Raw genomic sequence first — 52,398 nt, 5'->3', positions numbered from 1 at the left:
TTTGGAAGTCATTCTTTTGCCTCAGCGCTTGGCGCTCAAGTATAATACCACACCCCCGCCTCCTTGTCAACACTTTTTGACAGATTTTTTCCAATTTCTTTGCAGAATAAAGGATCTCCCTGTTTTTCACCCGTTACAGGACGTGCCTTTTTCTTGACAAGGCGGCGGGCAGAACGTATTATGGAGTCATCCCCCAGCATCCTGTGTAAGGTAGCTATATTTATTCTATAAGGGAGAAGCGCCATGTCCTGTGTCAGTATCCGCGGCGGGCGCGCTATTATATTATATATACATTATATTGCGCTGCAGAGGAGGGCTTTGTTTATGATACTCACCGTCAACATTGGCAACACCCACATCACCGTGGGCGGCTACGAGCAGGATACTCTGCGTTTTTGTGGACGGCTGCACTCTGATACCGCCGCAACGGTGGACGAATACGCCATCCGTCTGGTGAATCTGCTCTCTCTGCACGGTGCATCGCCGGCACAAATTGAAGGCGGTATTCTGGGCAGTGTAGTGCCCGTGCTGAGCGGCCGGGTTCTTTCCGCTTTGCGTATCCTCTGCAATGCACGCATCCTGACGGTCGGCCCCGGCCTGAAAAGCGGCATCAAGCTTCGGCTGGACAACCCCGCCCAGCTGGGTGCCGAGCTTTTATGCGGTGCTGTTGCTGCACTGGCAGAGTGTTCCGGGCCGCTGGTGGTGATCTCAGCCGACACCGCTATCTCCATGATGGCAGTCAATGCCAAGCAGGAGCTTGTGGGCGGAGTGATTCTACCCGGGCCGCAGCTCTCGCTGAGCGCACTGGTAAAGAACACCGCTCAGCTGCCGCAGATCGACCTTGCTGCAAAGGCTCCTGCATCCATTCTGGGCAAGAGCACCTCTTCCTGCCTGCAGAACGGCTTTGTACTGGGCACCGCCAGCCTGCTGGACGGTCTGGCGGAACGTTTCTGCGCAGAGCTTGGCCCGCAGACAGCATTCTACGCCACCGGCAATCTGCCCATTCCCATCCGGGAAGCATGCTGCACCCCCATTTTATACCGGGAGACCCTCATCACAGACGGGCTGTACCGCATCTGGATGAAAAACAAAAAAGGATAACTCGAATCCTCCCGGCGCACTGAAAAAAGAAAAACCAGAACACAGATGTGTTTTACGGGTTTCAGGACAGTTCGATTTTTCCCCGGATGAACCGTAGTCCTCTCGTTAGACATTCCTACAGGTTGGCGACCGCAGGCTAAGCAAAGCCGCGCTGTGGCTTTGCTTGCGGCGCTGCGCGCCGCCGCCTTGTTCGAATCCTCCCGACGCACCGTAAATCGCAGCCTGTTGTTAGACATTCCTACACGCTGGGAACCGCGCACTAAGCAACAGCCCGCTGGGCTGATTGCTTGCCCTGCTGTGCAGGGCCTGACGGGTTGCGTTTGCTGATTTTTCTGCAGCCCCTTGGCAGGGCTTTGAAAAATCAGAACGCGGCCCCAACAACTCCTCCCTGTTTCAGCCACTGGCTGCGGTCGTCGTCGTTGCTGTTCGAATCCTCCCGGTTGCACAAAAAGAATCCCCGGCACACGAAAGTGTGTCGGGGATTCTTGGTGCGACCGGGAGGATTCGAACCTCTGGCCTTCCGGGTCGGAGCCGAACGCTCTATCCAGCTGAGCTACGATCGCACATATTCATTTCATCGGTGTAAAGTAGTATAGCACAGCCACACAAAAAAATCAAATATGAAATGTCGATGCTATCTTGCAAAAGCCGCAGCGGCCCATATAATAGAGGGTGTGCCCCGGTGTGCGCGGGCACGGTTTAGGTTAAAGGATAAAAAGAGAACATGAAATCAAATACCAAAACACTGACCGAAGGCCCTCTGGCCAAACAGATCTTTCTGGTCAGTCTGCCGCTGGCGCTTTCCAACCTGCTGCAGGTGCTGTTCAACATGTCGGACGTGGCCGTGGTAGGCCGGTTTGCAGGCTCTACAGCGCTGGGCGCGGTGGGTTCCACCAGCATCCTCGTCAGCCTGTTCACCGGCTTCCTGATCGGCCTGAGCGGCGGCATCAACGTGCTGGTGGCCCGCTTCTACGGTGCACGGCACGAGCACGATGTGGAAAAGACTGTCCACTCCGCCGCCATCGTCAGCCTGATTGCGGGTGTGGTGCTGCTGTTCGTCGGCCTGCTGGGTTCCCCCTTCATGCTGCGGCTGCTGAACACCAAGGACGACCTGCTGCCCGGTGCCATCCTGTACCTGCGGGTGTACTTCCTTGGTATGCCCGCTCTGGCCTTGTACAACTTCGGCAACGCTGTGTTCAGCGCCATCGGCGACACCAAAAAGCCGCTGATGTACCTGTCCATTGCGGGCGCACTGAACATTGCACTGAACCTGTTCTTTGTCATCGTGTGCCAGTTAAGCGTCATGGGCGTGGCGCTGGCCAGTGCCATTTCGCAGTGCGTCTCTGCCGGGCTGATCCTGCACGCTTTGACCAAAGTGCAGGACTGCTACGTGCTGGACACCAAAAAGCTGCATCTGGACCCCGCCACAACAAAGAGCATTCTGGGCCTTGGTCTTCCGTCCGGTTTCCAGAATGCCATTTTCGCCATTGCAAACCTGTTCATTCAGGCAGGGGTCAACTCCTTCGACTCTCTCATGGTCAAGGGCAACAGCGCCGCCGCCAATGCCGATGCCATGATCTACGACTGCATGGCCGCATTCTATATGGCCTGTGCAAGCTTTATGAGCCAGAACTACGGCGCTGGCAAGCCGGACCGCGTAAAGAAGAGTTATTTCATCAGTCTGGCCTACTCCTTTGGTGTGGGCCTGATCCTGGGCGGAAGCCTGTTCCTCTTTGGCCGCACCTTCCTTGCCCTGTTCACCACCGAGAGCGCCGTCATTGATGCCGGCATGAAGCGCGTGGGCGTGATGGGCTTTGCCTACTGCATCTCCGCCTTTATGGATTGCACCATCGCCGCTTCCCGCGGACTTGGCAAGACGGTGGTGCCCACCATTATTGTGGTAATGGGTTCCTGCGTATTCCGGGTGATCTGGGTATACACCATCTTCGCGCACTTTCACACCATTCCCTCGCTGTACGCACTGTACCCCTGCAGCTGGGCGCTGACCGCCCTTGCCGAGATCGTGTACTTCGCACACTGCTATAAGGAATCGATGAGGATTTTTGAGCAGCCAAAAGCTGCCGCATAAAGCACAAAAGCTCCTGTCTGAATGGGCAGGAGCTTTTGTGTTACTGAACTTTTACTTCACCGGCCAGAACGCGCTTGTAATCCTCATAGTTGCGGGCCAGCAGGGCGGGGGTATCCAGACCATATGGGCACTTGGCCTTGCACCGGTTGCAGTGCAGGCAGCCCTCGATCTTTTTCATCTTGGCCTGACCTGCGGGGCTGAGATGCTCTGCCGAGGGCGAACGCCGCAGCAGCAGGCTCATGCGGGCGCAGTTGTTGATCTCGATGCCTGCCGGGCAGGGCATACAATAGCCGCAGCCGCGGCAGAACTCGCCGCACAGCTCGGCACGATCCCCCTCAATGACGGCACGGATGTCGTCGGTCATGCGCGGCGGGTTGTCGATATAGGAGAGGAACTCGTCCAGTTCCCTTTCACGCTGCACGCCCCAGATGGGCAGAACTCCATCGAACTGCGCCTCAAAGGCATAGGCTGCGGCGCTGTTGGTGATCAGTCCACCGGACAGGCCCTTCATGGCGATAAAGCCCATATTTGCCGCCTTGCACTTGTTCACCAATTCCAGCTCCTGCTCACCGGAGATATAGCTGAACGGGAACTGCAGCGTCTCGTACAAACCGCTGTCAATGGCCTCGTGGGCCACCTTCAGGCGGTGGTTGGTGATGCCGATATGCCGGATCATGCCCTTGGCTTTGGCCTCCTGCATAGCCTCGTAGAGGCCGGAGCCGTCGCCTGGCTTCGGGCAGAATGCGGGATTGTGGAACTGGTACAGGTCAATGTAATCGGTGCGCAGGTTGGTGAGTGAGGTGTGCAGGTCCTTCCAAAAGTCCTCTGCGTTCTGCGCTGCCGTTTTGGTGGCGATATACACTTCCGTGCGGATGCCGTCAAAGGCTTCGCCCAGCTTCACCTCGCTGTCGGTGTAGGCGCGGGCGGTATCAAAAAAGTGGATGCCTGCCTTGTAAGCCTTGCGGGCCAGATAGACGGCATCTTCCTGCGAGATGCGCTGGATGGGCAGTGCGCCGAAGCCATTTTTGTTCACCGTGATGCCGGTGCTGCCAAGGGTGACCATATCCATAGCTGTTTCCTCCACTCGTGGGTGTAAAGACTCTCCTTTTTCATTATAAAACGAACGATTCTGCTGTGCAAGAAGTTAGGCAAAGCAAAAGGGCCTTCCCCGAAGGAAAAGCCCTCTTTGCTTACTTTTTACTGATAATCGTGGTTCAGGAACATCGCTTTGATGACCACCACCTCGTCGTATTCCTCCTGTTCCACCTGCACGTCTGCATTCAGGGACTTCAGGCGGTTTTCCACGGCAGTCAAAGCCTCCGGCACGGTGACGGCGCGGCCCTCTTCAATGGCATCGGCCATCTGCTTGAGCACGATGGGATGTGCGTAATGGCTGGGCACCGGGAAGGCACCGTTCGGGTAGTGCTTCACGTATTCTGCCATAGCAGCTTCGGCCTTCTCGGCCCGCTTCATGATGGCGCTGTGGTTGTTGTGGGCAGTGGGCAGCATGTTGTAGCTGGAGAACAGGAAGATGGCTGCAAAGCCAAACAGTGCAAAGTAGATGCCATAGCCGCCGGTGTGGGTGGTAACGGCATACAGGCCGTAGGCCGCGGAGACGATGCCCATAACAAAGATGGCAAGTGCCACATAGCGGTACACCGGCTTGCTTTGCAGCTGGGCGCGCTTGCGGCGCTCGGCTGCACTCAGCTCATCGGCGATTTCCGGCTTTGCTTCCAGATATTCCTTTGCCCTGCGCAGCACGGTGATGCTGTGACGGGCATCGTCGGTCAGCTCGCTTTCCGGCAGCTTGCGGGAGGCCTTTTCGGCTTCCTTCTTCTGCAGCATCTGTTCACCGGCTGCGCTGAGCAGATGGATCTGCGGCTGCTCTTTGGCCAGCACCTCCAGCAGCTTGTCCACATCCCGCTCGTCCTTGAAGTTGCACTGCTTCTGCTTGCCGCCATCGTACTCCACCACAAGGTAGGCCATGGAGGCAAACATGCCCTTGCCGGTAAAGCCGCCGGAGCTCATAGCCACCCGCTTGAACACGCGGCTGATGCTGCCATAGGGCAGATAATAGCGGCGATCGATGTAAAAGCTGTTGAGGTACAGCGCCTTTTTGCCAACGCCGCAGGGGCCGATCTTTTTGCAGGACTTTCTGTCCTCCACCAGCTCCTGATTATCAAGCTTTGCCATACCCAGCTGTGCAGGTTTGAAGATCATGGAAGTTCCCTTCTTTACTGTTAGTTTCCGGTCCAGCCGCAGATGCTGCAGCCATTCCAAATAAAATCACCGGTTCTATTTTCGCACTGCAGCCCTCAAAATGCAACCCCTTCTGCTGCTAAGATTTGCACAAAAGGTTTGTCTGTTATGTCAAAACACCCCCGTCACTGCGGGGTGCAGCGGCGGGGGTGTCAGAGTTTAAGGCTTATGCGGTGCGGCAGACATCCTTATGCCTTCTGAGAAGCGGTGTGCTTCTTGGTGGCATGGATGAAGAGTGCCAGCATTGCGATTGCAAAGATGATGCCGATGGGGTATGCAACGGCAGTGTTGTAAGCGACCAGCTTGCCGTCTGCGTAAGTATTGATCATCTTGCCCAGGCACTCAGGTGCCAGCACGAAGTAGGTGCAGGACACAGCGCTCATGAAGGTAGCGGGCACAGCGGTGATCCAGTAGTTCTTCTTCTCCTTGAACAGGTACATGGATGCAGCCCACAGAACGATCATGGCCAGCGTCTGGTTGGTCCAGCTGAAGTAGCGCCAGATCACGGTGTAGTTGATGAAGCCCAGTGCGTTGCCGATGCCAAGGAAAGCGCCAACGCCCAGAACCGGAATGCAGAGCTTCAGGCGGTTTGCGTAGCTGTCCTGATCGATCTTGAGCCAGTCGGCCAGGGTCAGACGAGCGGAACGGAACGCGGTATCGCCGGAGGTGACGGGGCAGATGACAACGCCGATCATTGCCAGAGCAATGCCAACGCCGCCCATGGTCTTTGCACACACGTCGTAGATGGCAGCAGACTGACCAGCAGCCAGAGCCTCGGCCAGACCAGCCATCTTGCCGTCGGTGATGGTGTACAGTGCGCAGCCGGCAGCGGCCCAGATCAGAGCGATGACGCCCTCGCAGACCATTGCGCCGTAGAACACGAAGTGGCCCTGCTTCTCACTCTTCATGCAGCGAGCCATCAGAGGCGACTGGGTGGAGTGGAAGCCGGAGATAGCGCCGCAGGCAACGGTGATGAACATGAAGCTCCAAATGGGAGTGCCCGACGGATGCATGTTGCCGAAGTTTGCCCAGATCTCGGGGATGGTGTAGGCGGGGTTGGTAAAGATGCCGAAGATAACGCCCACAGCCATGATGATCAGGCAGATGCCGAACACGGGGTAGATCTTACCGATGATGGCATCAATGGAAATAAAGGTTGCGATGAAGTAGTACACCAGAATGATGATCAGCCAGAACAGGGTGGTGGTCAGCAGACCGGACATGCCGCTGTTCTTGCACAGGGTAACGATCAGGCCTGCGGGGCCCACTGCGAACACGGTACCAACCATGATCAGCAGCACAACAGAGAACACACGCATGATGTTCTGCATGACAGGTCCGAGGTATCTGCCGGTGACCTCAGCGATGGATGCGCCATCGTTGCGCTCGCTCATCATACCGGAGAAGTAGTCATGCACACCACCTGCAAAGATGGTGCCGAAGGTGATCCACAGGAACACCACGGGACCCCACAGAGCACCCTGCAGTGCACCAAAGATGGGGCCCAGACCTGCAATGTTCAGCAGCTGGACGAGGAACAGCTTCCACTGGGGCATCACAACGTAGTCAACGCCGTCGTTGATGCGCACAGCAGGAGTTTCGCGGTCGTCCGGGCCGAACGTGTTGTCAACGATCTTGCCATAGACAAAGTAGCCGATGATCAAGAGCGCCAGACAGAGTAAGAAACTAATCATACCAGAAACCTCCTTTTTGATTCAAACCACAGCCAGCATTTTGCGTGCCCAGCTGCGGCTCTGACCAATCTCTGGCTTCATGTTAACACTTTTTTCATAAAGCAGTTAATATTTTTCTGGTATGGTTCCCATATCAAAAAGTATATGGCAAGATGCTTCCGCGGAATACCCGCAAAGAATTTTTATCGCGTTCACGACAAATTTTCTTAATTCCCCGGCAAAGACCTTTCCCGGAACCGGTCAAAGCCGCTGCTGCCAAACTTTCTGGCCTGCTTTTGTGCAAGTTGCTCAATCGTTTTCAATTTTCTCCGCAAATCGTGATTTCTTTGCCTGAAACGCCGCAAAATACAAGGCACCCTCCGCCGAGCCATTTCAGCGGAGGGTGCCTTATTCAGCAGATCATTTGTATATATCTTTGTATATATCGTGTCATGCCTTCTGGGCTGCCTTCTTCGTTGCGTGGAGGAAGACTGCCAGCATTGCAATGGCAAAGATGATGCCGATGGGGTATGCAACGGCGGTGTTGTAGATGGTTGCGCCTTCTGCGGTCTTGGCGTTCAGCAGGCCTCCCAGGCATTCGGGAGCCAGAATGAAGTAGGTGGAAGAGACCGCGCTCATGAAGGTAGCGGGCACAGCGGTGATCCAGTAGTTCTTCTTCTCCTTGAACAGGTACATGGATGCAGCCCACAGAACGATCATGGCCAGCGTCTGGTTGGTCCAGCTGAAGTAGCGCCAGATCACGGTGTAGTTGATGAAGCCCAGTGCGTTGCCGATGCCCAGGAAAGCACCAACGCCCAGCACAGGAACACAGAGCTTCAGGCGGTTTGCGTAGCTGTCCTGATCGATCTTGAACCAGTCGGCCAGAGTCAGACGAGCGGAACGGAACGCGGTATCGCCGGAGGTGATGGGGCAGATGACAACGCCGATCATTGCCAGAGCAATGCCAACGCCGCCCATGGTCTTGGAGCAGACATCATAAATAGCCTTGGACTGGCCCATGGCCAGTGCTTCGGCCAGACCGGTGTTCAGGCCGCCGGTCACCTCGTACAGGCTGCAGCCAGCAGCGGCCCAGATCAGAGCGATAACGCCCTCGCAGACCATTGCGCCGTAGAACACGAAGTGGCCCTGCTTCTCACTCTTCATGCAGCGGGCCATCAGGGGCGACTGGGTGGAGTGGAAGCCGGAGATTGCACCGCAGGCCACCGTGATGAACATGAAGCTCCAGATGGGAGTGCCCGACGGATGCATGCTGCCAAAGTGATCCCAGATCTCCGGGATGGTGTAGGCGGGATTGGTGAAGATGCCGAAGATGACACCGATGGCCATGATGATCAGGCAGATGCCAAAGATGGGGTAGATCTTGCCAATGACGGCATCAATGGAGATAAAGGTTGCAATAAAGTAGTACACCAGAATAATGATGAGCCAGAACAGCAGCGAGGTGAGCACGCCGGAAGCGCCGCTCTGACTGCACAGCTCCACGATCAGGCCTGCGGGACCCACCGCGAACACAGTACCCACCATGATGAGCAGCACTACCGAGAACACGCGCATGACGTTCTGCATCACAGGGCCTAAGTACTTGCCGGTGATTTCGGCGATGGAAGCGCCGTCGTTGCGCTCGCTCATCATGCCGGAGAAGTAGTCGTGCACGCCGCCTGCAAAGATGGTGCCGAAGGTGATCCACAGGAACACCACAGGCCCCCACAATGCGCCCTGCATGGCACCAAAGATGGGGCCAAGGCCGGCGATGTTCAGCAGCTGAACGAGGAACAGCTTCCACTGGGGCATCACAACGTAGTCAACGCCGTCATTGATGCGCACAGCAGGCGTTTCGCGGTCGTCCGGGCCGAAGGTGTTGTCCACGATCTTACCATAGACAAAGTAGCCCACGATCAGGATCGCCAGACAGAGTAAGAAACTGATCATACCAGAAACCTCCTTTTTCTTTGTGCCGGAATCATGGAAGCATTTTCCATATTTTCCATTCATCCCGGCCAGCTTTCTGGGTCTATGTTAACATATTTTTCATAAAAGTGATAATATGCTTCTGGTATGGGGGCATATCAAAGACCATATAGCCGCAAAGTTTTTTAGCCGATGTTTCGTCTCTTTTTCGCTCGATTTATCAGCAAAAAGACAGCCGCAGCGCATAAAGCGCTGCGGCTGTCGGCCAAATTCCTTTGCTTTCCGGTTTTTCCGCATTCCGATGTTTTGCCAGTTCTTAACCGGTTTCGGCGGTCATTTCACGGTCAGCGCCGCCTGCTTGTGCAGCAGCTGCACAAAGGTCTGCTCTTCCGGGCGCAGGGTTCCCCTGTCCGGATAGACCAGAACATCCTTCATGCGCTGGCGCTGGGCCGGGCATTTTCTGAGTACCAGATGGTATTGTTCCAGCGCCCGCTTTGGCATGGGCGAAGCCCACATATAGGCATTGGGCAGGTTCTGCAGGATAGAAAACTGGCTGCACCGCTCATACACATGGATGCGGCGGTTCGGGTTCGTATGCCAGCGCAGGCCGCTGTCCTCACCGCCGGGCAGCTGGAAATCACCATGCAGGACTTCCATATAGCTGTTCAGCTGGGTGATGTCGGTCACTTCGCACTTTGCCAGCGGGCCTTCGCGGTTGGTCAGCAGCCGGTATTCAAACTCCATCACCGGCTCCCGGTGCAGGCCGTGACGGTCGCAGTAGCGGCGGTAATAATCCTCATCCTCCTCCGCGTAGCGCAGCAGGGCCAGATGATAGCCCCGCCGCAGCACATGGTCCAGCGCTTCCATGGAGCCGGATTCCCGGATATGCACCCGCAGCTGCTGGCTGTCTGCCATCTGCTGCAAAAAATCCACCGTCGCGTAGGAAGCGTAGGTGGCGTGGGGCAGCACCACCCGCAGCTCCGCACAGCTGCTCTGCCGGCTGCGGGCATCCAGATCCAGCCGGTCCACCTCGTCCAGCACCCGCTCTGCCTGCCGGATAAAATGCCGTCCCTGTTCGGTGGGGATCATGCCGGTGGACGAACGCTCAAAGATGCGGATGCCGTATTCCTCTTCCAGATTCTTGAGCGCCTTGCTCACATTGGGCTGGGCCGCATACAGCTGCTTTGCCGCCGCGCTCACGGAGCCCCACTTGCGGATGGCCACCAGATAACGCAGTTCCGTAATATTCATGTGACTGCCCCCTGTTCCAAAAATCATTCCTATTTTATCAAGCCGGGCGGCCGGCTGTCAAGCCAAATGCGGTTGACGCGCCCCGCGCAGAGCTTTATAATAAAAATGCTGTATTTACAAAAAGGAGTTTAGCTGCTATGGAGACTACCTACCGCGTTCTGCGCATTGAAGAGCAGATGTATGGCTGCGAGGAGCTGCCCGCCGGTCAGCCGGTGCTGTGCGATGTCACGCTGGCCGATCCCGCCGGGGAGCGGCGCACCCTGCCCTACCCGGACAAAGAGCTCACCCGCCTAGGCATCGACGAGGGCAGCATGGTCGTCCTGACCGCAGACGGCACACTGAAAAAAGCATAAAATGCAGGAGGAACTTATGAAAAAGATCGAAACTTCGGCCCTGATCGGTCTGGGCGCACTGGGTATCCTGTTCGGGCGCAAAATGCCCGGCGTGCAGGTCATTGCCGATGAGGAGCGCATTGCCCGCTACTCTGCCGAACCGGTCGTCTGTAACGGCGAAGAATGCAAGTTCTCTTATGTCACCCCCGCCGAGGGCAGGCCGGTAGACCTGCTTCTGGTGGCCGTCAAGGCCACGGTGCTGGAACAGGCCATTCAGGATATCGCAAAGTTCGTAGGGCCGGACACCGTGATCCTCAGCGTGCTGAACGGCATCACCAGCGAGGAGCACATTGACGCAGCCTATCCCGGCCACACCCTGTGGAGCGTTGCCATCGGCATGGATGCCACCCGCACCGGGCGCACGCTGGTGTTCAATCAGGCGGGCAAGATCCAGTTCGGTGAGCGCAGCGGCGAAATGACCGACCGCGTGCAGGCCGTGGCCGACTATCTGGACGAGTGCGGCATTGCCAACGAGCCTTGTGGGGATATCCTTTACAAGCAGTGGAACAAGCTGATGGTGAATGATGGCCTGAATCAGGCCGCAGCCGCCTTTGACCAGCCCTACGGCGGCCTGCGCCAGCCCGGCAAAGCACAGGACATGATGCGCGCGGCCATGCAGGAGGTCATCCGGCTGGCGAACCTTGAGGGCGTGCCCCTGCCGCCGGACAATGATGTGAGGTTCATCGACGCCATGATGCCCACCTTTAACCCCGAGGGCATGCCCAGCATGCGGCAGGATGTGCTGGCAAAGCGCCCCACCGAGGTGGAGGAGTTTGCCGGTGTGGTGCGCCAGCGGGCCAAGAAGTACGGGATGCCCACCCCTGCCAACGACTTTTTCTACACCCGCATCCGCGAGATCGAGGCGGGATACGACCAGTAAGGAGCCACCCATGCATACGCTTTATTTCACCCGCCACGGAGAGACCGTCTGGAACGTTGAAAACAAGATCTGCGGCATGACCGACAGCCCCCTCACCGAGCGGGGCCGCCAGCAGGCCCGGAAGCTGGGCGAAGCCGTCAAAGCCAGCGGGGTGCACATCGATGAGATCCTGTACTCTCCCCTGTCCCGCGCCGCCGACACCGCCATGGCCATTGCCGAGGCCACCGGCCTGCCCGCCCGGTGTGAGCCGCGCCTGCGGGAGCAGTGCTTTGGCAAATACGAGGGCACGCCCCGCAACGGCGGCGAGTTCCGCGTTTCCAAGACCCACTTCGCCGACCGCTACGACGGCGGCGAGAGCATGATGCAGCTGGCCCAGCGCATCTATAACCTGCTGGACGAGCTGAAGGCCGACACCGGCAAGACCTATCTGCTGGTAGCCCATAACGGCATCGCCCGGGTGGTGCAGTCCTATTTCTACGACATGACCAACGAGGAATACGCAGCTGCGGGCATCAAAAACTGCGAACTGGTGGAATACCATTTTGAATGATGTCAGCAAAACGATTTAAAATGCCCTCCGCTTCGCTCTGGGCATCTTTAGCGGAACGATTATTTTTATAGAAAGAAAGCCGGAAAATCTGCGGATTTTCCGGCTTTCGCTTTTCACGGGAGGGAACTGGACGGCAAACGGCAGCGCGGGAGAAAGCAGGCTAGCCCTCTCCGTCAGTTCGTTACACTCACTGCCACCTCTCCCAAAGGGAGAGGCCTTGGCATAGCGGCAAAGTTACTGGCTCGAGTACAAAGCTTACGAGCGCGCCCGCTCCCCTGCGGGGAGCTGCCGCAGCAGCGGCTGAGGGGCCTTGAAATCGGCGTAACACAAAAAATCCTTTAGCGAAGCGACTTGGATTTTTTGTATGGAGCCCATCTTCTTTGGGGTTACTAGGGGCGTGCAGCCCCTAGTTTGCAACGGCGACGACCGCGGCCAGTGGCCGAAACAGGGAGGAGCTGTTGGGGCAGCGGCCTGCAGAATGCGAGTGCCGTCCAAGGCACAAAGCAGACGCAGGGAGCCGCAACCCGCCGCCGCCCGCGCCTCGAAAGTAGCGGAGACCTTGCCGCGCTGAACGCGCGGTATTTGCTACGCAAACCGGTCTGCGGCTTAAAAGCCCCACTGGGGCTTTCATGCCCTGCGGGCACCGCCGTCCTTTCTGGTTCTCTTTTGGCACGCAAAAGAGAACATCCCCGGCGGCGATGCATTTTGCAAAAGGCATGAAACTTTAAACACGCGACTACGCTCTATGCGGGAAGCATCCCCCGTATCATAAAAATCAGCCTTTATACAGCCCAAACAGCTTGAGCAGCTTCTGCCAGAAGGTCAGGGTCACAGCTGCCGATTCCGGCTGGGCAGCCGGGGCCGGGGCCGTGATGGCAGTGGTCTGCAGCGCAAACTGCACCGCGCCCACCTCGGTGTTCTCTGCCGAGGTGAAACTCTGCACCTCCCCGCCGCCGGAAAGACTGTTCAGCAGGCTGTCCAGCTGGGCATCCATGTCGATGCCGGAAACGCTGCTGCGCAGCTCGCCGGTGCCGCCGGTCAGCTGAGACGCCCCCTCCGCCAGCTGCGCAACGCCCGCTTTCAGCTGGGCTACGCCGTCGGTGTAGGCGTTCAGGCCGTTGTCCAGCTGGACGTACTGGGCGGCAAGCTGGTTCACGCCGTCGGTAAGCACCGAGAGATTGCCCAGCATCCCGGTCAGCACACCGGCCAGCTGACGCACCCCGGCATCAAACTCGCCGTAGCTGCCGTTCAGGGTGCTGCTGCCCTCGTGCAGCTGGGCAATTCCGCCGTTCACGGTGTCGAGATAGGTCTGCATGGCATCGATGTTGGCCGTAGACCCCTGCAAAAGCAGGATCACATCCTTGAGCTGCGGCATCATCCACACCATGCCCTGCAGCTGCTGGATGGCCTTGGCATTGCCATCCTTTACCACGTCAAGGTCAAGGCCGTTCTCTTTCAGGATGGCCTTGTAGGCTTCAAAGCTCACCTGCTGTTCCAGCTGTGCCGCGCCCTCATCCAGCCGGACAATGCCGTCCCGGATCTGGGTGGAGGCATTCAGCAGGGTGTTCAGCTCATCGGTGGAGGCAGAGATGCCGTTCAGCGCGGTCTGCATCTGGGTGAGGGCGGCACGCACCCGGGCTGAGCCGCCGGTCAAGGCGCCGGAATTGCCGTTCAGGGTGTCGATGCCCGCCTGCACCTGCGCAATGCCGTCTGCCAGCGCGTTGGCACCATCGTCCAGCTGCACGGAACCGCTCTGCAGCTGTTCCAGCATCCCGGTCAGGTCCATATCCCCGAGGTCGAGGTTCAGGTTCAGCCGCACGCCGTTCAGGGAAACGGCGTCCATGGCAAAATCCGTCACATCGGCGGTGACGGTCACGTCGCTGTCCGCGCCCGGCAGCAGGATGTAGGAAAGCTGCTTTTTGCTGCCCACATTCGCCACCGTAGCGCCCGGCGCGCTGATGTTCCGGGCAAGGCCGGTGTCCAGACTCATGGTCACCTGCAGCGCGTAGTCGTCAAAAAAGCTGCCGGTGCAGTCCGGGTTGCGGCTCACCTGCAGCCGGATGGAAAGGGCACCGCTTTTGCCGCCCAGCTCGTCGGGGCTGATCTCTGCCCCGTCCAGCGTATAGGTCAGCTTTACCACCCACGGCAGGGCCGTGGCGGCGTCCATGGCGCCCTCATAATAGAGCTTGCCGTCCTCGGTCACATGCACCGTGACCGTATCGCCGCTCTGCTCCACGGCATCGCTCGTGGTCATATTGCGCACGGCAGTGTAGCTGCCGTGGTCCGCAACGGTGTCCCCCGCCTGCACGGAAAAGCTGTTCACGGCGTACACGCCGGTCACAGCACCGGAGGCCGTAAGATTTGCATAAATGACCTCTTCCTTGGCAGCGGAGGCTGCTGCAAAAGCTGGCAGACTGCTGCCCGCCAGCAGGCAGCCTGCCAGCGCCAGCGCCGACACCCGGCGCACAAATCGATGTTTCATCTCGGTCAAACCTCCTTCGGCTGTTTTTTCTTTTTTATAATGAGCGGGTCGGCCAGATACAAAAAGCCCGGAAGTGCCGAAAGCACGATGGCCAGCGACACCAGACTGCCCACGCCCAGAAAATTGCCCAGCTGGCCCAGCAGCTGGTTTGTGGAAATGGCTCCCATCAGGAAGCCCACCACCGCCATGGCGCTGCCAGTGGTGCTGACCGAGGTGGTCACCGCGGACACCGTGGCCGCAACGGCTTCTTTGCGGCCCAGCGTCTCGCGGAACTCCTGATAGCGGTCGGAGAAGAGGATGGCGTAATCCACCGTAGCACCCAGCTGCACCGAGCTGATGATGAGATAGGCAATGTAGAACACGTGCTGGCCCCGGAAGTACGGGATGGCCAGATTGATCCAGATGGCGGTCTCGATGCTGAGCACCAGAATGATGGGCAAAAGCAGCTGCCGCTTCATGAGGAGCAGGATCAGGAATACTGCGCCGATGGCCAGCAGGTTCACCTTGACCATGTCGGCCGTGATGGTGTCCATCAGGTCATAGGTGCTCACGCCCTGACCGGCCAGATAATAATTGTCCGGGTAATATTGCTGCACCGTGGCGCGCACCCGCTCCACCAGCGCAAAGGCCCCATCGCCCTCGGTGTCGGCATCCACGGTCAGCACCATGCGGGTGTAGCCGCCGGAGACCAGCAGCCCCAGTGTATCCCCGGGCACGAACTCCGGCGGGATGGACGCGCCTGCGTTGTCCACATAGGAAAGGATGCCGGTCACCTCCGGGATGGCGTGCAATGCATCCGAAAGCTTTTGCTGCGTGGCGGTGTCGCCCTCCGGCACCAGTACAACGTAGGTGTCGCTGCGGCCAAAGGTCTCTTCAATGGCGGCGGTGTCCGCACCCAGACGGGTGTTCTCGCCAAACATGTGGGCGGCACCGTAGTAATACTGGTTCGAGTTGGAGGCCAGATAGCTGGGCACCATCAGAATGACCAGCACCAGCGCCATGGGCAGCATGATGCGGGCCACAAAGCGGCCAAACTTGTCAAAGCTGGGCAGCAGGGGCCTGTGGTGGGTCTTATCCATCCATTGATACGCTGCCAGCGTGAGCGCGGGCATAAAGGTGAACACGGTGACAAGGCTCAGCACCACGCCCTTTGCCAGCGCAAGGCCCAGATCCGGGCCGATCTGGAACTGCATGAGCACCAGTGCCAGAAAGCCGATGACGGTGGTCAGGCCGCTGGACAGGATGGAGCCGGTGGATCTGCACAGGGCATCCACCATGCACTCCTCCGGGCTGGCATCCGGGTTTTCAGCCCGGCACTCCGCAAAGCGGTGGATCAGGAACACCGAGTAGTCCAGCGACACCGCCAGCTGCAGGATGCTGCCCGCCGCATTCGTCACAAACGAGATGGTGCCGAAGATGAGGTTCGTGCCGTTGTTGAGCAGGATGGCCGCGCCAAGGCCCGTCAGCACCAGCAGCGGCTCCGCCCAGGAATCGGTGGTCAGGATCAGGATGAACAGCACATACACCACCGCGATGGCGGCGATCTTTGCCACCTCGGTCACGGTGGAGTTGGTGGCAACGGCAGTGGACACTGCCGCGCCCTCCAGCGCGTTGCCCTCCCCGATCAGATCCCGCACGGCAGCCACGGCTTCCAGACGCTTCTCGTCCTCCACCGTCACGGTGAACAGGGCGCAGCCATCCTTATAATAGCTCTCCACCGTGGCGGTGTCCTGCATCTGCAAAGGCACTGTCACATCCAGACTGTCGTCCAGCCATGCAACGGAGGACACTCCATCGATGGCGGCAAGCTTTTCCTTGTACTCCAGCGCCTGCGGCACCGTGACATCCCGCACCATGACCCGCATGTTGGGGATGCCGCCGGTGAAAGCACCGTTCATCACCTCGATGGCGGTGGTGGAGGGGGATTCCGGCGGCAGATAGTCGTTGATATCGTAATCCACCTTTACCTGACGCACAGCGAACACGCTCAGCACAGCCGCCAGTGCAAACACCGCCAGCACCAGCCTGCGGCGGCGCACGATGGCGGTATAAAAACGTTTCATCAAAACAGGAGTTCTCCTTTCCGGATCCATAAAAAAACTTTTATCAGTTTAACAGGTTTGATAAACGTTGGAAAGAGACAGTTTATGAATTTTGACCCTCGAATGCCGATTTTTTGATTTTTCTGCCTTGACAACAAAAATAAATTCTGATATGCTCTTTTTTGGTTCATCGGAGGACCGTTTTCAACGTAATTTGAAACGGGCCGGATAAGATGCCGTGCAGACAGCGCCCCGCCGGAGGTTTCGTTGCCGTAGTGACGAAGCAGATCGAGGCCGGGCGTGCACTCACGGACATTTATCCGGCCCGTTTTTTGCACCTTGTGCAGAAAGGAGGACGCCATGTCCAAGCAGCGGATCCAGCTTTCCGACCATTTCACCTATTCCCGCCTTTTGCGGTTCGTACTGCCCTGCATCGGCACCATGCTGTTCACCTCCATCTACGGCATCGTGGACGGCCTGTGTGTCTCCAACTTTGTGGGCAAGACGGCCTTTGCGGCGGTCAACCTCATCATGCCGCTGCCCATGCTGCTGGGCACCATCGGCTTTATGCTGGGCACCGGCGGCAGCGCCATCGTGGGCATCACGCTGGGCGAGGGCGACCAGAAAAAGGCCGACCGCTATTTTACCCTGTTCCTGCTGGCGGCTCTGGTCTCGGTCAGTGTGCTGGCCGTGCTGGGCATTGTGTTCCTGCGGCCCATTGCCGTGCTGCTGGGTGCCAAGGGGGAGCTTTTGGACTATGCGGTGCGCTATGGACGCATCCTGATGGTGTCCCTGCCCACCTTTGCGCTGCAGAATATGTTCCAGAGCTTTTTCGTCACCGCCGAAAAGCCGCACCTCGGCTTCTGGTTCACCGTGGGCGCGGGCTGCACCAACATGGTGCTGGATGTGCTGATGGTGGGGATCTGGGGCTGGGGCGTGGAGGGCGCAGCCATTGCCACCTTTATCAGCCAGCTGGTGGGCGGCGTACTGCCGGTGTTCTACTTCATCGACCGCAGCAACTCCAGCCGCCTGCACCTGTGCAAGACCAGTTTTTACAGCAAAGTACTGCGGGATGCCTGCATCAACGGCTCTTCCGAGCTGATGACCAACCTTTCCATGTCGCTGGTCAATATCCTGTACAACTACCAGCTGCTGCGTCTGGCCGGTGAGAACGGCGTGGCCGCCTACGGTGTCATCATGTACGCGGCCTTCCTGTTCGTGGCGGTGTTCGTGGGCTATGCCGTGGGCAGTGCACCCATCGTCAGCTTCCACTACGGTGCCCGCAACCACGCCGAGGTGCACAACCTCTACCGGAAAAGCCTGCGGCTCATCGCCGTGGTGGCCGTAACCCTGACACTGGCTTCCATGTTCATCATCCCCTGTGTGGCGCGCATTTTCGTGGGCTACGATGCGGAATTGCTGGCCCTGACCAGCCGGGCCTTCCGGCTGTATGCGCTGAGCTTCCTCATCATGGGCTTCAACGTGTATGCGTCCTCCTTCTTCACGGCGCTGGGCGACGGCGTGACCAGCGCGCTGATCTCTTTTTTGCGCACGCTGGCGTTTCAGGTGATCGCCATTCTCCTGCTGCCGCTGCTGCTGGGCATCGACGGCATCTGGCTGGCCGTCACCGCCGCCGAGCTGGCAGCTCTGGCCGTGAGCGCTGCCATGCTCCTCACCAAGGACAAGGTATTCCATTACCGAAAGGCATGATAAAATCCCCTGCTTTCTGCGAAACGGCGAAAAGCGGGGGATTTTTTTGGTGATTCTGGCTCTGCCGCTGGCAGCAAAATCGTGTTAGAATGGACACAGCTTCTTATTCACTGTTTTACGAGGGATCATTATGACATTGTTTTTGACCAGCAGCCCCAGCGGCTGCCCCTTTGAGCCGGGGCCGGATATTCCGGTGCTGGACACCCGCAACCACTTTGTGGCGAACCTGCGGGCCGTCTGGCCGGATCACGCCGTGCTGGGCCTTGCCATTGCGGCAGACCCCTATGCCTACGAGCAGAACGACGAGATGTGCCGGGTGTTTGCCCAGAGCTTTGCGAACGCCCACCTGCCCCTGACGGCGCTCATCCCCTGCGATGCCCGCAATGCCGAGGAGATCGGTTCTCTTCTGCCCCAAAGCGGCTTTGTGATGCTGTGCGGCGGGCACGTGCCCACCCAGAACCACTTTTTTGCTCAGCTGGGCCTGCCGGGGCTGTTCCACAACTACCACGGCATCGTGCTAGGCGTGAGTGCCGGCAGCATGAACGCCGCCCACATCGTGTACGCCGCGCCCGAGGAACCGGGCGAAGCCGCCGACCCGCACTACTCCCGCTGGATGAACGGCCTTGGCCTGACCGAGACCCGCATCCTGCCCCATTACCAGTTCATCCGGGATCATGTGCTGGACGGACAGAAGGTGGAGGACATCGCCCTTGCCGACAGCAAAAAGCGGCATTTTCTCGCTTTGCCGGACGGCTCGTATATCCTGTGCGCCGATGGCAGCGAGGCGCTGTACGGCAGAGGCTGGTACTTTGCGGACGGGATGATGGAAGAGATCAACGAGGATGAGGATGTGCTGCCGCTGCGGTAACAATATGAATAAAAAAGAAGCACGCAGATGCGTGCTTCTTTTTTTATGATGTTCTGCTGCGCAGAAATGAGGTTGCTGCGCAAAATGATGTGTGCTATCGCACATTCTATCATGCCCCGCAGGCAGACATCATTGCGCATATAATGCGCACATCATTCCGCCGCAAGGCGGATAAACGGCGCTATTGCGTTGGTGTCGCCGTGGCGGACGATGGAGTAGGTGATGTCGCAGTAGGGCTGGATGGCGGTACTCTTTTCCACGGTGGAGATGAGCAGCACCTGCAGCTGCAGGCGGCGGAACAGCTCCATCATGGGGCGGATGCGGTCGCTGGTCATCTTGCTGAAGGCTTCGTCCAGCAGCACAAGACGGATGCTGTTCTCGCTCTTTTCGTAGATCTGCAGCAGGCTGGCGCAGATGGCCACATAGAAGGGGGCCTGATTCTCGCCGCCGGAGGAGTCGCGGCTGACGCGGGACAGATACGCCTGCTGGCCGGTGACCCGGTTCGTCACCTTGATGTCGTAATCCAGATAGGTGCGGTAGTCCACATAGTCCGAGAGGGTCACGCCGCCGGTGCGGCCCTCCTGCCGGGCGCGGGTGTTCTCGTCCACATCGGACATGATCTTTTCCATCAGCTCGTCCACCTGACGCTCATAAGCAGGGTCGGCGGTGGCGGCAAGGTTGTCCAGCGAGTCGCCCTCGGTCATCTGCTGGTTGCCCTTGTCCACGATGACCTGATAGAAGGCCGCCAGCTGCGGGTCGCGGCTGGGCTCCAGCTCAAAGCGGTAGACCTCCTCGCCGTAGGTCAGCTGCTCCATCACCTTGTTCAGCTCCCGGAACTGCCGCCGGGCGTTGAAGATATCGTCCTTCATGCGGAACAGGATATCCTTGCGGAAGCGGTCCTTGCAGTCCCGCTGGGCCTGTTCCAGACGGGCGGCATAGCGTTCCAGATCGATGCGCACAAGGCTCTCGTGCTGGGCGCGGTACTGGTCCAACCCCGCAAGGCCCAGCGGATAATCGCACACATAGTGCTCGTTGTAGGCCTTCTGGGCCGGTTCCAGCGTGCCGGTCAGATAGACGGCCAGCGCATCGTCCAGCTTGGCCTGCGCCTTTTCCGCAGCCTGTGCGGCGGCGCGGGGCTTATCCGCCGGGGCCAGCGCCAGCATCCGGGTGCGGGCCAGCGGCTCCACCAGCGGGTGCGCCGCAAAGAAGCTCCGGGCAGCATCGGCGCTCTGCTGTGCCGTTTCCCCTGCCTTTTTCTGCTCTGCTTCGCAGGAGGCGATCTGCTTTTGGCACACGCGGATGTCGCCGCCCGCCTGCTCCACGGCGGCGCGGGCAGCCTCCCATGCGGCTTCGCGGGCTTCTTCCTCCTTGTAAAGCTGCTGCAGCAGCGGGTTCTCGCGGCACTCGGTGAGCTTTGCTTCCTGTTCGGTCACAGCATTCTGTGCGGCAGTCAGTGCGGCGCGGGCATCCCACAGCGCAGCCAGCTCGTCCAGTGCCGTGCCCCGCAGCAGGGTCTGGTACTGGTTATAGGCGGCTTTCAGGTTCTGTTCTGTCTGGGCGGCAGCACGGGCGCTTTCCCCCAGAGCTTCCAGCTCGGCCGCCAGCACACCGGCGCGGGCGCGGCGGGCGTCCAGACCGATGTACCGCTGGGGAGTGCGCAGCCGTTCCAGCCGGAAGGGATGGTGGCGCAAAAGGTCGCGGGTGGCGCTGTCGGGATGCTGTTCCAGCGTATCGGGGGTGTCGCAGCAGACGATGCGGCCCAGAATGGTCTGGGCATACTGTGCAGCCAGCGGGTTTTCGCTGCTCACCTGCGCGGCAAGGCTGTCCGGGCCGTACTTGTCGGCGCGGCGGTTGGCCTTGCGGATGCCCGGGGTGTCCAGCAGGCTGATGGGGCCTACCTTGTCCTTCAGGGCCACAAAGGCGCTTTTGGCGGCTTCGTAGTGGGCGGGCGGCACAAGGATATCAAAGCGGCGGTCGCCAAGGCAGGCTTCCACGCAGTCCTGCCAGCTCTCATCCTCCACGTTCAGCAGTTCACAGAAAATTTTCGCATCCGGCTGCATGCCCCGGCTCTTGAGTTCCGCATTCACGGCATCCCGCACCCGGGTGGCGGCATCGCCGTGGGGGTAGACCCACTTGCCGCCGGACACCGCGTCCAGCTCGGCGCGCTTCACGGCCTGATCCCGGTGCAGGGCGGCGGTGTTCTGGCGGGCAGCAAAATAGGCTTCCTCCAGCGGTTTTTCCTGCGCGGAGAGCCATGCGGTGAGCTGCGGCAGAGTGTCCGCCGTCAGCTCTTCGGCCTTGATGCCGACAGCAAAGCCGCTGCGGCGCAGCACAGCCAGCAAGCTCTGGGTGCGGGCAAGGGCACTTTCTGCCTTTTCGGCTTTGTGTGCGGCGGTATCCAGCGCCGTTTTGCGGCGGGAAAGCTCCTCGGTCAGGGCATCCAGTGCCCGGCCCTCGCCGCTGGCGCTGGCAGCACCGTGGGCGGAAAGATAGGCCCGGCGGGCTTCCGCTTCGGCATTTTTGGCCTCGGCATAGCGGGCGTTCAGCTGTTCCAGCTGGCGGCGGCCCGCATCCAGATGCTCCTGCCAGACGGTCTGTTCGCTGCCGTCGGCAGCGGCGCGGGCCAGCAGCGCCGCGCCCCGGTTCACAAGGGTCTGGGTCTGCTTTTCGGCAGCTTCGCGGCCAAAATCCACGATCTCTTCCAGCGCGTCGGCGCGGGTCTGTGCTTCGGCCAGCACGGCGTGCAGATTTTCCAGTTCCAGCCGGTCGCCCTGCAAAGCGTCCAGATCCAGCTCCGGCTGGGGCAGGATGTACTGGTACAAAAACTCCCGGAAGTTGGGGATCTCGTCCATGCTGGTGCCCATCTGGAACACCTCGTTGAACTTTTTGCCCAAGGGGCTGGAGGCGCGCCCGATGCCCAGCGCACGGCAGATGCGGTCCCGCGCTTCGCTGGGGCTGCGGGTGTAGGAGAGACGGCCTGTTGCGGGCTTGAAGTCCTCCTTTGCGCTGGGTGCACCGGTCTTAGGGTCGATGAAGGGCAGCTGTTCCAGCGTGCAGCCGTCCTCCGAAAGATACCATGTCTGATCGCCGGGGTGCAGCTCCTGCATGGGGCCTTCGGACTCCACCCGCACCGCGATGACGAAGGGGGTGCGCTTGACGCTGTCCCAGAACTCCGCCCCGATGTAGGCCACGGTATGGCCCGGGCGGCGGTAAGCGTTCTCGCCGCGCTGCTTGGCGTGGACAGAGCCCTGCAGGGTGCGTCCGCTCTTTTTATTGCCCAGCGCATTGAAATTGCGGTTGGTGGTCAGGCAGTAGCGGATGGCATCCAGAATGGTGGTCTTGCCCACGGCGTTCACGCCGATCATATAGGTGAGCCGTGCGCAGTCGAAGGTGACATTTTCAAAGTTGTGCCAGTTGATAAGCTTCAGCCGTTTGAGTTCGATCATTCTTCACCCTCCCCTGCTTCTTCCGGTCGTTCATAAAGGCCAAGCTCTGTGCGGGTGCGGGCAGATTCTGCCGCTGCATCCGCAAGGTCGGCATCCGGCAGGGCCAGCAGCACGGTGGGAAATACTTCAATGCGGCTGTCCAGCCCGGAAAGCCGCCCCACAGGCCGCGCCAGATTGTACCGGCGCAGGGTGCGCATGAGGTTTTCCAGCGTTTTCTGGTCCAGACGGCGGGGCAGATTCATCTTCTGCAACTCGGTCTGCACCTCTTCCACCGTCACCAGCACCTCGTCGGCATTGGCCGCAAGGCTCTCGCGCTTTTGCAGGTACAAAAGCCGCAATACCAAAAGCAGGATGCTCTCGTATTTCAGCAGCCGGGCCTGACTGCCCTCGTGGCCGTTGACCAAAGCCGCCGCCTGCAGGGGTGCCGGGTACAGCAATACAGAATAGCCCAGCGGGGCGAACACAGCGCGCACCTCGTCCAGATGATCCTGCACATAAAGATATTTTGCCCGCTGATCCTCCACGCTGCCCAGCAGAAAGCAGTGGTTCAGCAGGTAATTCGCGGTTTCTTCCAGCATGTTAATGGTTGCCATTTTCTTCCTCCCTGCGGCGGGTGAGGACAAAATCCTCAAAGCGGAAACCGCCGCGCTCCACCCAATTGCCGGTGAGCTGAATGTCATAATCCCGGTGCGGCGACTGCGAGTAGGTGTGCAGGCCGATGATGCGGGCAAAATCGTTCGGGTATTCGTCTGCCAGAAGTGCCGCGTTCACCTGCGGGCGGGCGGCAAGGGCCTGCCGGGCCAGCAGGGCCACGTTCTCCTCGGTAACGGCAAGGCGGGCGTAATCCAGCAGCAATTGCTGCTCTTTTTTGAGCTGTTCCGGATCGAATCCTTCGGTGCGCACCGGGGCCAGCGGCTCGGCGGTGCGCTGGGCAGCGGGCGGGTAGAGGAATTTCTCCCCGAACACTGCCGCCGGGTACAGATGCAGCCGCTTTGCCACCGGGCCGTCGTCCGGTTCAAACAGCTGCTCCGGGGTGCGGATGTCCTCGGCGTAGCGGCGCAGCAGGGCGGTGACGCTGCCCTGCGAAGAACGGTCGCTCAGCAGCAGGAACTGTGCCCGCTGCACGGCCCGCTTGCGGTAGCGGATGTGGCTTGCATCGATCTCGCGCATGAGCAGGCTCATCTCTTCCAGCGCGTCCCGCTGCTTCTGGATGAGTGCACGCACGGCAGGTGTCGCTTCGTTCGGTGCGCAGCGCTCCACCCGGGCATAATCAAAGGCCAGCTGCGGCAGGTAGTTCTCCTCGCAGTCGTCCAGCTCCTCTTCCAGATAGGCGCGGTAGTTGAACAGGTTGTCGCTGGTCTTGAAGCGGTGGTAGGCCGCCGCCACCACCTTTTCCTCGTACTGGTCGAACAGTTCCAGCACCTCCTGCGGGGTGCGGTTGCGGGTGAGCCGGTCGATATAGTGGCCGATGGAGGCATTGAGTGCCCGGAGAGAGCGGTTCAGCGCGTCAAGGTCTGCGTCCACCTCCCGCAGAACGTTCTCATAGGGGCTTTTTTCCTGCCCGATGCTGCCCAGCAGCTGCCATGCCTTGTACAGCTTTCCGGTATAGGTAACTACGCGTGGATTCAAGATTTCTTCCAGCGCTTCCAGCAGCGGCGTTACCTCCGGCACAAAGGCAAGGGACGCTTCCCCCTCGTAGCTGCCGGGCTGCTCTTCCAGCCAGCCAGTGCGGCGCAGCCGCAGCAGAAAGCCCACGGCCAGCGTGTGAGGGTCGCGGGTGGGCTGCTCTTCTTCATCGCCCGCACCGTCGGCATCCAGCGCAAGGGGCTTTGCCAGTGCGGCAAAGTAATCCTCGGCACGCCAGACGGCCTCCGCACGGGAAATGCTGTAATCCGCCGTGTGGCGGCACTCCTCCCAGAGCAGAAGCAGCAATTCCGCATAAAAAGCCCGGTTCGGCCCCGCCAGCGGGCGGAACAGCCGCGGGGACACCAGTTCAAACAGCTGCATGGAAACGTCCTTTCCTGTTCACATCAGAATACGTTTTTATTGTACCACAAAACGACACGGTTTGACAGAGAAACCATTCAGAATTGCCGCCGCGTTCGCTTTGGCAAATATCAGCGGAAGAATTATTTTAAATTTTGCATCTCCGAAACGACTGCGGTCGTTTCGGAGATGCTTTTTCACGGAAAGGGGTCGTACCGGGAAACGGCATCTCTGCCAAAAGGCGCAAAAAAACGGCGGGGCGGACTCCTTCCGTCAAACCCTGCGGGTTTGCCACCTCCCTCAGTGAGGGAGGCTCTGGCGAAACCGGAAGCTTTGCACCTGAGCCGGAAGCTTTGCCGATGCGAAAGGCTCCCTCTTTGAGGGGGCTGTCGCCGCAGGCGACTGGGGGAGTTTGCTCCTAAACGCAAAAAAGCCCCGGGGAGCGGGATGCTCCTCGGGGCAATAGTTTAATTGTAATCCGCTTACTTGCTCAGTTTATAGCCAATTGCAACATAGGTCTTTCCGCCAACGGTCTTAGTGCCAACACCCAAACCAGTAACTTCGATTTTCGTTCCATTTTGTTCACTAATTTTGATTACTAAATCTGTTGCAGTCTTCATCAACTCAACCATATCAGAATTAACCGTAATCGTTCCTGCCGTTGTTTCTTCATAGTAAACAGCCGTGTACACTTCAGCGTTCTGCTTCGCATTCTCAGCACAAACAATTGCACCTACGTAGTTTTTCTCGGTTTCTTTCTTTGCAGCAATAGCAGTCAATGCAATCTTGCCGTCTGCAATTTTGTTCAGTGCTTCTGTTGCCAGTTCCTTGACTTCACTGTTATTGGACCATTCTGTGCCGTATTCCTTGTTCAGCGCAGCCATATATACATCCTGAACTTTCTTCTCGAACTCACTTTCACCAGGGCCACCAGCGCCACCGCCGCAGGCGGTGAGCATTGCCAGAGCCATCACGCCGGCCAGAAAGGCGGCTGCGAAACGCTTGAACATTTTCATTGTAATGTTCCTCCTGTTTTCAAATTCTGACGGTTTGGGCGACCCCAAATCGCTTTACCCGTCTGAATTTATTTTATCCATACCCCCCCCCGCATGTCAACAGGCATATCGCCCAAATTCCGCCCTTCTTTTTGGCAATTGTCCCCAAACACAAAAAAGCCCCGGGGCAGGGCGAACTCCTTCCGTCAAACCCTGCGGGTTTGCCACCTCCCTCAGCGAGGGAGGCAACCCTCTCAGTCATCGCTGCGCGATGCCAGCTCCCCCGAGAGGGGGAGCTTATTTGCTGCAAACCGTCAATGCCTAAAAGCTCCCCCCTTTGGGGGAGCTGGCACGCCGTAAGGCGTGACTGAGAGGGTTCAAACGCAAAAAAGCCCCGAAGGGCGGCCTTGCAGCCACGCTCCGGGGGAAAGGGTGATAGATTTTTACTTGTAGTAGTTCTTAATGCGGATGGTGATGCCAATGTAGTTCTGCTCGTTATCGCTCTTGACCACCACGCCTATATTCGACCAGATGCCATCCTGACTCACGTTGCCGCTGACATCCGTTTTAACATACTGCGAGATATAAGTCAGAACCGTGCTCAGGAACGTATCCTCATAGTTGTGCCGGGCAGTAATGGTGACAGCCAGATCATTTCCTACTCGATTCCGATAGAACCTGTACGCTCCTGCATAGCCGAAAACTTTATACTGGAGCGACTCATCCAGTCTCTTTTCAGCCACTGCGCGGAGCTCTGCGTCACTGGCCACCGAAATGCCCTTCTCCTTACCGATCTGCTCCATCACTTTCTGCTCTTCGGCTTTGTTGGTGGAGCTGCCGCCGCCACCGCCGCAGGCCGTCAGCAGGGCCAGAGCCATCACACCCACCAGAAGCAGGGCAGCAAATTTCTTCAGCTTTTTCATTGTCAAGCGCCTCCTGTCGTTTCAAGATTTTGTTGATTTGTCTCATTTCAGTGCTGTTTTTTCGCACTACAGAACGGGTGTCGTTCTGGCCTTATTTTATCCGACAGCAGTTGGTTTTGTCAATTGAGAAGATGCATAAAGTTTCCGAAACATTTTCGTTCAAAATCAATGAAACAGCGGCTTTTTTGTTGCAGTATTGAGATACACTGTCCTTATTTCGCAAAGGTTCTTTACCGTGCTGGAAAATCTTCTTCCAGCCGGAAGCTCCATGCTGTTTTTTCCGGGGCACAGTCCTTCCCGGTTTGATCAGATGTTGTGTTCCGATCCATCTTGATCCATCTTTCAGAATCCTTTCAAAAAATTACGATTTTACACAATTCTACCATTTTTGCATGGTAAAATAAGGTCGTAGAAAAAACAAAGGATGTGGCTCAATATGCAACACTGTCCCGCCCGCGCGGCACAGCGGCTGGCGGCGGCAGTTCTGGCGCTGTGCCTTGTGCTGGCTCTGGCCGTTCCCCACGCACACGCAGCTGCCCTGCAGGAAACGCACGGCATCCGGATGCTGGACTTCAGCACCAGCCAGATTCTCTCCATCGGCAACCAGACCTCCGGCAAATGCAGCTGGTACGCCTTGCGCTATGCACGCACCATTCTGGATGGAAAAGTTTCCTCCGGCAGCGGCATGTGGTCAAACGGTGCGGTCTGGTCTGCGGGCGGCTACTACGGTTATTCCGGCAGCCTGTCCGAGTGCCTGCAGAAGCTTTACACCGAGCTTTCCGCCGGGAAGCCGGTGATCGTGCATCTGAAAAACACTGCGGTGAGCGGCGTAAAACGGCACACGAACCGCACCTCCAGCTATGAATACCACCTGACCAGTTCCGGCTGGAACGAGGTCAATTACCCGCACATCGCCACCAGCGCCGCCTATGGTCACTGGGTCTGTGTGGTGGGCATCCGTGCGGATGCAGACCCCGCGAACCTGAAGGAGAGCGATTTCTACGCGCTGGACCCGGCCCGTGTTTCCGCAAACGGCACTCTGGCTGTGACCCGGCTGCTGGACGGCACCATCTGGACAGAAAATTCCCCGCTGAAAACAGCAGGTTGATAAATTTAGAAAGAGCAAAAAAGCTGACGCTTTCGCGTCAGCTTTTTTGTTTGCAGTTCAGATCAATACCCTTTTACCGAGAAGCCCCGCTCCCATGGGTCGGGCGGCAGATCCTTCTGGCGGATGCCGGTGATCTGGATATAATCGCTTTTCTGGATCATGGCGAACAGCCGCAGGAACTTTTCCGGGTCGCCCTGCACTTCCAGCGTCACGCTGCCGTCGTCCTCGTTCTCCACCCAGCCGGTCAGTTCCAGCGTCTGGGCCGCATAGCGGGCGCGGTAGCGGAAGCCCACCCCCTGCACCTGCCCTTCGATGGAATAGCGGCGGCGCACAGTGCCTTCCGGCAGGGCGGGCGGCGTGGCATCCTGTGCTTTTTTATGCAGAAAATCAAACATCTTACAGCTCCTGATAGGCGGTCATCAGCGCCGGGATGAACTGCTTTTTGCGGCTCACCACACCGGGCAGGGTAAAGCTGCCGTCCTCGGCAGGCTGGGTCTCAAAACCGTCCGAGAGCACCTCGGAAGCATAGCGGCCATCGCTGATGACCACGCTCTCCTCCTTGGGCACGTCGGTGAGCAGCATGTAGATATCCTCCACGTTCTGCTTGTTGCGGGCTTCTTCCAGATAGGGCTGCAGCAGCGCTTCGGCGGCAAGCAGGTTCTTGCGGGTCATGTAGCTGCCCTGCGCCACGCCAAAGCGGATATCGCCGCACATGAACACCTTGAAGTCCTGCAGGAACACCTCCTCGGCGGTCTTGCCGTCCAGCTTTTCGCCTGCTTCAAACATCTCGCTGGCAAACTCGTCAATGTCCACACCGGCAATTTTTGCCAGACGCTTTGCAAGGGCCTCGTCCAGCGGGGTGCAGGTGGGGCTGCGGAACACCAGCGTATCCGAAAGGATGGCCGCCAGCAGAAGGCCTGCGATCTGCGGCGGGATCTCCATACCGTTCTCGTCGTACATCTGGGTGATGATGGTGGCCGTGCAGCCCACCGGCTGGTTGCGGAAGTACACCGGGCCGCTGGTCTCCAGACTGCCGATGCGGTGGTGATCGATGATCTCCAGGATCTCGGCCTGATCGAAGCCCTCCACAGCCTGCGTGGCCTCGTTGTGGTCCACCAGGATGATGCGGCGTTTTTGCAGATTGATGATGTTGCGGCGGCTGACCATGCCGCAGTATTTGCCGTCCTCGTCCAGGATGGGGAAATAGCGGTGGCGCACCTTGGCCATCACGCGGGTAACATCGGCCACCGGCGTGACGAGGGTGAACTTCATGATGTCGCTGCGGGTCATATAGTAGGAGATGGGAGCGCACTGGCTGATCAGCTTACCGGCGGCGTAGGTGTCCACCGGGGCCGACATGATGGCCACGCCCATTTCCTCGGCAATGCGCTGGATGGTGCGGCCCACCTTGGAGCCGTTGCAGATGATGAGCAGGGACGCTTCCTTCTCGATGGCGCACAGCTGGCTTTCGTAGCGGTTGGTCAGGATGACGATGTCGCCTTTTTCCACGGTATTTTCCAGCATTTCGGGCGTGGCGGTGCCGATGCGGATGTGGCCGGTGGTGCACACGTCGTCCTCGCGGCCCACCACCATGGTGCCGCCCAGCGTTTCCAAAATATTGCGGTAGGTGGTCTGGCTCTTGGCCAGGATGCCGGTGTCGAACACGTCCATGTTGGCGGTGGCAATGTCCTTGACCGTGATCACGCCCTCCAGCTCGTTGTCCGGGCTGGTGACCGGCAGGGTGTCGATCTGCTTGTCGCGCATGATCTCCCACGCCTTGCGCAGGCTGGTGGAGCCGGGGATGCCGGGCATCTCGCGGTAGTCCACATCGCGGATCTTGGGGTTCACGTCCGTGCACATGCGCGGGGGCTTTACCCCGAACTTTTTGAGCACGAACTCGGTCTCCTGATTCATTTTGCCTGCACGGCGGGGCTCACAGACCAGATCACTGGTCTTGTTTTTCAACTCTGCATAGGCAATGGCCGAGCAGATGGAGTCGGTATCCGGGTTGCGGTGGCCGATCACGACCACCTTATGGGCTGCTTTTGGCATATTGTTCCCCCTTTGGGTTCTGATTTACCTTTTATTTCTTATCTCATTTACCACAGTGCACTCCCCTCTCCTGCAAAGCGCAGTGCACCTCAGGTTTATTTTAGCACAATTGCCTGCACGGGTAAAGTGGAACAAACACGCTGCGGCGCGGCTTTTCCGCCTGCCGCAGTCCTTGACAGACCCTGCAAAAAACGGTAAGCTTTACCTGAAAAAAAGCACAAATGGAGGCATCTATGAAAAAACAGTTTTTCCGCATCCTCTCCTGCTGCGTGCTGCTGGCCTGCCTGTGCGCCCTGCCCGCCTACGCACAGGAACCCAAGGCCGCACAGCCCGCCGCAAAAGAGGATAAGGTGGTAACAGATATCACCGGTTCTGCCGACCTGATGCGCAATGTCGTTGGCTTTACCACCAACTTTGGCGGGCCGTACCACTTTGCGCAGGCAGACCACAAGTCCCCTGCGCAGGCCTACGGTGATGCCCCTGCCGAGGGAGCCGTTGCGGTGCTGCGGCTTTTTGCCCGCGCCGATGACCACGGCGATGTTCCCCTCAACACCAGCGGACACAGCTTCCTCACCATCACCAATGTCTCGGAGCAGGATATCAATGTGGGCGGACTGCTCATTGCGCCGGATACGTCCATCACCGTAAGCACCCGCGGCAACCGCTGCGAGCATTCCGGCATCTGGTACAATCTGGAGGGCTACTACAAATATTACCTGAACGCTTCTTACTATCAGAATCTTTACGGCATTCAGGTCTCACTGGACCAGAGCCAGCTAGACACGGTAAATCAGGCATTGGCCAACGCAGACCACTGGTCGGCCATTTACAACTGCACCTCGTTCTCTGCAGGCCTCTGGAATGCCGTGTGCTCCGATACGCTCTGCGCCGGTGTGCCCGAGACCCCGGCCGACCTGAAAGCGGACATGCTGAGGAAGTACCCAGACAAGACGGTGTTCGGGCCGACCGTCCCGTATGATTATATCGTATATTACGGCACCAGCCTGACCCCCAGTCAGGAATTTTCCTGACAGAAGATTTTCTCTTGTAATTCTGCGCGTTCCGCTGTATGATATAGGTCATGTATCCAAGTGTATCTTGTCACCGTTACGGAGGAACCTATGACAGCAACCAAAACGCCCGCGTTCCATAAGCCGCCGCTGTTCACCCGGCAGCAGCTCATTGCCCTGCTGCTGCCGCTGATCGCAGAGCAGGCGCTCAGCGTGACCATCGGTCTGGCCGACACGCTGATGGTCTCCTCGGTGGGGGAAGCCGCTGTTTCCGGCGTGAGCCTTGTGGACAGCTTCAACACCCTGATGATCCAGATCATGAGCGCCCTTGCCACCGGCGGCGCGGTGGTCACCAGCCAGTACATCGGCCGGCAGGAGCCAAAGGATGCCAAGAATGCAGCGGCGCAGATCCTGTTCATCCTGTCCAGCTTCAGCCTGCTGGTGGCCGCCGTTGTGGTGGCGGGCCGCCATGCCATCCTGCGCGGCATCTTCGGCTCCATCGACGTGGACGTGATGCGCTATGCCGAGACCTACTTTCTGCTCTCGGCCCTGAGCTACCCGTTCATCGGCCTGTACAACGCCGGTGCGGCCCTGTTCCGGGCGCAGGGCAACAGCAAGATCAGCATGATGTCCAGCCTTGTAATGAATGTGGTGAACATTGGCGGCAACGCCGTGCTGATCTACGGCTTCAAAATGGGCGTGATGGGTGCCGCACTGGCCAGCCTTGTGTCCCGCGCCATTGCCTGCGTGGCTGTGCTGTACCTGCTGCAGCGGCCCGCCTGCCCGCTGCGGGTGGACGGCCTGCAGGCCCTTGCCCCGAAGGCGCGGCTCATCCAGCAGATCCTGCGGGTGGGCATCCCTGCCGGTATTGAAAACGGCATGTTCCAGATCGGCAAGCTGTCCGTTTCCAGCCTGACCTCCACTCTGGGCACCGCCGCCATTGCGGCCAACGCCGTGGCAAACACCACCACCACCTTTTTGAACATCCCGGCCAACGCCGTGGGCATGGCTGCGCTGACCGTGGTGGGCCAGTGCCTTGGCGCTGGCGAAAAAGATCAGGCCGTGTATTACTCCCGCCGCCTGATGCTGTTTGCCTACTGCGGCGCATGGTTCATGAACCTTTCGGCCTTCCTGTTTGCCAACAAATTTGCACTGGGCCTGTTCAACCTCTCGCCCGAGGCCTACGCCATGGCGCTGGAAGTGATGGTGTGGTTCAACATCGTTTCGCTGTTCATCTGGCCTTCCAGCTTTACCATGCCCAACATCCTGCGTGCGGCAGGCGATGCCCGCTTTACCATGACCGTGAGCATCGTGTCCATGTGGGCCTTCCGGGTGGGCTTCTGCTACCTGTGTGTGCTGGCCTTCCACGGCGGCCTGCTGGCCATCTGGATGGGCATGTATCTGGACTGGGCGTTCCGCTCCCTGTGCTTCTTTGTACGCTTCGTGCGCGGCAAGTGGCTGGAACAGCAGGTCATCTGAATCTTTCCTCTGCATTTTATAAGAGCCTGCCGCGAAGGCAGGCTCTTTTTTACGCAATACGCACAAATAATTTATTTGTTTTTCAGCAATGTTGTCTGCTTTCATTCTTGTTTTTGTCACATTCCCGGCGTATAATTTCACAGTGCTAAGAGCTTTCACTTCTGCAAAAAGGAGGCTTTTTCAATGAAACGCAGTTGGTTTTCGCGCCATCCGCTTTGCTTCATGGCGCTGTATCTCATACTTTATCTTTCCGCATTCAATTTCCTGAACACCCAGATCCATATGCCGCACATCCTCGTGCACTGCCGGCTGGACGATCTGATTCCCTTCTGCAAATATGCGGCCATCCCCTATTTTGCATGGTTTCCGTGGATCCCGTTCACCCTGTTCTTCCTTCTGTGGAAGGCACCCCGGGAGGACTTCTGGCGGCTGTGTATGCCGCTGTTCAGCGGTATGACCATTGCGCTGGCCTGCTACGTGATCCTGCCCACCGGGCTGAATCTGCGCCCCTGCTATGTGCCGGGCACAGACATCTTCGCCCGTGCGGTGCGGTTCCTGTACCGCACCGACACACCCATCAATGTCTGCCCGTCCATCCATGTGTTCAACTCGGTCACGCTGATGCTTGCCTATCACCGCTGCCGCATCTTTGAGCAGCCCCGGTTCCGCTGGATGCGCCCGGCCGCTGATGTGCTGTGCATCTCCATTGTATGCTCCACCATGCTGCTCAAGCAGCACAGCTGCATCGATGCAGCGCTGGGCGCTTTGCTGGCGCTGGCACTGGATACCGCGTTCAACCGTATGATGGACACCAACGATCTGCCGCAGATGCGCCGCATCTAAATCTCTATAAAAAAGAAATGCGCTGTCATCGGGGGACAGCGCATTTCTTTTTTGTTCAGAACAGATCCTCCGGCAGGCAGACATCCCGCTTTGGCACCTTTGCCCAGGAAAAGTCCTTGATCAGGCTTTCCGGCGTGCGGGGTGCAGGCTCCGGCTGCAGGCCGTAGGCGTAGGCAAGCTTGCCCACGATCTCCTGCGCGGTATACTTTTCCCGCAGGTTTTCCAGACTCTGGTCGCCGTCGCGCTTGGAGAGCCGCCGCCCATCCGGGGCCAGCAGCAGCGGGCAGTGGGCAAACCCCGGTGCCTGCAGGCCCAGCAGGCGGTACAAATACAGCTGCCGTGCCGTGGACGAAAGCAGGTCTGCACCGCGCACCACTTCGGTAACGCCCATGCGGGCATCGTCCACCACCACGGCCAACTGATAGGCGAACACGCCATCTGCCCGGCGCAGGTAGAAGTCACCGCAGTCGTGCAAAAGATTTTCGGTGTGCAGGCCCATGCAGCCATCCACAAATGTGATGTCCTCGTCCGGCACCATCAGACGGTAGGCAGGGGCCTTCTTTTTGCGTTTTTCCTCAATTTCGGCAGCGGTCAGGCCGCGGCAGGTGCCCGGATAGACCACGTTGCCGTCCGAGGTATGGGGCGCGCTGGCCGCGTGCAGCTGGGCGCGGGAGCAAAAACACGGGTACACAAGGCCGCGCTCTTCCAGCTTTTTGTAGCTTGCGGTGTAGATCTCCGCGCACTCACTCTGGTAATAGGGGCCGTTCGGCCCGCCGGTGCTGCCGCCCTCGTCCCACGCAAGGCCCAGCCAGTCCAGATCCTGTTCCAGCAGGTCAGCATAGATGCGCGGGCAGCGCTCGGCATCCAGATCCTCAATGCGCAGCACGATACGCCCGCCCTGACTTTTTGCGCTGAGCCACGCCAGCAGGCTGCAGGCCAGATTGCCAAGATGCAGCCGCCCGCTGGGGCTGGGTGCAAAGCGGCCGGTTGGCGGCACAGGCTCTGTTTTCTGCGTAAAAACTGCTTGTTCTTGCATGTGTATCCTTTCAACCGCCGGACGATTTAAAATTGCCGACGCGTTCGCTTTGGCAATATCAGCGGAAATATTATTTTATATATTCACGTTTGTGAAGCGAAGCGGAACAATGAAAGCCCCAGTGGGGCTTTTAAGCGACCGAACGGTCTTGCGTCAGCAAGATGGAGGGGCCTCGCCCCGACAAGTTCGCGTTTGTCGCGCTCTGCGGAGCGCTCCAAACGCATTTTCACGGGAAGGGGTCGTAACGGGAAACGGCATGTTGCTGCTGTCGGCTTATCGCCGTCGCGCAGCGACTATAAATCGGCGGAACACAAAAAATCCTTTCGCTCTGCGCGGGAAGCCGCTTTTTCCCTATTATAGTTGCCCGTCCGCCAAAGGTCAACAGACCACCCTGTTCAGCCGCCGCTCCACCGCCTGCCGCACCTCCGGCGCGCGGATGCCGTACACGATCTGCACATCGCAGCCGCTTTGCACCACACCGCTGCAGGGCAGGGCTTTCAGGGCCTGCTCCTTGACGAAGGCCGGGTCGTTCACCGTGACACGCAGGCGGGTAAAGCAGTTGTCCACCGTGCGGATGTTCTCCCGCCCGCCAAAGGCTGCAATGAGCTTTTCTATTCCCTGCTCGTCCAGCGGCAGGGCCTTTTCCGGCCGGGACGGCTCTTCCGGGCGGCGGCCCGGCGTGGGCAGGTCCAGCGCCTTGATGAGCACAGTGAACACCACAAAATACACCGCGATCTGGGCAAGGCCCAGCAGATACAGCACCGGGTAGTTCGTGCGGGCCGCACCAGCAGAAAGGTTCATCACAAGCGACCCCAGAAGGTTCGAGGTAAACGCCGTGACTCCGCACAGGTGCAGCAGCACGATGAAGATGCCGGAGATGGCTGCGTGCGCCAGCCACAAAACCGGTGCCGAGAAGCAGAACAGAAAATCCAGCGGCTCCGTAATGGAAGCCAGCGATGCCGTAAAGGCCAGCGGCAGCAGCTGAAGGGCAGTCTTTTTGCGGCTGCCCCGCCGGGCACAGAAGATGAATGCCGCCGCAATGCCAAAGTAGCCGAAGGTCTTGGTAAAGCCGGTGTACATCCACACGATGCCATCCGAAAACGGCAGGCCGAGGTTATATTCGGTCATCATGACCACATAGGCACCGGTATAGGTGACGCTGCCCACCATAAGCTGACCGCCCAGCTGCGAGAACTGGAACGGCATATACACCAGATGATGCAGCCCTGTAGGGATGAGCAGCCGTTCCAGAAAGCCGTACAAAAACAACCCGATATTGCCGGAAGCGGCAATGAAGCCGGTGACGGCCGCAATGGCCTTCTGGATAGGCGGCCAGACAAAGCAGGCCCCAGAGCCCAGCACCGCCGCCAGTGCCGCCACGCAGGCAAAGGACCACCGCACACCGGAGAACACACCGCCCAGAATGCCGCGGTGGGCTTTTTCGCAGGTGCGGTCATATACAAAGGCGGTGAGCAGGCCCAGCAGAATGCCGCCGAACACGCCGGTGTCCACGGTCTGGATGCCCAGCACCATGGTCTGGCCTGCGCTGTACAGGCCGGTAAGCGCATCCGGCTGCGCCAGCAGGCCCAACTCGGTCAGCGTTACATTGCCCGCTGTCAGGTAGACAAGATAGCTCATCAGGGCGATGAACGCCGCCTGATGCTTTTCCCGCTTTGCCAGCGCCGCCGCAAGACCGGTGCAGAACAGCACGCTCAGATTTGAAATGACCGCCGTGAAACATTTGTAAATGATCCTGCCCGCCAGCTGCACCGGCTCCCACCGCAAAAAGGGCAGCACCCCGGCCAGCGGCGCACTGGTGAGCAGTGCGCCCACCACCAGCAGCAGGCCCGCCGCCGAAAGATAGCTCAGCGGTGCCAGCATTGCGCGGGAGAACCGCTCCAATGCGGCTGTGATGCAGTGCTTCATGGGCGTTTCCCTCCTTTCCGGCTGACGTGGGCAGACACTATACTTGTAGTCAACCGATTTTTGCAAAAAATGTCAAGAATGCAAAGTTCCCAAAAATGCGTTTCTTCTTTGTGCAGGGTGCATATTTCCCGCTTGAAATTCGTTCTGCGCTGTCCGATTGACAACCGCCGCGGCAGAACGTATACTTAGGGTGTATCGTTTTGAAGTGCTGCGGCCCGGCTGCGGCACCGCTCAAGGAGGACACTACTATGAAATTGAGATATGCCCGCATCCTCTCGCTGCTGCTCTGCGCAGCGCTGGCCTGCAGCATTCTGGCAGGCTGCGGCGGCTCAACCGCCAGCAGTTCCGAAGCGCCAAGCTCTGCCAGCAGTTCTGCAAGCTCCGCTGCTTCCGGCGAAGACCTGCCTGATTCCACCACCCGGGCCGACACCTCCGGCCTGAACCCCGGCGATTTTGACGAGAACTCCATCTTCTCCATCACCGGCACCGCTGCCGCCTTTGAGCCTTGTCTGGGCTGGGGGCCGGGTGTTTCCGGCTGCTCGCTCAAATCGGTGATCGCAGCGGCATCCCTGCTGCAGTGGGCAGAAAACGCCCGCCTTGCCTCCCGCACCCCGGAAGCCGTGCAGGAAGCTTTCTACAGCTGGTACGACACGCTGGACGCTGATGAGCAGGAAAGCTTTGCCGAGGCCTGGACGATGATCGAGCCGGACGCGCTGAGCCTTTTGAGCGACAAGGACAGCATGGCTGGCCGCATTGAGGATGCCGGCCTTGACCCGGATGCCCTGCCCGGCTGCACCCTGAAGAACTGGCAGGCCCTGCAGACCGTGCTGGACGACTGCGTGCCCGCAGCGGGCCAGTGAACCCAACATAAAAAGAAGCTGACCGGGCTGGTCAGCTTCTTTTTGTTTTTGCGAAAAGGCCGGGGCCGCCTGCGGCATCAGACCTTCTTCAGCACATACTGGCGGGTGCCCATGCCGATCTTTTCGGCCTGCTCCAGCGTGGCCTTCCACTCGATATTGGGGTTGGAATCCTTGAAGTTGTCGTGGTGGCAGTTCCAGCCGGGCTTTGCAAGGTTCTGGCCCAGCTGGCTGTTCGGCAGCGGCTGGGCATTCAGGCAGGCATCGGCGCAGGCCTGATCCAGCGCCACCGGATCAAAGGATGCAAAGATGCCGATATCCGGCAGGATGGGTGCATCGTTCTCGCAGTGGCAGTCGCAGTTGGGGCTGATGTCCTGCACCAGAGAAACATGGAAGCAGGGACGGCCTGCGCATACGGCAGCCGCGTACTCGGCCATCTTGCGGTCCAGCATCTCATTGGCGCTGTCGCACTGGGAATAGATAGCGTCAAAGTTGCAGGCACCGATGCAGCGGCCGCAGCCCTTGCACTTGGTCTGGTCAATGACGGCCTTGTTGTTTGCATCGTAGGTAATGGCATCGGAGCCGCACTCCTTGGCGCAGCGGTGGCAGCCGCGGCACAGGCTCTGCTGCACCTCCGGGTGTCCGGCGGCGTGCTGTATCATCTTGCCCGCGCGGGAGCCGCAGCCCATGCCGATGTTCTTGAGAGTACCGCCGAAGCCGGTGGATTCGTGGCCCTTGAAATGGGTCAGGCTGATAAAGATATCCGCATCCATGATGGCGCGGCCGATCTTTGCCGTCTTGCAGTATTCGCCGTTCGGCACCGGCACCTCTGCTTCATCGGTGCCGCGCAGACCGTCCGCAATGATGACCTGACAGCCGGTGGTCATGGGCCAGAAGCCGTTCAGCTGGGCGCAGGTGAGGTGCTCCAGTGCGTTCTTGCGGCTGCCCGGATACAGGGTGTTGCAATCGGTCAGAAACGGCAGACCGCCCTGCTCCTTGCACAGGTCAGCCACCACCTTGGCGTAGTTGGGGCGCAGGAATGCCAGATTGCCCAGCTCACCGAAATGCATCTTGATGGCAACGAACTTGCCATCCATATCAATATCCTTGATCCCGGCGGCGATGCACACGCGGCGCAGCTTGTCCAGCAGACTGGTGCCCACAGGACAGCGGAAATCTGTATAATAGACCTTGGATGCTTCCATAGCAGTTTCCTCCATTTTGTTTGCGCGGCACGCTGCCGCATACTCTCTTATTTTGTAGTATAGCACATCTTTTTGCAAAGAAAAAGTGCTGTCGTAAAGGGCGGCGGGCACACCTCTGTGTCCCACGATCAAAATGGCCTCCGCTGATCGCTCTGGCCATATTTAGCGGAACTATTATTTCATAAGTAAAGAAAGCCGGAAATCTGCGGATTTCCGGCTTTCAATTTTCACGGGAAAGAGTCGTAGCAGTCAGCGGCATCTTGCAGCGCTGGCTCCCTGCGGGAGCGTTCGCGCAGCAGAAAATGCACAAGCTTATCCGCACGGCTCGTCGCGCAAGCGATTCAAAATCGGCGGAACACAAAAAATCCTTTAGCGGAGCGGCTTGGATTTTTTGTATGGAGCCCAACAGCTTTGGGGTCTAAAAGGGGCGAGCAGCCCCTTTTTCATGGATCCAGCGCGTTGAAATCGCTGTGACCTTGCCGCGCTGAACACGCGGCATTTGCTTTGCAAACCGGTCTGCGGCTTAAAAGCCCCACTGGGGCTTTCATGCCCTGCGGGCACCGCCGTCCTTTCTGGTTCTCTTTTGGCACGCAAAAGAGAACCTCCCCGGCGGCGATGCATCTTGCAAAAGGCATGAAACCTTAAACACGCGACTACGCTCTGTGCGGGAAGCATTCTAAATCAGAAGATTGCCGTCGCAGCCGCCACTGCCAGCACAATGATGCCCAGCACGATGCGGTAGGCACCAAAGAACTTGAAATCGTGGCGCTTGACGTAATCCATCAGGAAGCGGATGGCGGCAAGGCTCATGCCAAAGGCCACCACACAGCCCACTGCCAGCACAGCCACCTCGGTGCCGGTCATCACAGAACCGCCGACAACGAACTTGACCACCTTGAGCAGGGATGCGCCCGCCATGACCGGGATGGCCAGATAGAAGGTGAACTCTGCCACACAGGCGCGGGACAGGCCCAGCAGCAGGCCGCCCACGATGGTGGCACCGGAGCGGGAGGTGCCCGGAATGATGGCCAGACACTGCCACAGGCCAATGATGATGGCATCGCGGTAGGTGATCTGCTCCAGCCGGCTCACGTGCGGCGCGGCGCGGCGGTTCTCCACAACAAAGAACAGCGCGCCGTACAGAATGAGCATCGCGGCAACCGTGATGTAATTGTAGAAGTGAGCTTCCATCCAGTCGTCCAGCGGGCTGATGATGAGCACCGGGATCGTGGCCGCTACCACCTTGAACCACAGGTTCCACACGCTGGGCTTGGAAATGACTCTGCCCTGCTTCATGCCAAAGGGCCACAGCTTGCCCCAGAACAGCACCACCACGGCCATGATGGCACCCAGCTGGATGACCACACGGAACATGGACATGAACTCTTCGCTTGCGTTGAATTTGATGATCTGTTCCAGCAGGATCATATGACCGGTGGACGAAATGGGAAGCCACTCGGTAATGCCCTCCACAATGCCCATCAGGATGGCTTTGATGATCTCAAAAAACGTAAGTACCCCTCCTTGTGCACAAAGGCACAGCAGCTTATTTTCTTCCAGTATACCATACTATGTCTCTGCACGCACGCAGAATGCGAAAATTTTTACGCCCGCCGCCACTTTTGCCCTGCAGGCTGTTACTGCGCCGGGAAATGTGTTATACTGATGCAAAGACCCTTTTCCTTTTATTTTATCCGCAAATCAAAACAGCGTTTAAACACCCTTGGTATTTTTGTTGAACTATTCTACAACGAGGTGAATCCATATGAATATTCTGGTGATCGGCTGCGACCAGGTGGGTGCTTCCCTCATCCGCGATCTGGAACGCATCGGCCATGATATCTCGCTGATCGAAAAGGATCCCGAACAGCTCAAGCGTCTGGATGCCTTTGACGACTACAGCTTTGGCGGCACGGCTCTGGTGGGCGACCCCACCGACCCGGATACCCTGCGGCAGGGCGGCATTGACAGCTGCGATGCCGTGGCCGCTGTGAGCGAGGACGACTCGGTAAACCTGATGGCGGCACAGATCGCAAAAAGCATCTTCCGCCGTGAGAAGGTGATCTGCCGCGTGTCCGACCCGCACCTGCAGGTGCTGTACCACAAGGCTTACGAGATCGACACCATCTGCCCCACGGTGCTCACCGAGCAATCGGTGTTCCGCGCACTGGCAAAGTAAAAAGTGAGGGAAGCATATGAAAGTTTGTATCGCAGGCGGCGGCAAGGTGGGCATGTATCTGGCCCAGAGCCTGCTGGCCCACCGCCACAAAGTGACCATCATTGAACCGCAGGAAATGCTGTGCCGTTCGCTGGCCGATTCGCTGGATATCCCGGTGATCTGCGGCGATGCCATCAGCTTTGACACCATGCGCACGGCCGACGTTGCCAGCTGCGATGCCTTTGTGGCCGTGACCGGTGCGGACGAGAACAACCTTGTGGCCTGCCAGATCGCAAAGCGGGAGTTTGGCGTGAACCGCACCGTGGCCCGGGCCTCCAACCCCAAGAACCGGGAGCTGCTGCACACCTTAGGCGTGGACACCGTAGTGTGCGGCACCGACAACCTGAGCCACATCCTTGAGCGCGAGATCGAGACGGATACCATCCGCCAGCTGCTCTCGCTGGGCGGCGGCACAGCCAGCCTGAACGAAATTTTGCTGCCGGAGAACTTCAAGTTTGCAGGGCAGGCGGTCAAGGACATCCCCATGCCGGGCGACGTCATTCTGGTGTGCATCACCCGCGATGCGGAGTTCATCATCCCCCACGGCAATACCACCTTACTGCCGTGGGACCGCATCCTCTGCCTGACGCAGGATGACACCCTGCACCTGCTGATGGATGCCTGGGGCCTTTCCGACAAATGACCGAACGTGACCTGCTGCGCACGGCGCTGATCATCCCGCCCAAGGGCCGGGCCGTGCTGTGCGTCTGGGCCGCTGTTCCCGGCGTGTTCTGCGCGCCTTTTGTGTTCTGGCAGAGCCTGTTTGCCGGGTGTATTTTCTGTGCCCTGTGGGTGTGCCTTGTGTTCGCCGCATGGGCAAGAGCCTGCAGCTTTACCGCAGTGCTCACCGCCCGGAACACTGCCGTGCGGGCCGGTATCGCCGTTCCCATCACACGGCAGCTTCCCCGCCGGGCCGTGACTGGCGTGTGGACCCTGCGCACGCCGCTTCTGTGGCTGGCCGGGTGCAGCGTGCTGGTGGTTCACGGCCCGGGCGTACAGCTGTTCCTGCCGGGCGTGGATGCCCTGCAGGCGCAGGCCCTTGCCGCTGTGCTGATGGAGGAAACGCCATGACCGAACGCGGCTTCCACCCGTTTGCGGTGCTGCATTTTCTGCGCAAGACCATCCTGCTCTATCTGCTGCCGCTTTTGCAGGTGCTGTTTGCCCGCAACTGGGCGGCGCTGCGCACGGCTCTGGTGCAGGGCGCGGCGCTGCTGACAGTGCTTGCCGCTGTGAGCGCCGCCGTGCTGCACGCAGGCCGCTGGCGGGTGGATGCACAGGGAACCCTGCGGGTGCGCTGGCGGCTGGGCGTGCGGCTGGACCGCTGCCTGAAAGCCAGCCAGCTGGCAGCGCTCACCATCGAGCGGCCCCTGCTCTACCGGCTGGCCGGTGCCAGCCGGGTGGTGCTGTACCCTGCCGGGCAGAAGCGCACCCTGACCCTGCTTTTGAGCGCGCAGAACGCGCAGTTTTTAGCTGACCGCATGATGCCGCGCCGGGATGCTGTGGCCCACACCCCGCGCGGCGGCGAAAAGCTGGCCTTTGCGGTGCTGGGTGCCAACGGCCTTTCCACCCTTGCTTTGCTGGCGCTGGCCATCAAACAGAGCAGGCCCTATGCGCCGGATGCCCAGACGGCAGCCTTTGCCCACCTGAACCGCATTGCGGCGTGGGCGGCGCGCTGGCTGCCCATGGGCACAGCATGGCTGCTGGTGCTGGGCGGTGTGCTGTTCTGCGCAAGCCTTGTGCGCAGTGCGGCCCATGCGGCCCATTACACCGTGTGGCGCACCGAGAGTCACCTTGGCAGCAGGGGCGGCTTTGTGCGCCGGTATGAGATGCGCCTTGCGCTGGAACATCTGAGCTATGCGGACCTGCGCCGCTCGCCTGCCACATGGGCGCTGGGCTGCTGCCCGGTGTTCGTTACAGCAGGCAGCTGCCGGCCGGAGATCCCGTTGCTGGTCTGGCGGGAGGACGGCCCCTTTCTACAGGAGCTGCTGCCCGGCTTTGTCCTGCCGCCAAAAGCCCCGGTGGACACCGCAGGCCGCAGCATCCCGGCGTTTTTTCTGCCTGCCGGCATCCCCTGCGGGCTGTGCCTGCTGCTGACAGCGGTATCCCGCTACACCCTGCCTGCGCTTACGGTGCCGCTGCTGGTGGTCACTGCTGTGTTTGCCGCCCTGCTGGTGGGTGCGTACAACGGCTGGCGCAAAGAGGGCATCTGGCTGCAAAACGGCCGCCTGACCCTGCGCTGGCAGCACGGCTTCCATCTGCACGACATCTGCGTGCTCTGCCCTGTTCCGGCCCTGACGGCCATGCAGTCGCCATGGGCCGCGGCGGTGCACCGCACGAATCTCACCCTCACCTTTCCGGGCGGGGTGAAGTGCAGGGTGCGCAGCGTAAAGTGCATCGAATTGCCTTTTTTGCTTTTCTGAAACTGTAAGGAGTCTTTTTCTGTGATAAAAACTGTATTATTCGATCTGGACGGCACCCTTCTGAACACCATCGACGACCTTGCCGATGCAGGCAACTGGGTGTGTGCACAGCATGGCTGGCCCACCTTTACGGTGGAACAGTTCAAGCACATGGTGGGCAACGGCATCCCGAAGCTGGTGGAGCGCTTTTCGCCGGAAAATGCCCGCACGCCGGAGCAGCTGGCGGCCACGCTAGCTGAATTCACTGCCCGGTACGACGCCCACAAGGAGGACAAGACGGCCCCTTATCCCGGCATCCCGGAGCTGCTGGACGAGCTGCGGGCACAGGGTGTTCAGTGCGCAGTGTTCTCCAACAAGGCCGACCCGCTCTGCGGCAAGATCATCGCCCACTATTTCGGCACCGGCCGCTTTGCCGCTGTGCGCGGCAACAGGCCCGGCGTGCCCACCAAACCGGACCCCGCCGGGCTGTATGCGCTGATGGACGAGATCGGTGCAGACCGCTCTGCCACCCTTTTTGTGGGCGACAGCGATGTGGACATCCTCACCGGGCACAATGCCGGGCTGCCCGCCATGGGCGCGCTGTGGGGCTTCCGGGGCCGCGCAGAGCTGACCGCTGCCGGTGCGGATGCACTGGCGGCAGTGCCGGAGGATATTTTTACCTATATCCAGAAGAGTTGACGATTTAGAATGCCCTCCGTTTTACTCTGGGCATGTTTAGCGGAAAATTTATTTTTATTTGCAGCTCAGAAAAATCTGCGGATTTTTCTGAGCTGCTTTTTCACGGGAAGGGGTCGTGGCGGGAAGCGGCATCTGCTGCTGTCGGCCTGCGGCCGTCGCGCAGCGACTTCTGATTGGCGGAACCCCCAAAAGCGGTTAAGAGATCTTCACGCCGAACAGGCGGGAATCTCCAGCTTTTTGGGGTGGAGCCTACTGCTTTGGGATTATTAAGGGCGAGTAGCCCTTAATTCGTGCCTCCCGCGCTTCGAAAGTAGCGGGTGCTTTTCTGGTTCTCTTTTGGCACGCAAAAGAGAACATACCCGGCGGAGAACGACTTCATAAAAGCCACACAGCCTATCCCCTACTCGAATACGCTCTACACGGGAAGCAACACGCCAAAAGGCGAGCCGCCCATTGGGCGGCTCGCCTGCTGTGTTCTTTGGGGTAACTTTATCAGCCCAGAGTGACTTCCTGAATCTTGGAGGAAGCGAACTCGAAAGGCCAGACAGTCTTCCACTCCTGATCCTGCACCTGTGCGATTGCAACAGAAGCGTAGGTGTTGTCACGGTAGTGCTTTGCGCCGCCGATCTCGTACTCGGGAGCGAACTCGATCTTGGAGTAGGGCAGAACGATCTTGCGGCCGCCCTCGAATGCACCGTCGATGGACAGCTCTGCCAGAGCGTCGCGGACGGCAGCACCGTCGGTGGAGCCAGCCTTCTCGATGGCGGTCTTGAACAGCCACACAACGGTGTAGGACTCAGCAGAGTGACCGTTCATGTTGACGTTGTAGACCTTCTTGAAGTCCTCGTTGATCTCCACGCCGTTGGTCAGGTCGGGGTTGAACTCGACAACAGAAGCCACACCGTTTGCGGATGCGCCCAGGTTCGGGATGAAGGAAGGATCGGTGAAGCCGTTTGCCTTGGCAACGATCATCTTGGGCTTGTAGTTCTGCTCCTTCAGGGTCTGGACGAACAGAGTAGCGTCGCCGATGTAAGAGTCGCACAGGATGGCATCGGGATCAGCCTGCTTCAGAGCCAGCACCTGAGAGGACAGGTCGGTCGCGTTGGAGCTGTAGTCCACCTCGGCCACAACATCCAGACCGTAATCGGGTGCGAACAGGTTGACGCAGCGGATCAGCTCCTGACCGATGGCAGCCTTATCGGTGAAGATGGCGACCTTCTTGATCTCGTTGCCAGTCTGCTCCTTGGAGTCCTGCAGATACTTCAGCATATCTTCCACGTAGACGGAGTTCAGCGGGCACAGACGGAAGAAGTAATCGTAGTCCTTGTGGTCCTCGTCGGTCAGACGGTCCAGCGTGGAGATAGCGGTGATCATGGGGATGCCGTACTGCTGGCAGACCTGAGCCACGACCTCGGTAACAACGGACATATGGCAGCCCATAATGACGTTGACACCTTCCTGAGTGATCAGGCGCTCTGCCTCAGACTTACCGGTGGCTGCGTCGCCTGCGTGATCACCGCGGACAACTTCCAGCATCTGACCGTTCACGCCGCCTGCCTTGTTGATCTCGTCCACTGCGAAGTCGATGCCGCGCAGGATGTTCTCGCCGATGGCTGCGTTGCCGCCGGACATTGCGTAGATGGTGCCGATCTTGATGGTATCACCGCTGGCTGCTGCAGTGCTGCCGGATGCTGCGGTGCTGGTAGATGCTGCAGTGCTGGTGGAAGCGGAAGAGCCGCCGCAGGCGGTCAGAGCAGCTGCGCTGCCCAGAACAGCGGATGCCTTCAGGAAGCTTCTACGAGAGATCTTTTTCATAATTGTCCTCCATTCTGTTTGTAAAAAACAGCTTGTTAATCCGAGATGCCCCGCCGCACCGTGTGAAGTAGTGCCCGCCGGACATCCAGTTTCCAAAATCAGATGCCGAGGTACGCCTTCTTGACGTGCTCGTTTGCCGAAAGCTCGGCGGCGGTTCCTTCCAGTGCCACGCGGCCATTCTCAATAACATAGCCGCGGTCAGCCGCTGCAAGGGCTTTGGTGATATCCTGCTCCACCAGCAGCACCGAGATGCCGTCATTCTTCACCATGGTCTTGGCCACTTCCAGAATGTCGTCCACGATGTTGGGGGCAAGGCCCAGACTGGGCTCGTCCAGGATCAGCAGCTTGGGCATACCGATCAGCGCACGGGCCACGGCCACCATCTGCTGCTCGCCGCCGGACAGGGTGCCGGCAGCCTGCTTTGCGCGCTCGCGCAGTTTGGGGAACCAGTTATAGCACTTTTCCAGATTTTCTGCAAAATGCGCCTTGGTCTCCTTATTGAATGCACCCAGTTCCAGATTTTCCAGCACGGTCATCTCGGTAAAGAGCTGACGGCCTTCCGGCACCTGCACGATGCCGCTGTCCAGAATAACGCGGGAGCTTTTGCCGGAGAGGTCCTCCCCGTTGAACTCCACCTTGCCGGAGCTGGCCTTGACCATGCCTGTGATGGTGCGCACCATGGTGGTCTTACCGGCACCGTTGGAGCCAAGGATGGCAACGATCTCGCCATCCTTCACCTCAAAGCCGATGTCCCACAGGATGTTCACAGAGCCGTAACCGGCGTTCAGACCTTCAACTTTAAGCACTTGCGCCCTCCTTTTTGGTGCCCAGATACACCTCCATGACGTAGGGATCGTTCATGACCTGCTCGGGCGTGCCCTCAGCGATCTTTTCGCCGTGGTGAAGGACGATGACCTTCTCGCACAGGCTCACGACCGCCTTCATGATGTGCTCGATGAGCAGGATGGTGACACCGGACTCGTTGATCTTGCGGATCAGCTGGATGGCCTCTTCGGTCTCAGCCGGGTTCAAGCCTGCCATGTTCTCGTCCAGAAACAGCACTTCGGGCTTGGTGGCCAGAGCGCGGGCCATCTCCAGACGCTTCTGGTCCGGCGTGCCCATGTCCTTGGAGATCACATGACGCTTTTCGTACAGGCCGGTGAAGTGCAGCACCTCCATGGCGCGCTCCTTGGCCTCTTTTTCGCTCTTTGCACCGGCGTGGCCGAAGTAGGCGGCGGCGGTGACGTTATCCAGAACGCTCAGGTTCTTCAGAGGTTTCATGATTTGGAAGGTGCGGGCGATTTTCATGTTGGTGTACTCATACGCCTTTTTGTTGGTGATGTCCTCACCATTGTAGAAGATCTTGCCTTCGGTGGGCGGGTAGTAGCCGCAGATCATGTTGAAGGTGGTGGATTTACCAGCACCGTTGGGGCCGATCATGCCGGTGATGGAGCCTTTCTCCACCGAGAAAGAAACATCATGCACGGCGGTCAGACCCTTGAACCGCTTGGTCAGGCCCTGGACTTCAATAATAGGCTTTTCTGCCATGATTACTTCCCTCCCTTGTCTGCCATCAGCTCATACTCTTCCAGCACGTCCAGAGACGGCTTTTTGAGGATCTTTTCATCGATGAAGGTCTTGACCTTCGAGTTCATGTACCAGCCCAGAATACCGGACGGACGGAAGCGGATGACCACGATCAGCACGATGGCATACATCAGCATGTTGATGCCGGGCAGGATGGCGGCAAAGTTTGCACGCAGCAGTTCGCTCAGCGGGATCATGATGAGGCCGCCGATCAGCGGGCCTTCGATGTAGGCAGCGCCGCCCACGACTGCCGGCAGCACGATCTCAGTGGACTTGGACTGGATCATAACATCGGGGTCGATGTAGCGGATGTAGCTGACGTAGAAGAAGCCGACCAGACCGGCAATGATAGCCGAAATGACAACGGCAATGACCTTGTACTTGGTGGGGTTGATGCCGATGGCGGCGGCTGCGTCCTCATCCTCGCGGATGGTGCGCAGCGCAAAGCCCAGCTTGGAGCGGCCGATCTTCTTCATGATGAGGTAAACGCCCACCATCATGATGAAGCCGATGTAGTAGTACGGCACCTTGCTGGTAAAGCGGAACTGCGCAAAGGAGTCCTTGCCGAAGGGCAGGCCCACGCCGGATGCGCGGCCGAAGAACTCCGAGTTGATGATGAACTGACGGATGGACTCGGCAAACGCGATGGACACCAGCGTGAAGTAGGGGCCGCGCAGGATCAGGCTGGGGAAGAAGATGACACCGGCCACAACGCCCACAACGAGCATATCCAGCACAGCGGCCACCCAGGGGTTCATGCCGGTCTTTGTGACCACCAGACAGCACACATAAGCACCCAGACCCATGTAAGCGGCCAGACCCAGCGAGTTCTGGCCGGTGATGCCGCCCAGAATGTTCCACGCCATGGACAGGGTGGACATATAGAAGGTGAGAACGAAAATGTTGATGATGTAAGGTTTATCCACGACCAGCGGGATCGCTGCGAAGATGGCGACGATGATAGCCAGAACGATCGCCAGATTGCGGTGATAGGTTTTAACTGCTTTTCTGGTATCCATCTTATCGCCTCCTCAGAATCATGACCTGACGCACGACCAGAATGATGATGAAGGTGACGAACACGATCATATCACTGTAGGACGGGCTGATGAACAATGCACTCATCTGCTCCAGCAGGCCCAGGAAAATACCGGCGAAGAATGCGCCGGGGATGGAACCCAGACCGCCCACGACCACGACGATCAGTGCGCGGAAGCCGAAGCTTGCGCCTGCGGTGGGATAGATGGTGTAGAACTGGGTCAGCAGAGAGCCGGCGATACCGGCCAGAGCAACGCCCAGACCATAGGTCAGGATGTAAATTTTCTTGACGTTGATGCCCACGACCTCAGCACCAATGGGGTTCTGGGATACGGCGCGGATCTGCTTGCCGGTGGTGGAATACTTGAGGAAGGCAAACAGTGCAATGGCGACCACGATCAGGATCAGGAAGCTGACCAGACGCGGCAGCGCAATGGTGACCGGGCCAAGCGGGATATAGGTCTGCGAATAAGGGGTAATGATCTTATAATAGGTGGAACCAAAGATGACCAGAGCGCCGTTGGTGAGCAGCAGGCCCAGACCGACGGTGAGGAACAGCAGGTTCGTAAAGCTCTTGGTCTTGAGCGAAGGGGTGATCAGAGTGGACTGGATCAGCGCACCCAGACCGAACATGAGCACTGCAACGATGGGAAGGGCTACATAGGGATCCACCCCAAAATAGGTATACAGAACATAGGTGATATACATGCCCACCATCAACATTTCGCCGTGGCAGAAGTTGACGATGTTCATAACACCGAAAATGATGTTCTGGCCCATACCCATCAGGGAGTAGAAACCGCCCAGCAGGATCCCGTTTACCAGTGCTTGCAAAAAGACTTCCATTGACATCCTCCTGTTCTAAGCATCAGGCGATGGGAACAGATGATGCAAAAACTGCACGCTGCATCCGCCACCGGCCTGTACTCGTGATTGAAAACCGCCCTTGTGGACTCCATTTCCTCCCTTCTGCTCGTACAATTGAAATATCATCTGTATTGTAACGTAAGTGCAGCCTGTATACAAGATATTATTTCTATCAAACTTTGTCATGAATTTATATGGAAAGTGCTAGAATATTCCAGAGTTTTTGGTGTGCAAGTCAATTTTCGCGGTTATAAATGGAGGATTGATGTCAAATTGACATAATTTTGTTACTATTTCAGGTCGGAGATCTGCGGAAAAATGCAGAAAAGCCCGGCAGAAGAGCACCTGAACGTGTTCCCCTGCCGGGCTTTTTATCCATAAAATGGCATGTGGTATTCAAGATGAAGGCGCGCCGCCGCCCTGTCTCGGGTTGTGGTTCCCAGCGTATGCTTCACGCCTTGGAGCGGCGTTCGCATCCCGCTGACCACGGCCCCAGCTTTGCTTCCCTGTACTCCCCTTTTTGTCGCTATGCGACATCTTCCCCCGACCGGGGGAAGTCTTTGCTCGCTGGCGGCGGTCAGCTCAGCTGCAATTCCCGTACGGGTCAAATTAAAAATCCCCCGAACGAATGCAGCGGCAGCTACCACATTAGACATTCCTAGTCGTTGGGACCTGCAACAACGACGACCGCGGCCAGTGGCCGATGCAGGGAGGAGTTGTTGGGGCAGCGGCCAGCAAGACGCAAGTGCCGCCCAAGGCACGCGCGGATGCTGGGAGCCGCAACCCGAGGCACTAAGCAACAGCCCACTGGGCTGATTGCTTACCCTGCTGCGCAGGGCCGTGCTGTTCGATTCCTGTACGGGTCAAATTAAAAATCCCCCGAGCGAATGCAGCGGCAGCAACCACATTAGACATTCCTACAGGATGGGACCCGAACACTAAAAAAGAGCCCACTGGGCTCTTTTTTGCCGCCTGCGGGCGGCCGTGTTCCTTCGATTCCTCGTACGGGTTGCATGAAACAGCTACCACATTAGACATTCCTGGTCGTTGGGACCCGCGCACTAAGCAACAGCCCACTGGGCTGATTGCTTACCCTGCTGCGCAGGGCCGTGCTGTTCGATTCCCGTGCGGGTCAAATTAAAAACGCCCTTGCGCAATGCGCAAAGGCGTTTTTATGACCCGTACGGGAATCGAACCCATGTTACAGCCGTGAAAGGGCCGTGTCTTAACCGCTTGACCAACGGGCCTTAGAAATACAGAGCTTCGCTAAAACCTCCGACTTCCATCGTCCACTACTGCAGACGACCGTCCCCCTAACCTTAGCGAAACTCTGTAAAAGTGGTAGCGGTAACTGGATTTGAACCGGTGACACTTCGGGTATGAACCGAATGCTCTAGCCAACTGAGCTATACCGCCACATATTGTTTGTGCACTTGAACAGTGCTCTATTATTATACCCACAGATACCCCTTTTGTCAACACATATTTTTAAAAAAATCATATTTTTTCGTGTCGTCCAAAATACAAACGAAGATACGCAAAAATCCCGCTTTCCATTGAATAGAAAGCGGGATTTTTCAACCATTTATCCGAGCCTTGTGGAAAAGCCGGTCAATTCTTCAGCCCTTCTTATGGGTGGGAACCATGACCTTCAGGCCGCCCATATACGGCTGCAGCACTTCGGGGATGGTCACGGTGCCGTCGGCCTGCAAATGGTTCTCCAGGAAGGCGATCAGCATACGCGGAGGTGCCACGCAGGTGTTGTTCAGGGTGTGGGCCAGATAGGTCTTGCCGTCCTTGCCCTTCACGCGGATGTGCAGGCGGCGTGCCTGTGCATCGCCCAGATTGGAGCAAGAGCAGACCTCGAAGTACTTCTGCTGGCGGGGGCTCCATGCTTCGATATCGCAGCTCTTCACCTTCAGGTCGGCCAGGTCGCCGGAGCAGCAGTTCAGCTGACGCACCGGGATCTCCATGCTGCGGAACAGCTCCACAGAGTTCTTCCACAGCTTCTCGTACCAGTCAGCGCTCTCGTCGGGGCGGCAGACCACGATCATTTCCTGCTTCTCGAACTGATGGATGCGGTAAATGCCGCGCTCCTCGATGCCGTGAGCGCCCTTTTCCTTGCGGAAGCAGGGGCTGTAGGAGGTCAGGGTCAGGGGCAGAGTGGCCTCGTCCAGAGTCTGGTCGATGAAGCGGCCGATCATGGTGTGCTCGCTGGTACCGATCAGGTACAGGTCCTCACCCTCGATCTTATACATCATGGCATCCATTTCCGGGAAGGACATGACACCCTGCACCACGTTGCCGTGCATCATGAAGGGAGGGATCACATAGGTGAAGCCCTTGTTGATCATAAAGTCGCGGGCATAGGCCAGCACAGCCTCGTGCAGGCGGGCGATGTTGCCCAGCAGATAGTAGAAACCGTTGCCGGCCACGCGGCCTGCAGCGTCCATATCGATGCCGTCGAAGCTCTCCATGATCTCGGTGTGGTACGGAATGGGGAAATCGGGCACCACAGGCTCACCAAAGCGCTGTGCTTCCACGTTGTAGGTATCGTCCGGGCCGATGGGCACGCTGGGATCGATCATCTGCGGGATGGTGTACATGATCTCCTGAATGCGTGCGGACAGGGTCTCTTCTTCCTTTTCCAGCTCAGCCATCTTGTCGGCATCGGCCTTGACGGCGGCATTGTTGGCATCGATCTGAGCCTGCAGCTCGGCCTTCTGTGCCTCATCGGTGCACTTCTTCAGCTGGCCGAACAGGGGGCCGTTGGCCTTGCTCAGCTTGTTGCGGGCAGCCTTGAGGGCTTCCACTTCCTTCAGGCATGCGCGGTACTTGGCATCCTTCTCGATGACCTCGTCCACCAGCGGGAGCTTTGCATCCTGAAACTTCTTCTTGATGTTTTCCTTGACAGCGTCCGGGTTTTCACGGACAAATTTGATATCAAGCATGATTGACTCTCCTTGCTCTATTTCGGTTCGCACAGAAGATCCCCTCCCCTGTGCCGTTCAAAGACGGTCGCCCGCCTTGGATCGCTTTATTCTTCGTTCTGGTACTGTCCCAGCAGGTTGGCAAAGGCCCGCAGCTGCTCGTCTGAATAGAAATGCACGGTCAGCCTGCCCTTGCCGTCGTGGTAGGCCACATTCACCTCGCTGCCCAGCACCTGCTTGAGGCTTTCTTCCACCTCCACCGGCAGGGTGCCGCGCGGCTGGGGCTCTCTGGGCTCCTTTGCGGGCTTTGCCAGCTTTTTGCACAGCGCCTCGGCCTGACGCACGTTCAGCTGGTTGTCCGCAATGATCTGCGCCGCCTGTTCCTGCAGCTCCGGCGTGGGCAGGCTCAGGATCACCTTTGCGTGGCCGATATTGATAAAGCCGCTTTTCAGCAGTTCCAGCACGTTTTCCGGCAGGTTCAGCAGGCGCAGGCTGTTGGCCAGTGCGCTGCGGCTCTTGCCCAGCTTCTGTGCCGCCTGCTCCTGCGTCAGGCCGCAGCGGGTCATCAGCTCCCGGATGCCGGTTGCTTCTTCCACCGGGTCCAGATCCTCGCGCTGCAGGTTTTCCACCAGAGCCAGCTCCATGGCCTGCTCGTCGCTGACTTCCTTAATGACCACCGGCACATCGTTCAGCCCTGCCATACGGCAGGCACGCCAGCGGCGCTCACCCGCCACGATGCTGTAGCCGCCGCGC

The 52,398-nt window shown here is 58.7% G+C and carries 42 protein-coding genes and 3 tRNA genes; 17 read left to right on the top strand and 28 right to left on the bottom strand.

Features of this window, described 5'->3' with window-relative positions:
• Positions 1-324: 324 nt before the first annotated feature.
• Positions 325-1,101, top strand: coding sequence for a type III pantothenate kinase (locus QZL71_RS07425; RefSeq protein ID WP_044953371.1), 777 nt, complete (start codon positions 325-327; stop codon positions 1,099-1,101).
• Positions 1,102-1,587: 486 nt separating this feature from the next.
• Here the strand turns inward: QZL71_RS07425 and QZL71_RS07420 are convergent.
• Positions 1,588-1,664 (bottom strand) — tRNA-Arg (locus QZL71_RS07420).
• Between the two features lie 161 nt (positions 1,665-1,825).
• On the opposite strand from QZL71_RS07420, the gene QZL71_RS07415 reads away from it, so the two are divergent.
• On the top strand, positions 1,826-3,190 hold the full coding sequence (locus tag QZL71_RS07415; RefSeq protein WP_294648387.1) for an MATE family efflux transporter: 1,365 nt from the start codon (positions 1,826-1,828) through the stop codon (positions 3,188-3,190).
• A 40-nt stretch (positions 3,191-3,230) separates the two neighbouring features.
• On the opposite strand, the gene QZL71_RS07410 is transcribed toward QZL71_RS07415, so the two are convergent.
• The 5 genes from QZL71_RS07410 to QZL71_RS07390 form a co-directional block, all read right to left on the bottom strand.
• On the bottom strand, positions 3,231-4,259 hold the full coding sequence (locus QZL71_RS07410; RefSeq protein WP_005936938.1) for an aldo/keto reductase: 1,029 nt from the start codon (positions 4,257-4,259) through the stop codon (positions 3,231-3,233).
• A gap of 128 nt (positions 4,260-4,387) precedes the next feature.
• Entirely contained in the window at positions 4,388-5,410 is a 1,023-nt protein-coding gene (locus QZL71_RS07405) for a hypothetical protein (protein WP_005936936.1), read from the bottom strand.
• A gap of 227 nt (positions 5,411-5,637) precedes the next feature.
• Positions 5,638-7,143 carry a carbon starvation CstA family protein gene (locus QZL71_RS07400; protein WP_097774059.1) on the bottom strand — a complete coding sequence of 502 codons (1,506 nt, stop codon included), beginning with the start codon at positions 7,141-7,143 and terminating at the stop codon, positions 5,638-5,640.
• A 429-nt stretch (positions 7,144-7,572) separates the two neighbouring features.
• The gene (locus tag QZL71_RS07395; protein ID WP_097781033.1) at positions 7,573-9,072 is read right to left on the bottom strand and encodes a carbon starvation CstA family protein; all 1,500 of its coding nucleotides are present in this window, start codon (positions 9,070-9,072) and stop codon (positions 7,573-7,575) included.
• A gap of 312 nt (positions 9,073-9,384) precedes the next feature.
• A complete protein-coding gene (locus QZL71_RS07390; RefSeq protein ID WP_044953327.1) occupies positions 9,385-10,302 on the bottom strand; it encodes a LysR family transcriptional regulator in 918 nt (305 codons plus the stop codon).
• Positions 10,303-10,439: 137 nt separating this feature from the next.
• Here QZL71_RS07390 and QZL71_RS07385 point away from each other — a divergent pair, with 137 nt between their 5' ends.
• From QZL71_RS07385 to QZL71_RS07375, 3 genes are read left to right on the top strand one after another with little or no spacing between them, the layout of a single operon-like run.
• On the top strand, positions 10,440-10,655 hold the full coding sequence (locus tag QZL71_RS07385; RefSeq protein WP_005938496.1) for a hypothetical protein: 216 nt from the start codon (positions 10,440-10,442) through the stop codon (positions 10,653-10,655).
• Positions 10,656-10,671: 16 nt separating this feature from the next.
• Positions 10,672-11,574, top strand: a complete 903-nt coding sequence (locus QZL71_RS07380; protein ID WP_294648386.1) for a ketopantoate reductase family protein — start codon at positions 10,672-10,674, stop codon at positions 11,572-11,574.
• A gap of 10 nt (positions 11,575-11,584) precedes the next feature.
• On the top strand, positions 11,585-12,124 hold the full coding sequence (locus tag QZL71_RS07375; protein WP_097776749.1) for a histidine phosphatase family protein: 540 nt from the start codon (positions 11,585-11,587) through the stop codon (positions 12,122-12,124).
• A 775-nt stretch (positions 12,125-12,899) separates the two neighbouring features.
• Here the strand turns inward: QZL71_RS07375 and QZL71_RS07370 are convergent.
• Both QZL71_RS07370 and QZL71_RS07365 read right to left on the bottom strand, forming a co-directional pair.
• The gene (locus QZL71_RS07370) at positions 12,900-14,606 is read right to left on the bottom strand and encodes a hypothetical protein (RefSeq protein WP_294648385.1); all 1,707 of its coding nucleotides are present in this window, start codon (positions 14,604-14,606) and stop codon (positions 12,900-12,902) included.
• Positions 14,607-14,611: 5 nt separating this feature from the next.
• Positions 14,612-16,669: an efflux RND transporter permease subunit gene (locus QZL71_RS07365; protein WP_294648384.1), complete on the bottom strand. Its 2,058-nt coding sequence runs from the start codon at positions 16,667-16,669 to the stop codon at positions 14,612-14,614.
• Between the two features lie 339 nt (positions 16,670-17,008).
• On the opposite strand from QZL71_RS07365, the gene QZL71_RS07360 reads away from it, so the two are divergent.
• Both QZL71_RS07360 and QZL71_RS07355 read left to right on the top strand, forming a co-directional pair.
• A complete protein-coding gene (locus QZL71_RS07360) occupies positions 17,009-18,358 on the top strand; it encodes an MATE family efflux transporter (RefSeq protein WP_120081256.1) in 1,350 nt (449 codons plus the stop codon).
• A gap of 130 nt (positions 18,359-18,488) precedes the next feature.
• The gene (locus QZL71_RS07355) at positions 18,489-19,226 is read left to right on the top strand and encodes a Type 1 glutamine amidotransferase-like domain-containing protein (RefSeq protein ID WP_005937502.1); all 738 of its coding nucleotides are present in this window, start codon (positions 18,489-18,491) and stop codon (positions 19,224-19,226) included.
• A 152-nt stretch (positions 19,227-19,378) separates the two neighbouring features.
• Here QZL71_RS07355 and QZL71_RS07350 read toward each other — a convergent pair whose 3' ends face one another.
• The 5 genes from QZL71_RS07350 to QZL71_RS07330 all read right to left on the bottom strand — a co-directional run bounded on the left by QZL71_RS07350 (position 19,379) and on the right by QZL71_RS07330 (position 26,576).
• On the bottom strand, positions 19,379-22,672 hold the full coding sequence (locus QZL71_RS07350) for an ATP-binding protein (protein ID WP_294648383.1): 3,294 nt from the start codon (positions 22,670-22,672) through the stop codon (positions 19,379-19,381).
• Entirely contained in the window at positions 22,669-23,265 is a 597-nt protein-coding gene (locus tag QZL71_RS07345) for a DUF4194 domain-containing protein (RefSeq protein WP_294648382.1), read from the bottom strand. Before QZL71_RS07345 ends, QZL71_RS07350 begins: the two co-directional genes overlap by 4 nt.
• Positions 23,252-24,679, bottom strand: a complete 1,428-nt coding sequence (locus tag QZL71_RS07340) for a Wadjet anti-phage system protein JetA family protein (protein WP_005937511.1) — start codon at positions 24,677-24,679, stop codon at positions 23,252-23,254. Before QZL71_RS07340 ends, QZL71_RS07345 begins: the two co-directional genes overlap by 14 nt.
• 461 nt (positions 24,680-25,140) lie before the next feature.
• Complete coding sequence (locus QZL71_RS07335; RefSeq protein ID WP_294648381.1) at positions 25,141-25,674, bottom strand: hypothetical protein; 534 nt, start codon at positions 25,672-25,674, stop codon at positions 25,141-25,143.
• Between the two features lie 422 nt (positions 25,675-26,096).
• Positions 26,097-26,576, bottom strand: coding sequence for a hypothetical protein (locus QZL71_RS07330; protein WP_294648380.1), 480 nt, complete (start codon positions 26,574-26,576; stop codon positions 26,097-26,099).
• Between the two features lie 436 nt (positions 26,577-27,012).
• On the opposite strand from QZL71_RS07330, the gene QZL71_RS07325 reads away from it, so the two are divergent.
• Positions 27,013-27,684 carry a hypothetical protein gene (locus QZL71_RS07325; RefSeq protein WP_097776759.1) on the top strand — a complete coding sequence of 224 codons (672 nt, stop codon included), beginning with the start codon at positions 27,013-27,015 and terminating at the stop codon, positions 27,682-27,684.
• A gap of 62 nt (positions 27,685-27,746) precedes the next feature.
• Here QZL71_RS07325 and QZL71_RS07320 read toward each other — a convergent pair whose 3' ends face one another.
• Positions 27,747-28,079, bottom strand: coding sequence for an acylphosphatase (locus tag QZL71_RS07320; RefSeq protein ID WP_097774075.1), 333 nt, complete (start codon positions 28,077-28,079; stop codon positions 27,747-27,749).
• Position 28,080: 1 nt separating this feature from the next.
• The gene (locus QZL71_RS07315; RefSeq protein ID WP_097774076.1) at positions 28,081-29,736 is read right to left on the bottom strand and encodes a putative manganese-dependent inorganic diphosphatase; all 1,656 of its coding nucleotides are present in this window, start codon (positions 29,734-29,736) and stop codon (positions 28,081-28,083) included.
• Between the two features lie 233 nt (positions 29,737-29,969).
• Here QZL71_RS07315 and QZL71_RS07310 point away from each other — a divergent pair, with 233 nt between their 5' ends.
• The 3 genes from QZL71_RS07310 to QZL71_RS07300 all read left to right on the top strand — a co-directional run bounded on the left by QZL71_RS07310 (position 29,970) and on the right by QZL71_RS07300 (position 33,068).
• Positions 29,970-30,767: a hypothetical protein gene (locus tag QZL71_RS07310; protein WP_155115858.1), complete on the top strand. Its 798-nt coding sequence runs from the start codon at positions 29,970-29,972 to the stop codon at positions 30,765-30,767.
• Positions 30,768-30,857: 90 nt separating this feature from the next.
• Positions 30,858-32,225: an MATE family efflux transporter gene (locus QZL71_RS07305; protein WP_005937406.1), complete on the top strand. Its 1,368-nt coding sequence runs from the start codon at positions 30,858-30,860 to the stop codon at positions 32,223-32,225.
• 183 nt (positions 32,226-32,408) lie between these two features.
• Entirely contained in the window at positions 32,409-33,068 is a 660-nt protein-coding gene (locus tag QZL71_RS07300; protein ID WP_294648379.1) for a phosphatase PAP2 family protein, read from the top strand.
• A 55-nt stretch (positions 33,069-33,123) separates the two neighbouring features.
• Here the strand turns inward: QZL71_RS07300 and gluQRS are convergent, their stop codons facing one another.
• Together gluQRS and QZL71_RS07290 are read right to left on the bottom strand one after the other, a co-directional pair.
• Complete coding sequence (gluQRS, locus tag QZL71_RS07295) at positions 33,124-34,104, bottom strand: tRNA glutamyl-Q(34) synthetase GluQRS (protein WP_294648378.1); 981 nt, start codon at positions 34,102-34,104, stop codon at positions 33,124-33,126.
• Positions 34,105-34,482: 378 nt separating this feature from the next.
• Positions 34,483-36,030 (bottom strand): PTS transporter subunit EIIC, encoded by a 1,548-nt coding sequence (locus QZL71_RS07290; RefSeq protein WP_294648377.1) that lies wholly within the window; start codon positions 36,028-36,030, stop codon positions 34,483-34,485.
• A 248-nt stretch (positions 36,031-36,278) separates the two neighbouring features.
• Here QZL71_RS07290 and QZL71_RS07285 point away from each other — a divergent pair, with 248 nt between their 5' ends.
• Complete coding sequence (locus QZL71_RS07285) at positions 36,279-36,890, top strand: hypothetical protein (protein WP_294648376.1); 612 nt, start codon at positions 36,279-36,281, stop codon at positions 36,888-36,890.
• Positions 36,891-36,967: 77 nt separating this feature from the next.
• On the opposite strand, the gene QZL71_RS07280 is transcribed toward QZL71_RS07285, so the two are convergent.
• Positions 36,968-38,092 (bottom strand): DUF362 domain-containing protein, encoded by a 1,125-nt coding sequence (locus tag QZL71_RS07280; protein ID WP_097776767.1) that lies wholly within the window; start codon positions 38,090-38,092, stop codon positions 36,968-36,970.
• 681 nt (positions 38,093-38,773) lie between these two features.
• Positions 38,774-39,634, bottom strand: a complete 861-nt coding sequence (locus QZL71_RS07275) for an undecaprenyl-diphosphate phosphatase (RefSeq protein WP_256372191.1) — start codon at positions 39,632-39,634, stop codon at positions 38,774-38,776.
• Between the two features lie 223 nt (positions 39,635-39,857).
• On the opposite strand from QZL71_RS07275, the gene QZL71_RS07270 reads away from it, so the two are divergent.
• From QZL71_RS07270 to QZL71_RS07250, 5 genes are read left to right on the top strand one after another with little or no spacing between them, the layout of a single operon-like run.
• Positions 39,858-40,271, top strand: coding sequence for a potassium channel family protein (locus tag QZL71_RS07270; RefSeq protein ID WP_005937093.1), 414 nt, complete (start codon positions 39,858-39,860; stop codon positions 40,269-40,271).
• Between the two features lie 16 nt (positions 40,272-40,287).
• Positions 40,288-40,953, top strand: a complete 666-nt coding sequence (locus QZL71_RS07265) for a potassium channel family protein (RefSeq protein WP_005937095.1) — start codon at positions 40,288-40,290, stop codon at positions 40,951-40,953.
• Positions 40,950-41,381 carry a hypothetical protein gene (locus tag QZL71_RS07260; RefSeq protein ID WP_005937098.1) on the top strand — a complete coding sequence of 144 codons (432 nt, stop codon included), beginning with the start codon at positions 40,950-40,952 and terminating at the stop codon, positions 41,379-41,381. Before QZL71_RS07265 ends, QZL71_RS07260 begins: the two co-directional genes overlap by 4 nt.
• A complete protein-coding gene (locus tag QZL71_RS07255; RefSeq protein WP_294648375.1) occupies positions 41,378-42,730 on the top strand; it encodes a PH domain-containing protein in 1,353 nt (450 codons plus the stop codon). The genes QZL71_RS07260 and QZL71_RS07255 overlap by 4 nt, the downstream gene beginning before the upstream one ends.
• 21 nt (positions 42,731-42,751) lie before the next feature.
• Positions 42,752-43,408 (top strand): HAD family hydrolase, encoded by a 657-nt coding sequence (locus tag QZL71_RS07250; RefSeq protein WP_120081274.1) that lies wholly within the window; start codon positions 42,752-42,754, stop codon positions 43,406-43,408.
• Between the two features lie 492 nt (positions 43,409-43,900).
• On the opposite strand, the gene QZL71_RS07245 is transcribed toward QZL71_RS07250, so the two are convergent.
• The 9 genes from QZL71_RS07245 to QZL71_RS07205 form a co-directional block, all read right to left on the bottom strand.
• Complete coding sequence (locus QZL71_RS07245; RefSeq protein WP_097774088.1) at positions 43,901-45,223, bottom strand: ABC transporter substrate-binding protein; 1,323 nt, start codon at positions 45,221-45,223, stop codon at positions 43,901-43,903.
• A gap of 98 nt (positions 45,224-45,321) precedes the next feature.
• Complete coding sequence (locus tag QZL71_RS07240; RefSeq protein ID WP_005937160.1) at positions 45,322-46,029, bottom strand: ABC transporter ATP-binding protein; 708 nt, start codon at positions 46,027-46,029, stop codon at positions 45,322-45,324.
• Positions 46,022-46,771 carry an ABC transporter ATP-binding protein gene (locus QZL71_RS07235; RefSeq protein ID WP_005937157.1) on the bottom strand — a complete coding sequence of 250 codons (750 nt, stop codon included), beginning with the start codon at positions 46,769-46,771 and terminating at the stop codon, positions 46,022-46,024. Before QZL71_RS07235 ends, QZL71_RS07240 begins: the two co-directional genes overlap by 8 nt.
• Positions 46,772-46,773: 2 nt before the next feature.
• Entirely contained in the window at positions 46,774-47,829 is a 1,056-nt protein-coding gene (locus QZL71_RS07230) for a branched-chain amino acid ABC transporter permease (RefSeq protein WP_249235273.1), read from the bottom strand.
• Between the two features lies 1 nt (position 47,830).
• A complete protein-coding gene (locus QZL71_RS07225) occupies positions 47,831-48,694 on the bottom strand; it encodes a branched-chain amino acid ABC transporter permease (RefSeq protein ID WP_005937151.1) in 864 nt (287 codons plus the stop codon).
• Positions 48,695-49,890: 1,196 nt separating this feature from the next.
• Positions 49,891-49,962 (bottom strand) — tRNA-Glu (locus QZL71_RS07220).
• Between the two features lie 92 nt (positions 49,963-50,054).
• Positions 50,055-50,131 (bottom strand) — tRNA-Met (locus QZL71_RS07215).
• A 203-nt stretch (positions 50,132-50,334) separates the two neighbouring features.
• Complete coding sequence (gene serS / locus QZL71_RS07210; RefSeq protein ID WP_005937144.1) at positions 50,335-51,666, bottom strand: serine--tRNA ligase; 1,332 nt, start codon at positions 51,664-51,666, stop codon at positions 50,335-50,337.
• A gap of 86 nt (positions 51,667-51,752) precedes the next feature.
• On the bottom strand, positions 51,753-52,398 hold a 646-nt coding region (locus QZL71_RS07205), incomplete at its 5' end, for a ParB/RepB/Spo0J family partition protein (protein ID WP_294648374.1).

It is taken from the genome of uncultured Faecalibacterium sp., from assembly GCF_900066275.1.
Lineage (GTDB): Bacteria > Bacillota > Clostridia > Oscillospirales > Ruminococcaceae > Faecalibacterium > Faecalibacterium taiwanense.
The sequence above is the reverse complement of the archived record's forward strand: the minus strand, read 5'-3'. Positions and strand labels throughout refer to the sequence as shown.

What these genes read in the sequence shown, in the direction of transcription:
- QZL71_RS07425 (WP_044953371.1), top strand. Translation starts at nt 325, where the DNA reads ATGATACTCACCGTCAACATTGGCAACACCCACATCACCGTGGGCGGC.
- QZL71_RS07415 (WP_294648387.1), top strand. Translation starts at nt 1,826, where the DNA reads ATGAAATCAAATACCAAAACACTGACCGAAGGCCCTCTGGCCAAACAG.
- QZL71_RS07410 (WP_005936938.1), bottom strand. Translation starts at nt 4,259, where the DNA reads ATGGATATGGTCACCCTTGGCAGCACCGGCATCACGGTGAACAAAAAT.
- QZL71_RS07405 (WP_005936936.1), bottom strand. Translation starts at nt 5,410, where the DNA reads ATGATCTTCAAACCTGCACAGCTGGGTATGGCAAAGCTTGATAATCAG.
- QZL71_RS07400 (WP_097774059.1), bottom strand. Translation starts at nt 7,143, where the DNA reads ATGATTAGTTTCTTACTCTGTCTGGCGCTCTTGATCATCGGCTACTTT.
- QZL71_RS07395 (WP_097781033.1), bottom strand. Translation starts at nt 9,072, where the DNA reads ATGATCAGTTTCTTACTCTGTCTGGCGATCCTGATCGTGGGCTACTTT.
- QZL71_RS07390 (WP_044953327.1), bottom strand. Translation starts at nt 10,302, where the DNA reads ATGAATATTACGGAACTGCGTTATCTGGTGGCCATCCGCAAGTGGGGC.
- QZL71_RS07385 (WP_005938496.1), top strand. Translation starts at nt 10,440, where the DNA reads ATGGAGACTACCTACCGCGTTCTGCGCATTGAAGAGCAGATGTATGGC.
- QZL71_RS07380 (WP_294648386.1), top strand. Translation starts at nt 10,672, where the DNA reads ATGAAAAAGATCGAAACTTCGGCCCTGATCGGTCTGGGCGCACTGGGT.
- QZL71_RS07375 (WP_097776749.1), top strand. Translation starts at nt 11,585, where the DNA reads ATGCATACGCTTTATTTCACCCGCCACGGAGAGACCGTCTGGAACGTT.
- QZL71_RS07370 (WP_294648385.1), bottom strand. Translation starts at nt 14,606, where the DNA reads ATGAAACATCGATTTGTGCGCCGGGTGTCGGCGCTGGCGCTGGCAGGC.
- QZL71_RS07365 (WP_294648384.1), bottom strand. Translation starts at nt 16,669, where the DNA reads ATGAAACGTTTTTATACCGCCATCGTGCGCCGCCGCAGGCTGGTGCTG.
- QZL71_RS07360 (WP_120081256.1), top strand. Translation starts at nt 17,009, where the DNA reads ATGTCCAAGCAGCGGATCCAGCTTTCCGACCATTTCACCTATTCCCGC.
- QZL71_RS07355 (WP_005937502.1), top strand. Translation starts at nt 18,489, where the DNA reads ATGACATTGTTTTTGACCAGCAGCCCCAGCGGCTGCCCCTTTGAGCCG.
- QZL71_RS07350 (WP_294648383.1), bottom strand. Translation starts at nt 22,672, where the DNA reads ATGATCGAACTCAAACGGCTGAAGCTTATCAACTGGCACAACTTTGAA.
- QZL71_RS07345 (WP_294648382.1), bottom strand. Translation starts at nt 23,265, where the DNA reads ATGGCAACCATTAACATGCTGGAAGAAACCGCGAATTACCTGCTGAAC.
- QZL71_RS07340 (WP_005937511.1), bottom strand. Translation starts at nt 24,679, where the DNA reads ATGCAGCTGTTTGAACTGGTGTCCCCGCGGCTGTTCCGCCCGCTGGCG.
- QZL71_RS07335 (WP_294648381.1), bottom strand. Translation starts at nt 25,674, where the DNA reads ATGAAAATGTTCAAGCGTTTCGCAGCCGCCTTTCTGGCCGGCGTGATG.
- QZL71_RS07330 (WP_294648380.1), bottom strand. Translation starts at nt 26,576, where the DNA reads ATGAAAAAGCTGAAGAAATTTGCTGCCCTGCTTCTGGTGGGTGTGATG.
- QZL71_RS07325 (WP_097776759.1), top strand. Translation starts at nt 27,013, where the DNA reads ATGCAACACTGTCCCGCCCGCGCGGCACAGCGGCTGGCGGCGGCAGTT.
- QZL71_RS07320 (WP_097774075.1), bottom strand. Translation starts at nt 28,079, where the DNA reads ATGTTTGATTTTCTGCATAAAAAAGCACAGGATGCCACGCCGCCCGCC.
- QZL71_RS07315 (WP_097774076.1), bottom strand. Translation starts at nt 29,736, where the DNA reads ATGCCAAAAGCAGCCCATAAGGTGGTCGTGATCGGCCACCGCAACCCG.
- QZL71_RS07310 (WP_155115858.1), top strand. Translation starts at nt 29,970, where the DNA reads ATGAAAAAACAGTTTTTCCGCATCCTCTCCTGCTGCGTGCTGCTGGCC.
- QZL71_RS07305 (WP_005937406.1), top strand. Translation starts at nt 30,858, where the DNA reads ATGACAGCAACCAAAACGCCCGCGTTCCATAAGCCGCCGCTGTTCACC.
- QZL71_RS07300 (WP_294648379.1), top strand. Translation starts at nt 32,409, where the DNA reads ATGAAACGCAGTTGGTTTTCGCGCCATCCGCTTTGCTTCATGGCGCTG.
- gluQRS (WP_294648378.1), bottom strand. Translation starts at nt 34,104, where the DNA reads ATGCAAGAACAAGCAGTTTTTACGCAGAAAACAGAGCCTGTGCCGCCA.
- QZL71_RS07290 (WP_294648377.1), bottom strand. Translation starts at nt 36,030, where the DNA reads ATGAAGCACTGCATCACAGCCGCATTGGAGCGGTTCTCCCGCGCAATG.
- QZL71_RS07285 (WP_294648376.1), top strand. Translation starts at nt 36,279, where the DNA reads ATGAAATTGAGATATGCCCGCATCCTCTCGCTGCTGCTCTGCGCAGCG.
- QZL71_RS07280 (WP_097776767.1), bottom strand. Translation starts at nt 38,092, where the DNA reads ATGGAAGCATCCAAGGTCTATTATACAGATTTCCGCTGTCCTGTGGGC.
- QZL71_RS07270 (WP_005937093.1), top strand. Translation starts at nt 39,858, where the DNA reads ATGAATATTCTGGTGATCGGCTGCGACCAGGTGGGTGCTTCCCTCATC.
- QZL71_RS07265 (WP_005937095.1), top strand. Translation starts at nt 40,288, where the DNA reads ATGAAAGTTTGTATCGCAGGCGGCGGCAAGGTGGGCATGTATCTGGCC.
- QZL71_RS07260 (WP_005937098.1), top strand. Translation starts at nt 40,950, where the DNA reads ATGACCGAACGTGACCTGCTGCGCACGGCGCTGATCATCCCGCCCAAG.
- QZL71_RS07255 (WP_294648375.1), top strand. Translation starts at nt 41,378, where the DNA reads ATGACCGAACGCGGCTTCCACCCGTTTGCGGTGCTGCATTTTCTGCGC.
- QZL71_RS07245 (WP_097774088.1), bottom strand. Translation starts at nt 45,223, where the DNA reads ATGAAAAAGATCTCTCGTAGAAGCTTCCTGAAGGCATCCGCTGTTCTG.
- QZL71_RS07235 (WP_005937157.1), bottom strand. Translation starts at nt 46,771, where the DNA reads ATGGCAGAAAAGCCTATTATTGAAGTCCAGGGCCTGACCAAGCGGTTC.
- QZL71_RS07230 (WP_249235273.1), bottom strand. Translation starts at nt 47,829, where the DNA reads ATGGATACCAGAAAAGCAGTTAAAACCTATCACCGCAATCTGGCGATC.
- QZL71_RS07225 (WP_005937151.1), bottom strand. Translation starts at nt 48,694, where the DNA reads ATGGAAGTCTTTTTGCAAGCACTGGTAAACGGGATCCTGCTGGGCGGT.
- serS (WP_005937144.1), bottom strand. Translation starts at nt 51,666, where the DNA reads ATGCTTGATATCAAATTTGTCCGTGAAAACCCGGACGCTGTCAAGGAA.